We start from the raw sequence: 47417 nt of genomic DNA on the forward strand, positions 1-47417 counted from the left end.
AGCCTCTGCCTCCTTAAGCACGGTGATGATTTGGCTGTCCGAAAATCTCGATTTCTTCATTTTGTAGAACTCCCTCTATCCGAGAAAATTCTACTTCTGCACACCCCTATTTTCCGGGGGGATTACCATGCTCCACAACCGGTTCATAGCATTGTCGAACACCCTACTCGGAAGCCACCACGTAACCATGCGTAAAGATATCTATTGGCATTAGTAATCTGCCCTCAATCCAGATGCCTTTTAAAAGGCAATTCAGAATGGTGAGCCGCTTGTTCATTCTGTCTCGATTTTCAGTTACACACCTCAAGGCTTAAAAAAGAATGCCCCAGACAAAGCCGGGGCATTCTTTACTGCTGCCACACACTTACTCTTTCTAAGCATCTGTTCACGCTCTTACTAGTGCAGCTGGAATTAGGGCTTATGTGCTGCTCTGGCACCCCGCTTACAGCTACTCGCGACAGATCTTAAACGTGCTTCTAAGGCGTATACGACTCAGGCTACCTAGGCATCAACGCTTGGCTGTAATGCGACGGGTATTCAGACCGTCGCTGAATATCACTTCCCATTCGCCACCGCTTGGTACGCGACTGATATCTACCACGCCTTTTCCACCTTCGATATCCACCCCAACCAGGGTCTTTGCTCTACCTAAATGCACCAAGGTCAGATATCTGAAGCGGCTATCATCCCAAGTGAAACTCAACTTGCCGGCATTTTCATGCCACGTCAACTTCACCCCAGCCGCCTCATTGCTGGTGTACCTTGCTGCAGCACGTCCTACTATTTGTGGCAGCACCTTGCCTGCTTTAAGGATTTCAATACGATCTATTTCTGCAGAGGGTTTGACCAGCTTCACAGAGAAACGCGACCACGGTGTAGTGGAGTCTGCCACCTCAACCACATTGAACGACGTTACCAACTGGCTACCATCTTTTAAATACAATTTCAGTTCGTACTCGCCGATAGGGCGAGTAGGAATACCAAAACTGCTGCCCACCGGCTTAAGCTTCACACCATCTTTATCAATCCTGCCTGTAACTTCCAATAGTTCTACTTTAACCGAATATGCCTGCATCGCCGATGCAGAGGGGTAAAGCCAACTTTCTAAATGCGCCTGTACCTTGGCATAGCCGTAGTCAGAGAACCACTCTCCACCGCAGTAGCCCATGATGTCTTTTGCTTTATTAGGTTCAATTTGGGCTATCACACCGGCAACGTTGTCATAAATGATCGCATCACCCAGCCCCCCCTCAGAGTAAGGGAACTTCTTGTCCGGATCCGCAGCACCTCCACACGGTGCATGTGGACGCCCCATGTTGTGACCAAGCTCATGAACCATTGTTTTCAAATGGCCCGATGAGCGCGTATCCAGCCCAATAGATGCTCGCGAGCCACCCTCACCTGGGGAAGTCACCCAGCCCAGCCCTGCTGTACCACCCGGGAAATCTGCATCTGGCACCAAACCGTAGTAGTTCCTCTCGTTGCCTTCTGCTTCGCGCAGCGTAGTCAACTTGTCCAAAGTATTATCCCAATCAAACCCACCATTGATTAAGAATTCAGCACGCTGATCAACGGAAATATTGGTCTCGGCGATTGGGAGTACCTTACCCAGCAATGTACGGACTGTTGCCAAGTCCGGTACCAATCCCGTCAGATTCCGCTCTTCCACTTTAAGCGGTACCAGTGTCAAAGTAAGATTGGTTGGACGGCCAACTACAGGGCGTGCTGTTTCACTTGCACCTGTTGTCGTCTTTTTAAGCGGATCAACTGCTACTTCCAAACTCAAATCTTCCTGTATCCAGCTGGCAGGCAGCTTGGTCGTGAATGTCTGATCCAAAGCACTAGCCTGCGGTACGGCCATCAATTTGCTTGGGCCTGTTAGTTGAATGAAACCCAACACTTTGCCATTTGCTTTACCTGTGACCTGAACCTCAGGACTGGCCGTTCCATCGCGGCCGGCAACAAATACCCGCAGCAACGCTTGCTTCCCAGGCACAAGTCGTTGATACCCCTCACCAGGGGCCTGCAAATAGGTTTGGCCGACTTCTACGCGGGCAATCGCAACAACAGGCTTACCTGCAGCAGATGCATTGACATCAGTCACCACACCTGCAATGACATCGGCGACACCGCTGCCCTGAAGCACAACCTCCCCTCCCCCGGCCGGCAGTGCGAAAGTCAGCGAGCCCTGTTCCCTGGATGCGATGCTGACCGCCACTTTATTGACCGTCACCGTTGCGACACGATCCAGATTTCTGCCCTTAACCGTAACGATTTGACCGGGCTGACCGGCTCTGGGCACCATGTCTTTCGCCGCTATGGTTTGCAATACCGTGAAACTCTGGCTGTTGTCACTGATTCTTCCGTTTTTCTCTCTCAACGTTAATTCAGCGCTTACCGCATCCACAGGAACAGTGACTCGTAATTTCTGGCTATTAACTACCTCCGGCTTTGCCAAGGCGGATACTTTATCGGTATGAAAAGAGATATCTTGTATCCCGTCGAGTCCCTCGCCTTCGATTTCAATCACACTGCCAATTTGGCCCTGCGCTGGCGTAATGCGGGCTACAGATACAGGTGTTTCAACGGTAATAGGTTGCGGCAAAGTCAGCACCTGATTATTGCCATAGTGAAGCGTCAAACTACCTGATCTGGAATCTTTTTCAATGTAGACCTGTATCTCCGTATCCTTCTTGTTATAAGGATAGATACTTAGCTCTTTACCATTCAGTCGTACCTCTTTCACAAGGTCAAGGTTGGCACCAATCAGCTTCAGATAGCTACTGCTATAGATGACTCGGGGATTCAATCGAGTAACAGTCGGCTCTCCAGCCATCGCTACGGTCTGCGTTGATAAGACTGTTGCGCCAGCAGACTCCAGCTGCACCATCCCCGATTTTGCGTTGGCAGGCACCACCAAGGTCAGTTGGCTATCGGAGTCCTGAGTAACAGTAACCTCTACACCGCCCAGTAAAGCCCGCTTTACTGCCAACAGGCCGCTACCGGTAACCGTGATACGGTCACCTGCTTTTACGCCCAAGGGGGAGACACCAGTGATAGCCAAACTGGAAGCCGGCGGAACGGGTGTTGGCGTCGGTGTCGGTGTTTGTGATGGAGCGCTCCCGCCTCCCCCGCAAGCAGATAGACCAAACAGTAAGCAGATCAACAGTGTGCTGAGGGATTTCGATCGGGAGTTCATACTAATATCCGGTAATTTTATTAAGTTCGCCAGCTCAGCGAACGGCCGCGATATTAGCAAGATCTTCTGGTGTTGTGAAATATATTAATGACGTAGTCATCAACGGGAACTTATTTCATCGCATTGATAAAAAAGGATTTTTTTATAATTCGCCTCTGAAAATTCTTAACGAGTGATGCCATTGTCAATGAGAACGCCGACCCATTACAGTGCAAGACACTGATAAATGTGGATCTACAACCCACGCATCAAATCACGCTTGATGTCCTCGATATGTTCTAGACCTACAGAGATGCGTACCAAGCCTTCATGAATCCCAACAGTGGCCTTCAATTCCGGGCTAAGCCGGCCGTGCGTGGTGGTATAGGGATGTGTGATCGTCGACTTGACGTCACCCAAGTTCGCAGTACGGCTTAGCAGCTGCACACTGTCGATGAGTTTCCAGGCTGCATCCTTGCCGCCACGGAGTTCAAACGACACGACACCCCCACCGCCAGCCTGTTGGCGCTTGGCCAGTTCATGCTGAGGATGGGAAGGCAGACCGGGGTAATAGACTTTTTCCACAGCAGGCTGTTGTTCCAGCCACTGCGCCAACGCGAGCGCATTCTCACAATGGGCTCTCATGCGTAGCCCCAAGGTTTCCAGTCCCTTCGTCAACACCCATGCGTTGAAGGCTGAGAGCGTGGGCCCAGCTGTACGTAAAAACTGATATACAGGTTCAATCAACGCTTTACTGCCGACTACAGCGCCGCCCAGCACCCGCCCCTGCCCATCGATATATTTGGTCGCAGAGTGGATTACCAGATCCGCCCCATGCTTAAGCGGCTGTTGCAGCACTGGCGAACAAAAGCAATTGTCCACAACCATCAATGCACCATGCTGATGTGCAATAGTAGCGATACTTGCGATATCTGCGATTTCAGTCAGTGGGTTCGAGGGGGTTTCAAGATAAAACATCCGTGTCTCAGACCGGACTGCACTATTCCATGCGGCAGGATCCGTCGCATCGACATAACTGGCACTCACCCCGAACTTACCCAGCCAGTTATTGAATAACTGAATAGTAGCGCCAAACATGCCGTTTGATGCCAGGATATGGTCACCTGCTTTCAAATGCCCCATACATAAGGCCAGGATGGCTGACATGCCACTCGCTGTCGCAACCGCTGTCTCGGCACCCTCCATTGCCGCCAAACGTTCCTGAAACTGATTAACTGTCGGGTTAGTGAAGCGCGAATAGATATACCCAGGCTCGGCTCCCGTAAAGCGGGCCGCTGCTTGGGCAGCATTGTCCGCTACAAAGCTCGACGTCATATACAACGCTTCGGCATGCTCGCCAAACTGGCTGCGCTCCTGGCCCGCACGTATGGCCAGGGTTTCTAGGTGGTAGTCGAATTCATCATGCATATGGCGGGACCCGATTTGGTATTAGAACCTGCTTACGATCTTTCGACGCAGCCGTGATCAGACCGGTTTTCGCCTAGCACACAAGCCTCGAACAGATTCTTGGAATGAACGCGAAGTAGAATGAAACAAAACGGCAGAAGGGGGCTACATCGAAATAGACAACTACCTCTTGCCCGGCTTATCACAACGCAGACTGAGCTGCGGGCCATTGCCGATATATACAGCCGTACACTTCTTGACGCCTTGCGGCAATGCCTGCACCAGACGAATGTCGCTATGACCATATAGGCACGCGGCATAGAACTGTTGGTTTGGCTCCTTACTCAGGTCCCAAGAGTAGCGATGTTTGGCTCGGTCTCCATCACCGTATCCACCTAACGGCGGGAGATCATCCGCATTTGCCTCACTAGGCACGCCCGCATAGAGCTCCACTCGGTCTACCGGAATCTTGGCGACCGTTTCCTGCGATGAAGGATCGCCAGTCTGCCCTGAAGGGGCTCTGGACCAGCTGCTCCAACCCTGCGGAAGGGAGTCAACCCGTTGCTTGATACTCAAACTACTTGGGCAATTCAGCTCAAACGCCAAGGCCGGGCTCATTGCTGTCAACACCATTAAAAGAAATGCAAACTTGCGCATACAAACACTTTCCTGTGAATTCAACGATTCTGTTACATCAAGAAGCAGCAAAGATTATCCAAACATCCCTCCTCCTTTTGAGAGCAAGGTTCTCCTACTGCCTAGAAATAATGACAGCCCCTCAGCCTATCGCCACCCTTATTCCAAACAGAATAAACACCACTCCGAGAAGGCGGTTTACCCAGACTACGTAGTGTGGCGCCTCATCAAGATGACGAATCACAAAACCAGCCCCGGCAATCAATACAGCCTGGTAAACACAATTAAGCGAGATAAACACGACACCCAGTACAACAAATGTCCAGGGGCTCGCGTCAGCTGCAACAAATTGCGGGAAGAACGCCATGAAGAAGACGATAGCCTTTGGGTTGAGCAAGGTAACCAACAAACTACGGCGATAGGCGTCCCCTTCCGCGGGCTGACTTATAGCGAGGCTCTGTTCCCGGGATAGCAGGCTATTTAAACCCAACCATACCAGATAAGCCCCTCCCACATACTTGAGAATACTGAATGCCATAGGGTTGGCAGCCGGTAGCGCTGCGGCACCAATTGCAGCAGCAGTCATCAGAATGGCATCCCCCGTACTGGTTCCCGCCAATGCGGCAAAACCTGCTCGACGCGATGCGGTGGCCGAACCGAGAATGGCCAAAGTTCCCGGTCCCGGGGAAAAAATCAACAGGGTGGAGGCAAGCAAAAACGCGGGGAAGTCATTGATACCAATTATCATGGACTTGTAAATACCTTCAGACACGCCACTTCACAGTTGCTTCCAAGAGTATCCAATAACCCTAGCCGTACAGTAAGCACAGACAAAGTACACATCCCTTTCTCGCTTAATGCCAGAAAGGCGGAGAACAAAAAAACAGGGCGGCATTAGCCGCCCTGTCCTTATTCAAACCAACACAATTCAAGGGTGCATTGCTGGGATACGATCCCCCAACTGCCGGCGCATAAACTCATGAAAGTGAAGCATGCCATCTTCCATTGGGCTTTGGTAAGGACCAAACTCGTTGCGCCCTTCCTTGTACAGGCGCTCCCGTCCTTCTTCCATCCGGCGGATGATTTCCATATCCTCGACGGCCGTCTCTTGATAGGCCTTCTGTTCTGCCTTCATAAAATCCGGCTCGAACAGCACCACCTCCTCCGGGTAATAGAACTCGACAATGTTCTTGTACTTACGCGGCCCATCCGGTAGCAACGTCGAAATCACCAAGGTATGCGGATACCACTCAACCATCACATTCGGGTAATAGGTCAACCAGATTGCACCGTGCTTTGGCACCACACCACGATTGAATGCCAATACCTGCTTGTGCCATTCGGCGTAAGACCGGGAACCCGCGCGGGCCAGTTCGTTATGGATACCTACCGTCTGCACAGAGTACCAATCGGCAAACTCCCACTTCAGATCATCACACTCCACAAAACGGCCCAAACCCGGGTGGAAAGGATCGACGTGATAATCCTCAAGGTAGACCTCAATAAAAGTCTTCCAGTTGCCGGTGTAGTTATCCACCTGTACATCCGCCAGCATGTAATTGCTGAAGTCCAGCTCAGGAGCAACGCCCAGGTCTTTTAAATCCGCCTCAACATCTCGGCCGCCTGTACCCAGCTCGAATAACATACCGTTCCAGCGCTGTAGCTCAGTCCGAGGCAGATTCAAGCAAGGCTTCTCAGGGAAATGCGGTGCACCAAGCAGGGTTCCCTGGCCGTCATAGGTCCAGCGGTGCAAGGGACAAACGATGTGATTGTTGTTGCCGCGGCCGTCCAACATCAGGGCCTGGCGATGCCGACAGATATTCGACAATAACTGTACGCCACCTTCGGTACGCTTAAGCATACGACCACGGTCGTACATCTCCAGCACCTGATAGTCCCCCACATTGGGCACCATCAACTCATGGCCGACGTATTTCGGGCCATGGGCAAACAGTTGTTCCTGTTCCAGCTTATAAAAGTCTTCGTCGAAGTAGACAGAGACTGGTAGTTGCGCATTAGCAGCGCGAAGCAGATTGCGAGATTCCAAGTTGGACATATCCCACACCCCCAAGTAGTCAGGGTGAGGCGCAATCCATCAGAGCCAGACAAGCTATCACAGCCTGCTGTCTCCTAGACCGGCGCCCCAACACCCGAAGGTCTAAGAACGTCTTGCCTTGATGGATTACGAGTCGGCCAAGCTTTGCGCTCGACCGGAGAGGGGCCAATGACCCGCCTCCCTAGCCTCATGGCCCTTTGGGGCAAGCACCAGGCGCGTTTTTCAACGCCCTAATACCCGCGCCGGGCGAGGTGCCTCAGCGCTAAACAAATAATGATGAATTTTGGCTCAATTCAACGTTGCAATCAAGCCATCAATCGTGAATTCATCTCTAAAATCACCTTAATAAATAAGGAGATAGCGATAATTATCAGCCAGCAAAGACAACCCGACAATGCGGGCTGTCTTTATTGGCAACTGAAACTCAACAAGCGGGCTTATTTTTCGACAAAAGCGCGTTCGATAACGTAGTCGCCTGGTACACCAATACGCGGCGAAACATGGAATCCTCGCGAGTCTAATAGTGCACAGGTGTCTTTCAACATGCTGGGACTACCGCAAAGCATGGCACGGTCGGTTTCCGGGTTCAATGGGGGTAAGCCGATATCCGCGCACAGTTTGTCGCTCTCGATCAGATCCGTCAAACGGCCCTGATTGCGGAACTCCTCACGCGTAACACTCGGGTAGTAAATCAATTTTTCACGGATCACATCGCCAAAAAACTCATTCTTGGGCAACGCTTCCTGGATGTAATCAGCATAAGCCAGTTCACTGACCGTACGCACACCATGAAACAGAATGACCTTTTCAAAGTTTTCGTAGGTCTCAGGGTCCTTGATGATCGACATAAAAGGGGCAAGACCTGTACCTGTACCGAAAAGAAACAGGTTCTTACCTGGCTTCAGGTCGTGAATAACCAAGGTGCCCGTAGGTTTACGGCTGACCAATAGCTCATCCCCCACTTTGAGGTGTTGCAGACGGCTGGTCAGCGGACCATTTGGCACCTTGATGCTGAAAAACTCGAGATGTTCTTCGTAATTGGCGCTGGCGATCGAGTAGGCGCGCATCAAGGGGCGCTCATTCACCTGCAGGCCAATCATCACGAAGTGCCCATTCTCAAAACGCAACCCCGGATCACGCGTGGTTGTAAAACTGAAGAGGGTGTCGTTCCAATGATGAACGCTCAGAATGCGTTCGGTGGCAATCGTGGACATGAGTGGTAAATGAGAACAGCTGTTATCGTCAGAGAGCGATTCTAACAAACTATGCGCCCTGCCCTCCACCTATTCGGGCATTTACATCGCTCAATTTGGCATATCGCCGTCTGTTTCCAGAAAAACTAAATACGCATATTCAGTTCAGCAAGTCGGACAGAGTAGCACTACATTCTAAGATGGAAGCTTGCCACCACAGGACGAGCCACCGGTAATCAAGTTGATACAGAGGGGACACAATATGTCACCGAGGCATCTGCCATGTCACCCATGGTTCATCGCGTTGACCGTGCCAATACAAGCTGTAAGTCGAAGCAGCCTATCGTCAAACAGGCAGATTGGCCGTTCTGTCTGTCCGCAGCAGGCTTCAGTCTTGAGCACCCGCTAATCAAAAGGCTGGCTTCGGTATGGCGCGTTCCAAACAACTTCTTGCGGCAATCATCGTCAGCCTGACACTGGTCTACGTCGCCATTGGCACTGTGCAATACCGTCAGTTCCAAAGCCTCGACCAAGTCATGCAAAAAGCCGATGACAACGCGTTATGGACCTATCAGCAGCTCAACGTCGAGTACAACCGGTTTGACCATGCTGTAAATCAGCGCCGGTTCGATCCGGCCAGCATGCCGCTTAGCGAATTACAGCTACGTTACGATGTCTTCGTCAATCAGGTCGATGCGATCAAGTCGGGCTCCGCCCAGGCGCTGATGCGGGACGAACCGATCTATGCCGACGCTCGCCAGTCACTCATCGAATTGGTTGGAGAGGTCGATCATTACCTGGGGGTCAAACCTGATCGCAAAGTCACTTCCGACACCCTATATGGCGTTCGGCAGAAAATGCTCGATCGTGCCACCGTCATCCGCGAACTAGTGCTGACCGCGCTGCGGGTTTCGAACAATATCGTACGCGCCCGCACCGAGGAGGTCCGCAAACAGATGTTGCAGACCGCTTCGCTGACCCTATTCCAATGCCTTTTGACACTGGCTTTTGGGATTGCTATCGTCCGCCAGGCCAAGCGGCGCGCCATCGCCCAGGCAGAAATGCTGGAGTCACTGCGCCGGACCGAGGAGGAACTCGAAACCCGCGTCTCCCAGCGTACGCTGGAGCTGCAGCATGTAAACCTGATGGGTGACAAGGCGCTTGAACTGACACGATCAGGCTACTGGCACGTACCGCTGAACGATCCAGGCTGGCTGCATCTTTCACCACGAGCCGCAGCCTTGTATGGCCATAACCCCACCAAGAACGACTACCGGTGCAAACTGGAAGGCCAGTGGTTCGCAGACATGCATGCAGCCGATGCACCCGCTGCCGTCCAGGCCCGCGACCAACTACTTGCGGCACTGGCAGGGAAAATCCCTAACTATGAAGCAACCTATGCCTACCGCCGGCCGATTGATGGCAGGATCATCTGGATCCATAGCGCCGGTTTTATTGTGCGGGATGCCTTAGGACTACCAATCGATGTCTATGGTGTATCGCAGGATATTACCGAGCAATTGATGGCGCAAAGAGCGCTGGATAACCAACTGGGTTTTCAGAAAGCGCTTTTCAATACCATCCCCTACCCGATCTTCTACAAGGACGTTAATAACCGCTTCCTCGGGTTCAACCACGCCTATGCAGAAACCTTCCAGGTCGATACATCTGCACTGATAGGCAAACGCGTCACCGATGTTGACTACCTGCCCGAAGCGGACCGCCAGCACTACCACCAGGAAAGCGAAGAAGTCATCGCCACCGCTGGCACCATCCAGCGAGAAGCGCTGTTCCCCTTTGGCGACGGTACCAGCCATCACGTTCTGTATGGTGTCTCTGGCTTTCGCAAGGCCGATGGCACACCAGGCGGCTTGATCGGCACGATCATCGATATCAGCCCCCAGAAGGCAGCTGAACGCGCCATGGCGGATGCCAAGGAGCTAGCCGAGGAAGCAACGCGGATGAAATCAGACTTCCTGGCCAATATGAGCCATGAAATCCGCACACCAATGAACGCCATCATCGGCATGTCACATCTGGTGCTGACCAGCGAACTCAACCCCAAACAGCGCGATTACGTCGAAAAGATCCAGCGCTCGGGCCAGCATCTATTGGGGCTCATCAACGACATCCTCGACTTCTCCAAGATCGAGGCAGGCAAGCTGACTGTCGAACAGATCGAGTTCTCGCTCGCCGCCATGCTCGACAATGTCGCCAACCTGATTGGTGAAAAATGTACCAGCAAAGGTCTGGAGCTTATTTTCGACGTGGATGTCGACCTGCCCGACAAACTGCTTGGCGACCCCTTACGGTTGGGACAGATCCTCATCAACTACGCCAACAATGCCGTCAAGTTCACCGAAACCGGTGAAATCATCGTACGAGCCCGACTGCAATCTCGTCAGATCAATGAGATCCATGTGCGCTTCGAAGTGCAGGATACCGGCATCGGGCTGACTGCGGAGCAGCAGGCGAGGCTTTTCCAATCCTTCCAGCAAGCGGACAGCTCAACCAGCCGCAAATACGGCGGCACCGGGCTTGGTTTGGCCATATCGAAGAAACTGGCTGAACTGATGGGTGGAGAAGTCGGTGTGGATAGCAACGTCGGCCATGGCAGCTGTTTCTGGTTCACTGCGAAACTCAACATTTCTGCAGAGCAAGGCATGTCGCTGATTCCAGAGGCCGATATGCGCGGCCGCAAGGCACTAGTGGTCGACGATAATCCACAGGCCCGGCTGATTCTTGCCCATATGCTGCGGCATATGAGCTTTATCGTCAGCGAAGCCGAGTCCGGTGAACAAGCATTGGAATTGGCAGCCGAAGCCAATGCAGCAGGCAAACCTTTCGAAATTGCCTTCCTCGATTGGAAAATGCCCGGCATGACTGGGCTGGAAACCTATCAGCGCATGGCCCAGCAGCCCAACCCGCCCTACCCGGTCATTGTTACCGCTCATGGAAAAGATGAGGTTTCCCGCGAAGCGGAGCAAGCAGGAATCACAACGCTACTGGTCAAGCCAATTAATCATTCGCTGCTGTTCGACGCCGCCACACGTGCATTGGGCCATGCACCGCTAGCGGAAAATACACCACGGCGTACCGGCCGGATCAGCAGTACCGACCTGGGTAAAATCAGAAACGCCCGCATACTGCTGGTTGACGACAACGACCTAAATCAGCAAGTAGGGCGGGACCTGCTCGAAGCAGCTGGCCTTGTCGTCGAAGTGGCAGAGCATGGCAAAGCTGCACTAGACGCGTTGGCAGATGCCCGCTTCGATCTCGTGCTAATGGACATGCAGATGCCGGTGATGGATGGCATCACCGCCACACGCTTGATCCGTACCCAGACCGAGCTGGACACCATGCCGGTCATCGCCATGACAGCCAACGCCATGAGCAGCGACCGGGAACTCTGCATAGAAGCAGGCATGAACGACTATATCGCCAAACCCATCGACCCTGACGAGCTATTCAGCACATTGCTGCACTGGATACCGCCGAAGCTGAATGCGGAACCTGTCGAGACCAGTGCACCAACACCATTAGTCAATGCAGCGCCCGTACCAGCAGGGTCTGATCCCCTGACGGCTATCGCAGGCCTGGACGTGGCAGCAGGTATGCGGCGCGTACTGAACAAGCGTTCGGCTTATGAAAATATGCTGCGAAAGTTCATCACCGGCCAGGCCGATGCAGTCACGCAATGCCGTACCTTGCTGATCGATGGTCAGCGCGAGGATGCCCGTCGCGCCATCCATACCTTGAAAGGTACAGCCGGCACAATCGGCGCGACAGCGCTATTCGAGCAGGCGAACGACGTTGAGCTGGCGCTGCAAGGCGAAAGCAATGAATTCGAGATTCTTTCGCTATTGCCCAACCTGGCAAAAAACACGGCAATACTGATCGATGCCCTAAAAGCGGCATTGCCCGACGAGCAATGCACAACAACGCTCACCGAAGTGGACTGGCCAGCTGCCCGCGATTTGCTAAGCCGCCTGGAAGTACTACTGGCAGAAGATGACGCTGAAGCTACCGAGGTATTTGAATCTGCTACGCCCCTATTGAAAACCGCGCTGGGTGACTACTACCCTGAAGTAGCGCGTGCACTGAACGGCTTTATGTTTAACGAAGCACTCAGCAAGTTACGCGAAGCGCGTCAACACATCGCAGGCCTTGAGCAAGCTTAAGGAAAAGCCATGAGTAATGTCCTGGACCCTACTGAAAAGCGCATCATCCTGGTTGTCGATGACACACCCGACAACCTGACCTTGATGAGCGGCATGCTGCGTAATGACTACAAGGTCAAACTCGCGCCCAATGGCGAACGCGCCCTGCAGATTGCCTTGGGCGAAGGCCAGCCGGAGTTGATACTGCTGGACATCATGATGCCGGATATGGACGGCTATGCGGTATTACGCAAACTGAAGCAGGATGAACGCACTCGCGATATTCCGGTGATTTTCCTGACTGCCATGAGTGCGGCGGAAGATGAAAAGATCGGCCTGGATCTCGGTGCAGTCGATTACATCACCAAGCCGGTCAACCCCGCCATCGTCCAGGCCAGGGTGCGTACCCACCTGCAGCTGAAGACTGCACGCGACTTCCTCAAAGACCAGAATGCCTTCCTGGAAGGTGAAGTCGCCAAGCGTACTCGCGAAGTCGTGGCGATTCAGGAAGTCACCATACGCACCATGGCATCGCTGGCCGAAACCCGGGACAACGAAACGGGCAACCATATTCGCCGTACCCAGCATTACGTACGCGTGCTGGCCGAAGCACTGTGCAGCAATCCATACTATGCCAGCATATTGGACGCCCGCACCATCGAGTCCATGTTCAAGTCCGCTCCCTTGCACGATATCGGCAAGGTCGGAATTCCCGATCGCATCCTGCTCAAACGCGGCAAACTCGAACCGGAAGAGTTTGAGGTTATGAAAACCCACACCACCCTGGGGCGGGATACGATCATCCATTCCGAACAGGAGCTGGGTTTTGAAATCGATTTTCTGCGCTACGCCAAAGAGATCGCTTATTCGCACCAGGAAAAGTGGGACGGATCGGGCTATCCGGAAGGGCTGGCTGGTGAATCCATCCCTTTATCCGCCCGGCTGATGGCGGTTGCTGATGTTTACGATGCCCTGATTTCCCGGCGGGTCTACAAACCTGCCTTCAGTCACGAGGATGCCGTCAGTTACATACGCGATGGCAGTGGCAAGCACTTCGACCCAGCTATCGTCGTGGCGTTTCTTACTGTTACCAATACCTTCCGGGAAATTGCCACTAACTACGCCGACCCAGAGCCTGCAGATGAGTAGCTGTACTGCCGCTAGCCAATAGACGTAAAAAAGGCGAGAAATCATCTCGCCCTTGTCGAATTGCCTTTTGCAAGGCTTGCCGGGCATCCCGGCGTTTTACCTTCTCGGTCTTCTCATGTGCCTCCCCTTGGCGCCGGCATGCCGCCACCGCCACGGGGTTGCGTGGCTTGGGCAAAGTGACGGTGATCTTGACTTTCTTCATGTTCATCTTCCTATCGCTTGTTAGTAAAAAGCGCTTCCGGGCGCGATTATGGCGCCAGGAAAAGCTTTTACTTAAGTGGACTATCCCTTGATACACATCACCTGCTTCAAGGTATGCACCACTTCGACCAGATCGGTCTGATGCGCCATCACTGCATCAATGTCTTTGTAGGCCGCGGGGATTTCATCCACCACACCACCATCTTTACGGCACTCTACACCTGCTGTCTGCTCACGCAGATCAAACTGGTCAAAGCGTCGCTTGGCTTCGCTGCGGCTCATACGCCGCCCGGCTCCGTGTGAGCAGGAACAGAACGACTCAGGATTACCCAGACCGCGCACGATAAAGCTCTTCGCCCCCATCGATCCCGGAATAATGCCCAGCTGACCCTCGTAAGCAGAAATAGCACCTTTGCGTGTAATGAACAGCTTCTCGCCAAAATGCGTCTCCTGCTCCACATAGTTGTGGTGGCAGTTGATCGCCTCATCCGTCAAGCGGAATGACGGCAGATGTGGCTGCAGTGCCTCGACAACCAAACGCATCATTTCGCGGCGGTTGGTCATTGCATAGTCCTGCGCCCAGTCCACGGCATCCACGTAGTCGTCAAACAAAGTAGAGCCTTGGCTGAAGTAGGCCAGATCGCGATCAGGCAGATTTTGCTGATGACGACGCATGTCTTTCTTGGCGGCCTCAATGAAGTAGCGGCCAATCACATTGCCTGCGCCTCGGCTACCCGAATGCAGCATGATCCAGACACGCTGATCCTGATCCAGGCAAAGCTCAATGAAATGGTTACCACCACCAAGCGTACCAAGCTGGCAAATCCAGGTTCGGGCAAACTGCCGTTGCATCTTCATGAGCCCCGGATGCTTGCCGACCAGACGATCAAGCCGGTCATCCAGCGGCCGGGCTGCACGCTGATACTTGGAGCCACGCACCTTGTCCCATTCGTGCTGGGCAAAGCCAACCGGCACGCTGGCTTCCACGGTGGAACGGATACGCGCCAGGCTATCGGGCAGATCGCTTGCAGTCAACGAAGTGCGCACCGCATTCATGCCGCACCCAATATCCACCCCCACTGCAGCAGGAATAATGGCGTTCTTGGTCGGAATAACCGAACCAACGGTGGCGCCAATACCAAAATGCACATCAGGCATGGCGGCGATATGGCCGTGCACTATCGGTAGCGCGGCGACGTTCTTGAGTTGTTGAATGGCATCTGGCTCGATATCGTCGGTCCAGAGCTTCACCGGCACTTTGTCGCCGGCGAGGGTTTTAAAAACTGGCATAAGGTCTAACTTCCCTACAATCCCATGCCAGCCGGGTTGGTTATGGCTGAGCACGGGAATGAAAAAGCCCCGGTCATGGCCGGGGCTTTTTGGGCGACCGGCGCAAGGGGCATCAGACCCCTCACGCCAATGGCGGGAATGGGGTCAGCGCGTTGTAGCTGGAGATACGAGGTAGGACATTTGGGTCTCCTTCTGAGGCTGAAAGATTAATCGGAGCGGCATTCTTCTACGGCATCGCATCGCAAGTCAAGCCCCACCGTGCAATTGGCAAGGTGGGCAGAATAACTCACCGAAAGTACGGCAATGGTTGCACAACGGTACAAAAGCTGATTATGCTAATTACGCGAGTTTCGTGGTATCTCGCTTCGTTGGTGCGAATGCCGGCGCGAAGCCCCGATACCGCCATTGCATCCATTCGACTCAGCCTCTCATAGAGCCTTACCTGAAATGAACACACTCGCTTAATCGCCCTGAATGGGCAACTCGTCCGTATTTGCCCCCTCATCCGAAGTGAGTATGTTCATGCCTATGATTCAACTGCAGGGCCTTTGCCTTGCTTTTCCCCATAAGACCTGTTTTTCCGGATTCAGCACCACTATCGAGTGGGGCCAACGCATTGCTATTGTCGGCGCCAACGGCAGCGGCAAATCGTCGCTGCTCAAGATCCTGAACGGCAGCCTTACTCCCAGTGAGGGAACCCTCTGTAAAGCCCCTAGCCTTGGCATAGGATATGTCGCCCAGGTACTGGATAACGCCAGCACGCTTAGCGGCGGCCAACGCGTCAACCAGGCACTGAGTCAGGCACTGGTGCAAGCATCCGATTTATTGCTGCTGGACGAACCCACCAACCACCTGGATGCAGACAATCGCCGCTCCCTATCCCGTATGCTGCAAGGCTTTTACGGAAGTATTGTGCTGGTGACACATGATGAAGCCTTGATGAACCAGGTTTGTGACAGCATCTGGCACATTGGCGAAGGGTGTATCGATGTTTTTTCCGGCCGCTATACCGATTTCCTGGCGGAACAGGCACGCCAAAGGGATGCATTGGAAAAGCAGCTGGCGGCTGTCAGACGCGCTAAGCAAGCAGCTCATGACGCATTGATGCAGGAACAGGAGCGCGCCAGCCATGCACGCCAGCGCGGCGCCAAAAGTATTCGTGAACGCAAATGGCCTACAGTGAGATCCCCCACAAAGCTCAGACGGGGCAGCACTACGGCCGTTAACAAGCAAGCTGAAATCAAAGCGCAGCAGCGCGATCTGATAGCACAGCTTGACCAGTTACGGCCCACCGGCATCATTTTGCCTCGCTTTCATCTCTCCACCGCTGCAAAACCTCGACAAACCGTGCTGCAAATCACCCATGGAGCTGTGGGATACGATAGACCCTTGCTTCAATCTATCCATATACATCTGGTGCATGGCGAGCGCTTGGCGCTCCAGGGGAGAAATGGCAGCGGCAAATCCACCTTGGCGCGTGCGATTCTGGGCGACCCCAGCCTCATTCACAGTGGTACTTGGATAACCCCACCCGCCAGCGATATCGGTTATCTGGACCAGCACTACGCCAACCTTATCCCCGGTCACACAGTGCTTCAGGCCCTGATGAGCGTGGTACCGGATTGGTCTCTGCAGGCGCTACGCCGCCACCTCAGCGATTTTCTGTTTCGCCAGGATGAGGTTGTGCAGACCACGGTTTCCGCGCTTTCCGGCGGCGAAAAAGCGCGCCTGTCACTCGCTTGCATTGCCGCCAAGACCCCGCAATTACTGATACTGGACGAGCTCACCAATAATCTGGACATCCACATGCGGCGGCACATGATAGAGATCCTGCGTAACTATCCAGGCGCATTGCTCCTGATTTCGCATGACGAAGACTTTTTGCAGCAGATTGGCGTTACACAGCATTACTCGCTGTCAAACCTGCTACCAGATGATCTATCCAAACCCGCAGCTTGGCCGGCAGGAAACGATTGGATGGATACAGCAACCAGGCCACACCAGAATAGTCGGTGAGGTGTACCCATTCATTCAACACAGTAACCAACTCGCCGGAACGCAACGCCCCACGTGCAGTGAATTCCGGCAGGCTGGCTATCCCCAAGTAATTCAACGCGCCTTCCAGCCTCACCTCGCTATGGTTGGCCACATATCGCCCCCGAACGTTGACTCTCACTTCCTCTGCGCCCCGGCGGAAACGCCAGTGTCTGTCACGTTCATCTTCACCCAGGTACAGACAACTGTGATCGGCCAATTCACGCGGATGAGCAGGGTTTCCATGCTCTGCAAGGTACTGAGGGCTGGCGCAGATCAAATGATGCATGGGCATCAATGGGCGACCAGCCAAGCCTGGCGGAGGCGCATTGGTAATCCTGATGGCGAGATCGATATGCTCTTCGAAGAGATCGACCGTTCTATCCGTAACGATCAGCTGTACATCCACTTCAGGATACTGGCGTAGAAAAGCAGGCATCATCGGGTGGACAACAAGTCGCCCCAGAGCCTTAGGCATACTGACCCTGACCAGACCACGTGGTGTGGCACCGCTGTCGCTCAATGCCAATACTTCACGCGCAGCTGCCACCATGGTCTGGCAACGTGCATAAGCCAATGTGCCGGCTTCAGTCAACCGTAGTTTGCGGGTTGTGCGCTCCAGCAGGCGTACCTGCAGCACACTCTCCAAACGCGCCACCTGGCGGCTGACAGCCGATGGGGTAATACCAAGCTGGCGTGCCGCAACCGAGAAACTCCCGGCTTCCACCACACGGGCAAATACCGCCATATCGGGCAGACTGTCGAGCTGTCGATTAATGCTCATGGCGCACAAGTGTTATTCCAGATCACCTGAATATCATGCAATTTGCTTCAATGAATAATCCTCTTCATTGAAATATCGAGGATATGCCATGACCACTTTAAGTCTCTCGCCCCCAGCCAGGCTGCTGCGGCTATCCGACTTCCTGCTGCTGATGGTGGCCATGGTTTGGGGAACAAGCTACGGTGTGGCCAAAGGCGCATTGGTCTTTTACCCGGTATTGGGTTTTCTGGCTGTGCGTTTTGTATTGACGTTTTTCCTGCTTCAACCGCTATTCTTGCGTGCCGAGCGCACCCAGCAACGCGACGCCATTCGTACCGGCCTGCCACTGGGTGGACTGATACTGTGCATCTTCCTCTGTGAAACTTATGGGCTGGCAAGCACCCAGGCCAGCAATGCCGCCTTTTTGATCAGCCTTTGCGTCGTCTTCACACCCTTCGTAGAATGGTGGCAGTTAGGCAACCGGCCAGCACGTAGCGTATTTGTCTTCGCCGCAATCTCATTGCTGGGCGCGGTGATGTTGAGCGGCGGCATGGGGGATGGCTTGATGCTGGCTGCTGCGGTGCTGCGCGCCATCACCGTCTGCCAAACCAGCAAACTCACGCGTACCAGCACCGCACCAGCCCTGTTGCTGACAACCGTACAGGCTGCCGTCATCGGCTTTGGCAGCATGCTGCTGGCGACGCTGACACCAACCGGCCTCCCACCCTTACCTACCGATAGCGCATTTTGGTTCGCCAGCCTTTACCTTGTGTTCGGCTGCACCCTGTTCGCCTTCATTGCCCAGAATTGGGCGCTGCGACACAGCACACCCAGCCGGTTTGCCCTTCTGACCAGTAGCGAGCCTGTATTCGGCGCCTTGTTTGCTGTCTTATGGTTGGGTGAAACACTAAGTCTTACTGCCTGGATAGGTGGCGGTTTGATCATGCTGGCATCACTCTGGACTGTAGCCAGGCGCACCTGAACCCGGACGCATGTCCATCAAAAACCTGCTTGGCGCATACAAATAGCGTGGCTTTTTCCGACCGTACGGTTGAAAATTACGGCCCTGTTTGAACCGCTGTCATCACCCTGTATCGGTTGGGTGGCAGCATGCCGTACCTGAGGCCACCAAACCAAAAAACGTACCCGGGAGGATCCCAGCCTATGCAGCCCAACGCTTACCGTCACTTTCTGTTTGTCAGCCTCTTGGGCCTGGGGGCTTGCGCCACCCCGCAAAAGACGCCAACCACATCGACGCCGGCAACAGATGGTCACCCTACCTTGTCGCACAACAATGCCGCCGGTAGCAATGCGAACCTCATCAGCACCGTACATTGCAATGAGCAGGTAGATGCTGATCTCTTGTATGCACGTGGCTACCAGCTGTACCAGACAGGTAGCGCCGCAGCAATGCAGAAGGCCAGCCAATGTTTCGAGCTGGCGGCGGGCAAAGGCGATAACCAGGCTCGTTGCGTCCTCGCCACTATGTATACCCAAGGCCAGGGCGTACCTGTTGATGCCATCGCAGCCCTTCACCACTGGCGTGAAGCCAGTAAACAGAATATGGCTTGTGGTGAAAACGGTCTGGGCAATGCTTACACCGAAGGATATGGCGTTAAGCCCAGCGCTGCAGAAGCCCAACGCTGGTATTTGCGTGCCGCCCAGCATGGTTTTGGCAATGCTCAGCTAGTACAGGCCCGATATCATGAAAAGCGCCGAGACCTGCTCAGCGCCTATGCCTGGGCCAGCGTAGCGGTCGAATATGGCGAGGGCAGCGCCGCAGCAGTGCGGGATGACTTGGCCCAACGCCTCAACAAGCGACAACAAAAACAGGCGCCCACCAAACTGTCGCAAATTCAGCGCCAGATCACACCACTTGAAGAAGTGAAAAAGGCAGCCCGTCAGCGCAAAGTACTGGAACTATTAGGCCATGTAGACCGCTACTTTCCCGCCCGTTATGCCGGCCTCACCCAACAACAGCGTATCGCTAAAACCGCCGGGTGGATGGATACTGCCATTGCCAACGGTTTTAACACCACACGCACCCTTACTTTTTACCTGAATACCATCGGTTTTCTGGGTGAGGATGCAGTCAACGGCAGTGGAAAATGGCCTGATATCGACCGTATCCTGGCCAACAAGAGTCTTACGCCGGCCGAACGTATTGAGCAAGCCGCCATCAAGGCGGAAGCATTGTTACTGCAGAAGAAGCGCTAAGCATTACCTATAGAGCCTGTTCACCTTATGTGCTGTTCGAGAATGAACGGGCGCATAAAAGCCCGCCAATATTTGGCGGGCTTTTTAGTTGAGCTTTAACCACAGCCCTCGTAGAGCCTGTTCAAGATCCGTCGCGAACACCTGTCAGCAGCGCTACAGAGCAGCACATAGCCCTGATCAGAGCTGTGCAGTAAGATCGTGTGAACAGGTTCCTGGCTCAGAATCGAACGTCCGACGTATTCAGCAATGTCACAAAGGGGCCATTCAGCGTCATATTGTGATGATCGATGATCGCCTTGGCGGACAAGACCTGCGTATCCATACAGGTATGGGCATCCGCCACTAAGACTGGTTGGAATCCCAACTCCGCCGCAATACGGCAAGTAGTATCGATGCAGTACTGCGTTTTCATGCCGCAGATCACGATTTCGCTAATACCAGCGCTAGCAAGCCTATCTGCAAGGCCCGTACCGAGAAAACAACTGGGCTTAGTCTTGTCGAATACCGTATCCACTACATCATCTACCTCCAGTTCCGACAATAGCTGCGAGAGCGGGCTCTCGGGCGCGATCGGTGAACCCTGCGGCCCCGTATGCCGTGCAGCAAAAATCGGCACACCTGCATTGCGGGCCTGACGGATAAGCTGGTTGATGTTGTCCAGCACACGCTGCCCTTCATAGGGCCGATCCTGTCCATTGAACAAACCCACCTGCATGTCGACAATCAACAAAGCGGAACGCTTAGAGCCTGCTTGGTACATGATGTTGCTCCTCGTTGTGCCAGCGAGGCCGGAAACTGAAAGGCCCCGACCATTGCTGGCGGGGCCTTGGGATAGATAAGCTGTACTTGCCGTCCTCAACTATCTCCCCCGCGCCCGCCGTAGGCGGCCGTGGTGGTGGCAGTGTGGAATGCAATGGCTTTCATATCGGCATATTGCGGTGATTCACACCAGGACGTCAATGCGAATTCCGCATAACCCTTGACCTGTTGTTTTTTTAAGCGTCGCTAACAAAACCCAGCGAAGCGATTCTGGCTAGGCGCGCAAGCGTAGACAGTACGTGGGTACGACAAGCTTGCGCAACAACGCCAGAAGGGTTTTGCTAGTAACTCTAAGTCACTGAATATTGATCACATCAGTACCAGTCGAAGAATAACGCCGGACTTGCAGACCCTTACCACAATATTGACGGCCATTCACGGTGGCGAACCAATGGCCAATACTGTAGCGATAAGTCGTCAGATAATACTGTCCTTTGGGTAAATACCCCATAAACAGCGTTTCTTGCAAGGCACCCGGCAGGCCGCCATAACGTAGGTCTGGTACATATTGTGGGAAATATTGTAATTCCTTAACATTCATATCTCGTAAAGGAGGACTCCATGACGTCGATTCAAGTGCCAGATTGCCATCAAACTGATAATAACTTTCAGGTGCCGTAAAAACAGCGTCCGTCTTCCTTACTAATCCACCGACATATTGGCGCTGGCTTTCTATAGACATAACGCCATTATCAACATATTGCCCATCAATCGGGCCGCGCACAGTAACACCACCATATGATCTATCGCCACCAGACTGTAATTGCGGGCGGATTTCAATCACCTGGGTGGAGAACGCATCGAGTTTTTTGCTGTAACCAGGTTGACCAGACAGCGTCCGAAAAGCAGCTGGTACATCGAAAGTACCGAACTCATATGTTCCCATATAATTTTGGGGTAACGGCTTCGCCATCAAATCTGGTGTAATTGGTAATACATTGGCACAGTTTGGCTGAGGAAAACTGTCGATAACCTGTCCCATTGTCAGTGCATGAGCTGTCCCGGCAGTCACTGTCATTGCCAACAATAAGGCAGCTTTTTTTAATTGCATTTCTTTTCCTTGAAATTAATATCCGCTAATCAACAACACTTAAACAATTCGATAGCGGTTCGAATTGCATTCTTCTTATTTTTTAATTGCATCAGGCACCTGGAAGCACGGTCTAAGCACACGCCGTGGGCCCCTGAAACCATTGCCGTTCAGAATGACTTTCTATTAACTGGCTTCCGTATCCATATGGGCTGGAAGCCTGTGCTCACTCAGGCACCGACTTCTTCAGCCATACCCAAAATCAACGGCAACGAAAAACCTTGTACTCACGCTCGCCATCAACAATAGGGCCGGCCGCCGCCACCGTATCACCACCCTGCTCTACCGCAGAATTCCGTGCCAGCGTATTAAGTTCAATGATGACCTTGCCCTCGTCACGCGTGACAGGCCCAAGGTTATTTAGCACCTTCACCCGCACGCTACCCTTCAAGGTACAGGCAGTAGTGGCCTCGAGGTTGCTGATCTGGATAGCCTCAGCCGCGGGCTTGAGCGGTACAAATGGGGCGCACGCACCTAGTGAAACAGCAGCTATCAAGCCAAGCCAGGATTTGTGTTGAACAGATTTCCGCATGCTCTACTCCAGCAAAAACGTAGTTCCCACTACACGGGGAACCACCGAGCATGCCAGTTTATGCGTATACGATGTCAGCAGCCAGCCCAATGCTCACGACACCACCAGCCGACACCGCACACATTGCAGGAGAATGCCTTACCGCCGCCACAACGTCATACGGTCCAGCCGTTTTCTCGCTGTACGCATCTTATTGCCCAGCCACTGCCCTGAATCAGCATGGCGGATTTCATCGGCGGAAATCCACACCTCTGTGGCAGTGATCGCATAGATCACCACCCAGCCGGATTCCGTTAGTACGTGCGTGCTGCCACCAAGCAGCAGCGATGGGTCGCTGACGACTGTTTCAGCCAACCAACGTGGCGGTGACATTAAATAGGCTTTGCCAGACGCTAGCCGAATCGTACTACCTGCTTTCGCCCAAAATTGCAGGCTTGCATCCGGGCGCAGTCTTCGCTGGCTGGGACTTTTTTCCTGCATGGTGTTACTCCTCATTCAGGCATGGCATGACCGACCACAGGCTCACCGACTCTTGTGAGCAATACGAAAACGCCAAGCCACCCATCAACCCCACCTGAGGGGGAATTATCCCGGTCGATATAACTACCCGATAACACGCCATGACCGATTTCTCCTTTCCAACATCTCATTTACCACGATCCACAGAACCCTCTGCGATAACACGCTGCATGTTGGTAATCTCATCCCCTGCTTAATCTTGCAAAAGGACATAGGTCCATATCCGGACATCTCCGGTCATGCTGGTTCACAGACAGTGAAGCGCAGACCAAGTTTCCGTGTTGTCGTCATGAAATGCGCACTGGCAGCGGAGGTCGGACTTATTGATTCAGTACACTTTGTACAAACAGATATAAAAAAACAGCGTCTTCTCAGACGCTGTTTTTACCTACCTAAGTTGCCGCTTGCTAGAACCTGTTCAAAGTCTCGCGAGCTAGAGCGAGACAAGGCGGAAACACGCGAGGAAGCGGAGTTTACATAGAGTAAATGAGCATTCTGAGAGTGTTTCCAACGCCGTATCGCTGACGCACAGTAGACTTTAAACAGGTTCTTAGAACCTGTTTTAAAACCACTGCGCGTGAAATACCCCCGGCTTATCAGTACGCTCGAACGTATGGGCGCCAAAGTAGTCACGCTGGGCTTGAATCAAATTGGCCGGCAAGCGCTCGGCACGGTAGCTGTCAAAGTAAGCGATCGCCGAGCCAAAGGTTGGCACAGGAATACCATCCACCACTGCCGTTGCAACCACTTCACGCAGCGCCGCCTGGTATTCATTGGCAATCTTGGCAAAGTAGGGATCAAGCAGCAGATTGACCAGCTTGGGGTTGTTGGCATACGCATCGGTAATGTTCTGCAAAAAGCCCGAACGGATGATGCAACCCGCACGGAATATCTTGGCAATCTCACCGTAGTTAAGGTTCCACCCACTTTCGTCCGACTGCTTGCGCATCTGATCGAAACCCTGCGCGTAGGACGCGATCTTGGAAAGATACAACGCACGCCGTACTGATTCGATAAAGGCATTACGATCAGTCACCACCGCACGGGTAGCTGGGCCATGCAGCACCTTGGCGGCGGCAACGCGGTCTGCCTTAAGTGCCGACATGAAGCGGGCGAAAACCGACTCGGTAATCAATGGCAAAGCAACACCCAAGTCAAGCGCGCTCTTGCTGGTCCACTTACCCGTGCCCTTCTGGCCGGCGGAATCCATGATCACGTCCACCAACTCGCCGCCACTGGCTTCATCCTGCTTCTTGAAGATATTGGCGGTGATCTCGATCAGGAAGCTGTCCAGCTCGCCACGGTTCCACTCCGCAAACACCGTGGCCAGCTCGGCATTGGACAAACCCAGGACCCGCTTGAGGATATCGTAGGCCTCGGCGATCAACTGCATATCGCCGTACTCAATACCGTTGTGGACCATCTTCACATAGTGCCCAGCACCATCGGGGCCAATATAGGTCACGCAGGGCTCACCCTGGGCCTTGGCAGCGATTTCCTTCAGGATGGGGGCAACCAGCTCATAGGCTTCACGCTGCCCACCCGGCATGATGGAAGGGCCCTTGAGCGCACCCTCTTCACCACCCGACACGCCGGTACCGATGAAGTTGAAACCCAGCTCGGACAGCTCGCGGTTACGACGTATCGTGTCGGTATACAGCGTGTTGCCGCCGTCGATAATGATGTCGCCCTTATCCAAAAGGGGCTTGAGCTGCTCAATAGTGGCGTCCGTCGCGGTACCCGCCTTCACCATCAGCAGAATACGGCGTGGTGTTTCAAGCGAGGCCACAAAGTCTTCCAATGAATAGAAAGGCCGCAACTGCTTGCCAGGGTTTTCTGCAATCACCGCTTCAGTCTTGTCGGCTGAGCGATTGTAAATCGACACCGTGTGGCCACGGCTTTCAATATTTAGCGCCAGATTGCGGCCCATGACCGCCATGCCAATAACGCCGATTTTCTGCTTGGGCATTTTTTCATCCAATACTTGTGCGCGGCAGCTCAGCCACGCCATGGCCAATTGATTTACAGCTTGATCAGGCCAACAGAAAATTTCGTACATTCCTGCTATGCAGTCGTGTCCAGCTCCCTAGAGCATGTTCAAGATCTTACTGTGCAACCGCGATCAGGGATTACGCACTGCTCTGTACCCTGTTGTCAGCTACACGCGACAGATCTTGAACAGGTTCTTAAAAGTTGTTCCTGATGGATAGATCGCTGCGAAAAGTCTCGGTCCGCCTTTTACCAGCAAACTCGGTGTGTAGTAAAAAAATATCGGCTACAAATTGGAAAATTCCGCCTAACGTGCACCCTTATCACCATAAAGTAACGAGGCCTATCGGGTACCCGATAGGCCACATCCTATTTTCCCTTTAGGTTTTTTAATTTAATAGTGAGGGATGCCGCATCGTCGCCTATTCAACGACCTGTCGCGAGCAGCATATAAGCCCTGATCACAACTGCGTGTCTAGATCGTCAAAGTCTCGCTAGCTAAAGCGAGACAAGGCGAAAATGCCCGAGGAAGCGGAGTTTACAAATGGTAAATGAGCATTCCGAGGGCATTTTCAACACTGTATCGCTGACGCGCAGCAGACTTTAATAATCCGGTTATAAGAACTTGTTTACGATCTGTCACGAGCAGCTGTCAGCAGGACGCTGAGCAGCACAGAAACCGGAATGTACTTGAGTACATGAGGCTGCGAACTTCTTGGTGCGTAGCACCGTAGCAGTTCGGCGTCCCCCTTGCGGGGGCTTTCGAGCAGCACATAAGTCCTGATCACAGCTGCGCAGCAAGATCGTCATCAGATTCTAAGAGTCGCTAACAAAACCCAGCGAAGCGATTCTGGCTAGGCGCGCAAGCGTAGACAGTACGTAGGTACGGCAAGCTTGCGCAACAACGCCAGAAGGGTTTTGTTAGCGGCTCTAAGTGGGGCAAGCGCTATGGACTTCCCCCTTACGCACCGTATGCACTGCCGTACCCAGATACGATGGTCGCCGGTAACGCTGCCATGGCGCATCATCCAACGCACCTTGCATATCTGAATAACCCGCATCCCGCCGTTCAATAATCGATGTGCGTGAGAATTCAGCATCCGAATCCGCTATCTGGTCAGAAGCCGGGTGGTAGATCAGGTGCACGATATCGAAGCTGGCCTGCTCATTGTGCTTATGTAGGCGCAGGTCATTGCTTACCTTCGCGGCGCTGGCTGGCGACGACTTGGCCATCTCGTGCAGTGCACGCCGTTGATTATGCTTGCAGGCAACCGCACAGATATTCTGCCGGGTACGGCTGGCGTACATGATCTGCTTCTGCCGCCAGCTTACATTCCCCATATTATTGGGTGGCAACCCATTTGCATCCCACAAGTCCACCATAAAGATCAGCGTGTGACCGGATGCGCTTTCTTCATCTTCGAATATCGCATCCAAGGGCGTATTCGATACGCAACCACCGTCCCAATAGAGCTCGCCATCCACTTCTGTCGCCGGGAAGCCGGGTGGAAGCGAGCCGCTGGCCAACACATGCTCGGGCCCAATCTTCTGACGGTGATTATCGAAGAACACCAACTCGCCGGTCGTGACCTTGGTCGCGCCCAATGAAAGGCGGGTCGTGCGTTTATTGATCAAATCGAAACTCGACAAACGCTGCAAGGTGGCCAGCATTGCAGCGGTGTCGCAATAGCTGGCTTGTTGGGGCAGCATGTCACTGAGCATTAAGGGGGAAGGAAAACGGGGCTGCCAGAAATTAGGTTGGCCCAGCATCACGGCGCTCAGATAGCTGAACTGGTTGTACAGCCGCCGCATCTCGCCTTCAAACAGAAAACCATCAAGGCCAGGGCGGGAGATTTCCCGCCACAGCGTCTCCAGCTTGCTCAATCGGTCTTCCGGCTCATTACCGGCCAGTATGCAAGCATTGATCGCACCGATCGAAATGCCGGATATCCAATCAGGCTCATATCCCGCTTCATGCAGCGCCTGATAGGCGCCGATATGATAAGCCCCTAATGCGCCCCCTCCTTGCAGAATCAGGGCAACCTTGGGCTTTTGGGCATGGTTTGGCTTTTTACGCGTTGTTGTAGCCATTTTTTTTCATCCTCCAAAAATTGGTACCAAGACCGCTATGTAGCAGCCTTCTTTTTGGATGAAGAACCTACAAATGCAAACAGCCGTCCATCAAAAAACATGCCGTACCGCTACCTATGCGGGACTGGCCCATAAACAAATAAAAAGCCCATCGGATAACCGGCGGGCCTTTTATTGCCTGTTCAAAATCCTTTACGCAACCGCTCGCGACAGATTACAAACAGGGTCATAGAACCTGCTCAAAGTCTACAGGTGCGTCAGCAATACGGCGTTGAAAACACCCTCAGCATGCTCATTTACCACTTGTAAACTCCGCTTCCTCGGGTGTTTTCGCCTTGTCTTGCTTTAGCTCACAAGACTTTGAACAGGTTTTTACAAAACTGCTGACACATCTAAGTTTTAAAACTTGTTCACGATCTGTCGCGAGCAACCGTCAGCGGGGTGAAGCGCAGCACAGAAGCCGGAATGTACTTGAGTACATGAGGACTTCGAGCAGCACATGAACCCTGATCACGGTTGCGCAGTAAGATCGTAAGCAGTTTTATTTGACTTCGACCGTATCAGCCACGTCCTGATAATCCTTGATCTCATTGAAGTTCATGTACTTGTAGATCTCACCGGCCTTCTGATTGAGCACACCGATATCCGCCATGTATTCGTCACGGGTCGGAATGCGGCCCAGCTTGGAACAGATAGCAGCAAGCTCGGCTGAACCCAGGTACACATTCGAGTTCTTACCCAGGCGGTTCGGGAAGTTACGGGTGGACGTCGACATCACAGTCGCACCTTCCTTCACCTGCGCCTGATTACCCATACATAACGAGCAACCCGGCATTTCCATACGCGCACCAGCCGTACCGAAGGTGCCATAGTGGCCTTCCTTGGTCAGCTCTTCAGCATCCATCTTGGTCGGCGGGGCAACCCACAGTTTGACCGGGATATCACGCTTGCCTTCCAACAGTTTGGAAGCGGCACGGAAGTGACCAATGTTGGTCATGCAGGAACCGATGAACACTTCATCGATCACCGCACCGGCGACTTCTGACAAGGTCTTCACATCATCCGGGTCATTCGGACAAGCTACGATAGGCTCATGGACATCAGCCAAATCGATCTCGATCACCGCAGCGTATTCAGCATCGTCGTCACCCTTCAGGAGTTCGGGATTGGCGATCCAGGCTTCCATTGCCTTGATGCGGCGCTCCAGCGTACGAGCATCCTGGTAGCCATTGGCGATCATATTCTTCATGAGCGTGATGTTGGACGTCATGTATTCAATGATTGGCGCTTTATCGAGATGCACCGTACAACCCGCGGCGGAACGCTCAGCCGAAGCATCGGACAATTCAAACGCCTGCTCCACCTTCAGGTCAGGCAGACCTTCGATTTCCAGGATACGGCCAGAGAAGATGTTCTTCTTGCCCGCCTTGGCCACGGTCAAAAGGCCGGCTTTGATGGCATATAAAGGAATCGCGTTGACAAGGTCACGCAGGGTGACGCCGGGCTGCATCTTACCTTTGAAGCGCACCAGCACTGACTCAGGCATATCCAATGGCATCACGCCGGTCGCCGCGGCAAACGCCACCAAGCCCGAACCCGCAGGGAAAGAAATACCGATCGGGAAGCGGGTATGCGAATCACCACCGGTACCAACCGTATCGGGTAGCAGCAGACGATTCAGCCAGGAGTGGATCACCCCATCACCCGGACGCAATGCGACTCCACCACGGGTGCTGATGAAAGCGGGCAGTTCCTTATGCATCTTCACGTCCACCGGCTTGGGGTACGCAGCCGTATGGCAGAAGGACTGCATGACCATATCGGCCGAAAAGCCCAGACAGGCCAAGTCCTTCAGTTCATCACGGGTCATCGGGCCGGTGGTGTCTTGCGAGCCCACGGTCGTCATCTTCGGCTCGCAATAGGTACCAGGACGCACCCCCAGGCCTTCGGACAAGCCACAAGCACGGCCAACCATCTTCTGCGCCAGCGAGAAACCCTTCTTCGAAGGTTCCGGGCTTTGCGGCAGACGGAATTCGGCGCTCGGGGTCAAACCTAAGGCATCGCGTGCCTTGGCGGTCAGACCGCGGCCAATAATCAGGTTGATACGGCCACCGGCACGGACTTCGTCGAGGATCACATCGGACTTGAGCTTGAACTCGGCCACCACAGCACCGTTCTTCTCGATCTTGCCAGCGTAGGGGTAGACGTCGATCACATCACCCATATCAAGCTTGGACACATCGACTTCAATCGGCAGCGAACCGGAATCTTCCTGTGTATTGAAGAAAATCGGGGCGATCTTGCCACCCAACGTCACACCGCCAAAACGCTTGTTCGGCACGTAGGGGATGTCCTGGCCTGTAGCCCAGACCACCGAGTTGGTGGCGGACTTACGGCTGGAACCAGTACCCACCACATCGCCCACGTAGGCGACCAGATGGCCTTTCTTCTTCAGGTCTTCAATGAACTGCATCGGGCCACGCTTACCGTCTTCCTCCGGGGTGATGCCGGGGCGGGCATTCTTCAGCATGGCAAGGTAATGCAAGGGGATATCCGGCCGCGACCAGGCATCTGGCGCGGGCGAAAGATCATCGGTATTGGTTTCGCCCGTCACCTTGAATACGGTAACGGTGATCTTCTCGGCGACTTCCGGCCGGTTCTTGAACCACTCGGCGTCCGCCCAGCTTTGCAACACCGCCTTGGCGTTGGCATTACCCTGGTCGGCCGCGGTCTTCACATCGTGGAAGTAGTCAAATACCAGCAAGGTTTTCTTCAAGCCTTCAGCGGCAATCGCACCAACCTCTGCATCGCCCAGCAGGTCGACCATGGGTTTTACGTTGTAGCCACCCACCATGGTGCCCAGCAACTGGGTTGCCAATGCACGGGTGATCAGGGGGCTCTTCACACTACCTTCGGCCACCGCAGCCAGGAAAGAAGCCTTCACCTTGGCAGCATCATCCACACCAGGCGGTACACGATGGGTAATCAGGTCAACCAGGGTTTGCGCCTCACCGGCCGGCGGGTTTTTCAGAAGCTCCACCAATTCGGCGACTTGTTGGGCAGTGAGCGGCAGCGGGGGAATACCCAGAGCGGCGCGCTCAGAAACGTGCTGGCGGTAGGCTTCTAGCATGGTGGTGACCTTTATAACGGTTGCGATGTTGTTTAAGCGGGGAAGCAGATCAACTGCGCCCCATCCGACCGGGAGTGCCGGACAAGTAATCAAACTTGCTGATTTTATAGGCTATTTTCCTGTCCAACCCCTAGCCATAAGGCCATCCGGGCAGGTAAAAACCAGTTATTGATGCGGCGGAGATTAACTGGAAGCTGATTTACGCACAAACGAGTAATCGCGACAGGCACTGTGAGTTAAAATCACAACATGAATACCGCCCTCCCCCCCCTGAATGCCTTACGCGCTTTCGAGGCAGCGGCAAGGCTAGAGAGCTTTTCTGCTGCCGCCAACGAGTTGTTCGTCACACACGGCGCTGTGAGCAAACAGATAAAGCAGCTGGAAGAATGGCTCGGTGTCAAGCTATTTGAACGTGCTGGCGGCCGGGTCAAACTCAGCGATACCGGCTGGCGCTACCTCGTCCAGGTACAGGATGGTTTCGACATCATCGCCAATGCGACAGCCCAGTTGCAGCAACCCAACCGACAGCGCCGGCTCGTCATCAACTCCACGCCTACGCTGGCCATGCACTGGCTGCTACCGCAACTTACCGGCTTCCAACGCCAATATCCGGATGTGGAATTACGCCTGGTGACCAGCGACCGGGATGTCACCCGACTGGACAGCCCATTCGACCTTGCCATCCGTCGTGGCCCAGGCGATTGGCCCGGCTATATCAGCAAACCTTTTCTCGACGAATGGGAAATCCCGCTCTGCAGCCCTGCGCTGCTGGAACGTCATACGATCCACACCGCGGCCGATCTCGCCCACCATACCCTGCTCTATGCCGATACCCGTCCCACGGCTTGGCAACGCTGGCTGACCCTGGCCGGGGTTCCCGAATTGAAACCTGCCGCGATCCAGCAGTTCGACCACTTCTACCTTGCCCTGCAGGCAGCGATGGATGGCCTCGGCATCACACTTGGACCACTACCCATGATGCAGGCAGAAATCGACGCGGGTACGCTGATTGCTCCACTTCCTGGTCCGGCTGTACCGGTACGCGGATATTGCTGGATTACGCCACGCGCCGTCATGGACGACCCTGCCATCACCGCATTCTGCCAATGGTTGGAAAATCGTGCCGCCGCATTGAAAGACCGATCCATATAACCCTAATCAGTACCTATCCAGCCTCCCGACTGGTGCGCCGCAAGTTGGCCAATCAGAAGCTACAGTGAAGAGCACGTGCGCCGCGCTTGCTTTAACCGGGAGATAAGTAAACGATTAGGACCCTTTCATGATTGTCCGTGACAGATTATGAACTGGTTCTAGGGAACATCCCGAACCCTGCCCTGTGCCATCCAGTCATAGGCCGGGTGAGTCAGACAATTGGAGATCAACAATGCCGCATAATTTGTTCAACACCCTCAAGACCCTATCCCTGACCTCCGGCGACACGCTGCAGTACTACAGCCTGCCCGCGCTGGAGTCAGCCAATGTCGGCCCGGTCAGCAAACTACCGGTGTCGATCAGGCTCGTGCTTGAATCGGTGTTGCGCAACTGCGACGACAAAAAGGTCAGCGAGGAACATATCCGCCAGCTCGCCAACTGGGGCGCTACAGCTGCGCGCGTCGATGAGATTCCCTTCGTGGTTGCCCGCGTCGTATTGCAGGACTTTACCGGCGTACCGCTGCTGGCCGACCTTGCAGCCATGCGCAATGTCGCCGCCAAACTCGGTAAGAATCCGAAGACCATCGAGCCCCTGGTGCCGGTCGACCTTGTCGTGGACCACTCGGTGATGATTGACCACTATGGCACGGCCGACGCCCTGCGCCTGAACATGGAACTGGAATTCCAGCGCAATAGCGAACGCTATCAGTTCATGAAATGGGGTATGCAGGCCTTCGATACCTTCAAGGTAGTGCCACCGGGCATCGGCATCGTCCATCAGGTCAACCTCGAGTACCTCTTCCGTGGTGTACAGATTCGCGACGGCATGGTGTTCCCCGATACCCTGGTCGGCACCGACAGCCACACCACCATGATCAATGGCGTGGGGGTAGTCGGTTGGGGCGTGGGTGGCATCGAAGCGGAAGCCGGCATGCTGGGCCAGCCCGTGTATTTCCTGACACCGGATGTCGTCGGTGTGGAACTCAAAGGCAAGCTGCGCGATGGCATCACCGCCACCGACCTGGTACTGACCATCACCGAGATGCTGCGACGCGAGAAAGTCGTAGGCAAGTTCGTGGAATTCTTTGGCGAAGGCGCCGCCAGCCTTAGCGTGGTAGACCGCGCCACCATCGGCAACATGGCGCCGGAATACGGCGCAACCATGGGTTTCTTCCCGGTCGATGAAAAAACCGTGGCCTACTTGCTCGGTACAGGCCGGCTGAATGCTGAAGTCGAAGCCTTCGAAGCTTATTTCAAGGCTCAAGGTTTGTTTGGCATGCCCAAGGCAGGCGATATTCAATATACCAAGACGCTCGCATTGGACCTTGCCACCATCGTTCCCAGCCTGGCAGGCCCCAAGCGCCCGCAGGACCGTATCGCCTTGCCAGAGATGGCCAGTAGCTTCAACAGTCTGTTCAGTCGGCCGATCAGTGAAAACGGGTTCGGCAAGCAGCCGGCGGAGCTCGGTAAGCGGGTGTCGACCCAGCATAGTCCCAATACTCAAGCACAACGGCCAACCGCACCCGTGCGCAATATGGTCGAGATGGTGGACAAACCCACCGCTGCCGCCAAAGCCGACAACATCGATATCGGCCATGGTGACGTCTTGATTGCCGCCATCACCAGCTGTACCAACACCTCCAACCCTGGCGTACTGCTGGCCGCCGGCTTGTTGGCGAAAAAAGCGGTGGAGAAAGGCCTGAGCGTACATCCGCGCGTCAAGACCAGCTTCGGGCCCGGTTCACGCGTTGTGACGGAATACCTCAAAGAGACCGGTCTGCAGCCCTACCTCGACAAACTTGGGTTCAATATCGCCGCCTATGGCTGTACCACTTGCATCGGTAACGCCGGCGACCTGGCTCCCGAATTCAACGAAGCCATCGTGGACAACGATCTGATTGCCGCGGCCGTATTGAGCGGTAACCGTAACTTCGAAGCGCGCATCCACCCCAACATCAAAGCCAACTTTCTCGCCAGCCCACCGCTGGTAGTGGCTTTTGCACTGGCAGGCCGGGCAAATATCAATCTAGAAACCGACCCATTGGGCAACGACAGTGATGGCAAACCGGTCTTCTTGCGCGATATCTGGCCGAGCAGCGAGGAAATCGCCGCGCTGATGCACTACGCCATGAATCCGGAAGTATTCCGCCGACTCTATGGCGATTTCACGCGAGACCACGACTTGTGGAATGCCATTCCTGCACCCACCGGGCAGGTCTACACCTGGCCTACCTCGACCTATATCGCCCAGCCTCCTTTCTTTGACGGCTTCAGCATGCAGCCGGGGCAGATCAATGAAATACGCGGCGCGCGTGCCCTGCTGATGCTGGGTGATTCAGTAACCACCGACCATATTTCACCAGCCGGTTCCTTCAAGGAAACTACGCCTGCCGGGCGTTATCTGCTTGAACACGGGGTGCAGAAGGTGGACTTCAACAGCTACGGCAGCCGCCGAGGCAATCACGACATCATGATCCGTGGCACGTTTGCCAACGTACGGGTGAAGAACCTGATGCTGCCGCCCAAGGCCGATGGCAGCCGCCAGGAAGGTGGCTATACGCTACTGGATGGCGTACAGACTTCGGTTTACGACGCCGCTCAGGCCTATATTGCCAAGGGCACGCCTACCATCGTCTTCGCCGGTGAAGAATATGGTACCGGCTCCAGCCGTGACTGGGCCGCCAAAGGCACCCAGCTGTTAGGTATCAAGGCAGTGGCGGCACGCAGTTTCGAGCGTATTCATCGCTCCAACCTTGTTGGTATGGGGGTGCTGCCGCTGCAGTTCAAAGGCGATGCCAGCCACGAGAAACTGGGGCTTAAAGGGGACGAGACTTTTGACATCATCGGCGTAGATGCCAATCTCAAACCCCAGCAGGACCTGACCTTGCGTATCACTGGTGCCGATGGCAGCCAACAGGATGTAGCCGTCCTGTGCCGTATCGATACGCCCATCGAGGTGGACTACTACCGACATGGCGGCATCCTACCCTTTGTGCTGCGTGAATTGATGGCCAAGGCCTGACAAAGCCCCTGGCGCAAAAGTCAGAACGAATTAATCCAGAGGAGATACCTATGTCCACTACACCGCATCCTGAACAAATTTCCGACCGCGAACTGGTATTAAGCCGCCTGATCAACGCGCCACGCGACAAATTGTTCCGTGCCTGGACCGACCCCGAGCTGCTGAAGAAATGGTTCGCCCCCCTGCCCTACACCACTCCGGTGGCGCAGCTCAATGTACGTCCGGGTGGGTCTTGCCTGGTCATCATGCGCAGCCCGGAAGGCGCTGACCTGCCCAACCCCGGGGTCTACCTTGAAGTCGTCAAGAACGAGCGCCTCGTCTTTACTGATGCCTATACCAAGGCCTGGGAGCCATCAGAAAAGCCTTTCATGACAGCAACCATTACCTTCGAGGATTTCGCCGGCCAGACCAAATACACGGCACGGGTGACTCACTGGTCGGTGGCAGACCGCAAGAAGCATGAGGAAATGGGGTTTCACCAAGGGTGGGGGCAGTGTGCGGATCAGCTTGCGGCACTGGTTGAAAAAATGTGAGAAGCCCATTCATGATCCTACTGCGCAACCGTAATCAGGGCTTATGTGCTGCTTGGAATCCTCATGTACCCAAGTACATTCCGATTCCTGCGCTGCTCTGCACCCTGCTGACGGCTGCTCGAGACGGATCGTGGCAGGTTCTTAAGAACGAAATCAGAGTTTACGAGTGGTAGATGAGCATTCCAAGGGTGTTTCAACACCATATTGCTGAGGCATAGCAGGCGTTGAACATGAACCCATGATGAGAGCATGGACAACAATTCGTCACCACATCACATTCTGCATACCTTCCTGCATGTGCAGGATGGTGGCAAAGCTGATCTGCTTCCAATCACCCCTACGTTCTGGCAAGAGCTAGCGGGTGGCGCATATCCACAGCTGGAGGAAGGCCGGCTTATGTCGGCCCACACCTTTGCTGAACCTTGGCCGGTGTGGGAGCGTCACCCCGCAGGGGACGAAGTCGGGATGCTGCTTTCAGGCGCAGCGGAGTTGGTACTTGATCTACCGGACGGGGAACAGACCCTGTCGCTCAGCTCCCCAGGTGACTATGCAATGGTGCCTAGCGGCGTTTAGCATACAGCCCGCGCACAAGTTACCTGCACCCTTATCTTTCTGACACCGGGTGCAGGTACCGAACACCGATCGGTATAGTATTTGCAGGAGCTCGTTTATTTAGCAACGAATTCGATCAAAGAATATTGCTTGCACCAAACAGAATATTTTTATTCAGCACTACGTTCAGGCTGTGAAATATACATCAGGCTAAGCAAAATAAAGCCGACGAATGCATAGGCTTTCATCTGGCCATTCCAGGTATTGGCCCACATTGCAAAATACTCACCGCCTATTACCGCAAAGCCGGTATACCAAACCAGAATGGCCACAAGGCAACCCAGTGTAAAAAGGCTCTTGCCACGCAATAACAGATTTGTTTTTGCTTTCCCGGCGCTGATTAATATCCAACCGCCGCCCAATGTACAAAGCAAGCCAAATGTCATTTCGCCACAAATAATTGCAATATAAAAAGCATGCTGAATGGTTGAATCAGTAATCGAGCGCGCCTTCATGACAGAGCTGGAGAACCAGGGCTCCATGCTGTCCATAGCCAATACATGCTGAACAAACTGCCAGTTTGAGTTGAAGTCAAGCATATTGCCGCTTGCTACCAACAGGCCGAACAGACCAATCGATAATGCCAGAATACCCTTGGTGACGCGCTGGATCTGGATGAATTGTTGATTGTTGGCCATCTTTATTATCTACTGCATATCAGTGGGTTGAGAAGAATCGATCATTTATTCAATCGACCGACAATGTGCTCACAAAAACTTCAACACATATCTTACCCTCTATAGTACAGGGCAATAATCATCCCGCCACCAAGTGGTAACCCTATCCAAACTTTCCCTAAGACTGCGGTGTGCTGTAATCAGATACACCTACTCTTCTTTCCAGTAATACACTCCGTCTCTTAATTTATCTTATTTGCGAACCCTGCTATGCGTACATTTCTCGCCCTGACAATTGCTATCTCGACCACCGTTACAGCGAAAACCATTGAGCTTTCCTGTCCCGCAGAGATAGAAACAAAACAGGAAATCATTTCCCCACCGGGTGGTTGGGATATTTCAACATCTTCGCCAACTCAGCTGGATACTCCCCCTGCATCTACCAGTAAACATCGGGGTAACGTGACGGGTTTCTCCTCCGGCCACCCTAAAGATAGAGCCATACTGGCCCCTGAAAAAACAACTTATTCAAAAAAGAACCGGCATCTGATCAATATCTGGTCCTTTTCCAAGTCCGAAGAAGATTGGTTTATTTGCAGTTACCACAACACCGTTTTCGAATTATCAAAGCCACTGCCAGCCGGGCTTAAGCAGTGCCGTATTCAGTACAACGATGGGCAGACGGTTACTCGTGCCTGGTGTGAATAGCAACATCTGTTAGGGGGTGAGCAATACGATAATCACAAAAGCGCTCGGCATGCGCTTGCTCACTGAACCTTGAACTGGTTCTGCTCCCCGTTTCCTCCTCGCTACCCTCCCCACAATCTTGCCTGCATTTCAGTACCGAGGTAGTCGCCAAGCCGATTGGCTGCTACTACGGTATCAGCAGTGGGCACGGTTAGTGGTCTCAGAACCTGTTCATGATCTTACTGCGCAGCCGTGATCAGGGCTTAGTCATTCAACCTACCTCGCTTGATTGCAGGATGTGATGGGATTCTTCTCCAAACTCTTTGGTCGGGCCGCAGATACTGCCCCTGCTGTTATAGAAGTCACACCACCCGGGGCATCCGATACAAATGCTTCGTCGCCCGATCAAACCGAGCTTGGCGCCGCCCGTACTGCGCTGTCCTTAGAAGACTTTGCCACCGCCCTGACCAAAGCAGCGCCGCTTATGCAAGCCGACGATAAAGCCGTGCGGCTCGATGCCTTACAGATTTGTGCGCTGTCAGCAACCGAACTAAAGCAGTGGCCAGACGCTTACACCTTCACACAAAAGCTATTTGAACTCTCACCTACGGCACAGCATGCATTACAACTTGCCGTAACAGCTGTCATGTCCGGAGATGCGAAACGTGGGGAAGCTTGGATTATTAAGACCCTGGAAATCAACGAGCGGCGCAAGGTGCTGTCACCCATGTTGATTCGCTCGCGATATGTAAATGCCTTAAGTGAACAGAAGCAATTTACGCAGGCTTTACCTCACCTGGACTGGATGAAAAGTGTCTATCTGCCACTGAATAACACCGACCCTGCTTATCTGGCGCTACGCGGCCTGCCGGATTTCAACACTTTTCTTACCCAAAGCTGGCCCGTGGTTTCGGCTTCGCTCGCGTCGAGCCAAGCCGTCATCTGGTATAGCGAGATGCTGCCTTATCTCGACAACATCGGCCAAAGTGCCGTTCGTGCAGTCCTTCGTACCCAGCTGAGTGTGGATAGCTAACCAAGTCTGAATTGGCTACATCTTAGAACCTATTCAAAGTATCGCGAGCTAAAGCAAGATAAGGCGAAAACAGCCGAGGAAGCGGGGTTTACGATGGGTAAGTGAGCATTCTGAGGCTGTTCTCAACACCGTATTGCCGACGCGCAGCAGACTTTGAGCAGGTTCTTAAAAACGGTCGCTGAACCGTTGCTTGAGTGCCTCCAAAAATGCATTCCTATCTGCTTGGCCCGTTTCAAACAGCGCATTGCGAATAGCTGACACCCGTGCGACCACGTTATCGTAGTCATCTCGAATCTTCTCTATCGCTTCAGTCAACTTTGCCGGTTCGTTCAAAGGAAGGCAAAACTCGCTCATCCCCAGCGAAGCAAACAGGCTGCGGATCTTGGGATGGTAGTCGAAGCCGATAACAGGCCGACAGGACCGAATTCCCAGCAAAAGGCCATGAAAACGCATGGATACCACAATGGCCGCAGCGGACAAGACCTCATCACGCCAATAGGGCCGCGGGTCAGGCAAGCCCAGCTCCTCCAGTAACATCGTGTCGTTATGCTCGATGGCTGAATCATGCACGGGTGAGCCAAAAAACATGGGCATCGGCAAAACCTGGCTGCCCGTCTCGCGGCAAGCCTCGACCAACTTGGTCGGTGACCAATCGGTGCGCTTCCATTCACGCAGGTTCAGCGCAATCGGTCCGAGACCATCGTTCAGGGCAGGATACTGCGGGATATCATCGTTCCACCAACTCAGATCAGCCCCGGCGCGGATACCCGGCTTTTGCGGTAGCACTTCCAGGGTTTCCTGATCGCGCACATGGAAGAAAGTAGCCCGGTCCACCAACCGCTTGGTACGGTTCCGAATCTCAGGACTATCGCCGCGCGCGGAAATACCGATTACGCAAAACGGCACATTGAGATGGGCAAACAGGGTTTCGTGGCGGGTGAAGAAAGCCGAATCGGGCCAGATGCTGCCGCCCCCGACCAATACCAGATCCGACTCATTGAGCGCATGATAGCTGGGCATCCAGCCAAGAAAGTTGATCGCATGATGCATGAACAGCCGTGCAATCGACTGTTGAAGGAGCTCATCACCGTAATTGAAGCGATTGAAGTAACCGATAGACGCGACGCGCAGGGGTTCACGCGTCGGGGGGAGCGTTGGCAGCATATTGGCATCCATTCCGAGCAGATAAGCTCGTAAGACCCCTACCACACCTCCTTGCCTATGTTATCGCTACAGACCCATCAGCCTGCCAACTGCGGGCAGGCATAGACCCATGCTTATAGCCTCAGACTAAATCGCTAGATTAGATTTGTTAACACACTTTTAATCGGGCCCGACAGATGGCAAACCTATCAAGCAATGGGTCACTTCAATCAAGCTGATTTCAGCAAACCACGGCAAACCGGCCTCTGTGCGTCATTCTCGGGCAGTTTTGTGCAGATATCTTGCAACTGGCTCAGCGCCTTTTTCACAACGACATCATGTTGCTTGGCCTTATTCCATTCGGCCAACTTGGCGACAATCTTCTCCAGGGAACGACGGTTTCTTTCATAAAAAGCGTTTTGCGTATCAGCCACCTCGGCGAACACGGTGTGCGCAGCTTTGCCAATACGCGTCTCATCTTGCGGTGCGAGCTCAACCAATGCCGCCACATACGTACTACCCCACTGTAAGCGTGTAGCTGGCCCTTCAGACTTGGCATAGGCTTGCTCATACCAATTCAGCGCACCGGCTTTATCGCCACGCTTCTTGGCATTGGCCGCCAACGAAAGCATGAAGTAATACGGCGAGTGGGAACGCTTGAGTTCTGCCTGGAGGAGCGCATCCGACTCTCCAATCAGACCGGCTTCCGTCAAGGTATGAGCCGCAGTGCTGATCACCGACTGACGCTCGTAACCATCGGTCGTTGATTTGTCCGCCTCACCTACTCGATCACGCACTTGTTTGAGCAGGGATACGGGCAGATCACCAGTGGTGATCAACTTCGCCAACGCCACCTGTGCAGCCACTGCGCCAAGACGATCTGCCGTCGACAAACTACCGTCGAGCGCCAGCGTTTCCAGGCTCTGGTGCCATGCTGCCGCCAGCGCAGAGCGATCTTCCGACTTTGCTTCGGTAAGCAGTGCCACCGCGTCGCCAGCATAGTTCACCAGGACATCAAAATTGGCGCGCGCCAAGCGAGGATCGGCCAGCACATGGCGTACTGTTTTCACTTCTGCAGCTTTGTCAAAGCCGGGGTTGTTTCCGCCTGTTGCAGCAGCCACCAGCGCCTTGAGTTGCAAGCGAGCAGCCACATCCGCCTGGGTAGCTGGCACCAAGCGGGCCAGCTTCTGCAACGTGACTGCCAGCTGATCATCCGGCACCAGCTGCGCTTCATCGGTATCCCAGGAGTAATCCGCCAACAGCTGCCACTCTTCAGGGGTTAGCTGCTTACCTTCCTTCAATGCGGCATTCAGCGTAGCTTTCACCGGGCGAGCGGCGCTCAGGCCCAAGGCCAGGGTTTGCAGATAGCGCTCGGCATCCACCTCGCCCGGCAAACGGGTAAGCTCGGTACCATCTGGCTTGAACAGGATCATCGTGGGATAGCCGCGTACCTTGAATTGGGTACCCAGCTTTTGTGCGCCAGGGCTATCGCCATCGATATATACCGGGATAAACGCACGCGAACGCTCAATGAATTCCTGCCGGTTGAAAATGGTTGCCTTGACCTGATTGCAAGGCGGGCACCAATTGGCTCCCCAATAGAGAAAAAGCGGCTTATTACTCGCACGAGCCTGCGCAAATGCCGCATCTACATCACCACGTTGCCAGGCAATACCTGCAGCAGCAGGTTCACTTGATGGAGTGTTGGTACTCGCCAGTACCGGGCCGATAACAAACAACGCTGCAGCAAGAAGGATTGGCTTCATGATTTTAGAACCAAATGGAATGGAAAAATCCTACCTCCATCCCAATTTGAAATAAAGCACAACCCGGCTTTTTGCGCTGTAAGCAACACTCTTCCCGTAACACCAACCCAATCTGTCGCCAATAATCAGGTGAAGAGTGACAGACTAAACAGCTTGTTCTGCGGTACGCACATCAATGCCCAATCCGTAACAAACCTCAGTCAGATCGCTTTCCGCAACCGCATGGCTGATCCAGCCGACATAGCTATCGGTCTCTGTATTCCAGCACCACAACATATAGCCCTCATCCAGCAGGGAAACATAGGCCCGACGCAATAATTCCGGCACAGTCACGCGCTGTAGAAATTCCTCGTCTTCCACATCGTCAGTACCCCAGTCGATATGTATGTTCGGGTCGGGCAGGATATTACTCATCGCCTCGATGAACTCCTGCTTGCCCCGCCAGCTGACAAAAAAGCCCGACTCACCATCGATCACATCCTTGACCAACCACATCAACTCGACAGTACTGACAATTTCGTCCTCTTCCTTCTGTGCCAGCTCCTCCAGAAATTCTTCGTGCTGGGCTTCTGCTCTTTCTGGATTATCCGGGTTGATCAAATCAAACAGATGGCGGGCCTGTTCGGCCCACACCTGGATAGGTTCGTCTTGCATACTTAAATACCTTCAATCATGGATAGATCAGCGCACTCAATGCACTGCAGCAGACCTTGAACAAGTTCTTAGTCGCTATTGTACTGGCCCTAACCCACCACCATACGCTTACGCGCCAACCAGGCAGCCAGTACCGCGCGAAAATTGGCGATCTGTTTCGATTGTTCCCCACTTCGGGTGGCAATCGCCAATGACAGATGTGCCCCATCGTCCAACAAGGGGAGGTAATCCACCCCTTCCATCCGCACGCACTCAAGCGGCGAGGGCTGTATGGCAATACCAACGCCTGCAGCCACCAAGCCGATCTGCGTTGTCGCCTCTCCCGCTTCCTGTACTACCCTGGGGGTGAAACCTGCTTGAGCACAGAGCTGCCATACCGAAGTCGGCAAGCCGGTTCCTGCATCTTTGGGATAGGTAATGAATCCCTCGTCACGCAACTGCTTCACCCACACCGCTTGCTCGGCAGCCAAAGGGTGTTGGGTGGAAATCACAAGTCGCATGGGGTCACGATGAACTTCATCCATATCGATACCGTCAGGCAACACATGCCCGGCAAAGCGGACAAAACCAATATCCAGCTCATTTGCAAGCAAGGCAGTGAATTGCTCTGCAGTAAACAACTCTCGCAACTGCAACTTCACATCCGGCCAACCCGCGCGGAAGTCATGTAATACCCCAGGTAACAGACTGGTAAAGGGCAGCGACGAGGTAAACCCCACGCGTAGTTGCCCTTCCTCACCCTGCGCCACACGCCGTGCCTGCTCGGCAGCTGATTCAGCATCGGCCAGGATGCGTTTGGCCCTGTCCAGAAACAGCTGACCTGCCTCGGTCAGCGCCACCCGTCGCTTGCTCCGCTCGAACAGCACCGCCCCTATCTCATCTTCCAACGCACGAATCTGCTGGCTAAGTGGTGGCTGGCCGATATGCAAGCGCTCTGCCGCCCTGGTGAAATGCAGCTCTTCTGCCACCGCAACGAAATAGCGTAGATGTCGCAGCTCCATTTGATACTTTCAAAGTATTAATTCAACCAGAAACATATATTGGACTCACAGATATCGCCAGCCCTAGCATGAGCACATCTCGCACTGGTTGCGATATACGCCGAGTTCCGACATGTCCAGTTCTGCGCTTGCCTCCCCCGCTCTCCCTCAAGTACCCACCCGTCTGACCACCGACAGTCCTGCTTACCGACGTACCGCGTTGGGGGTCTTTGCGGGTGGTTACGGTACGTTCACGATCGTCTACAGCCTGCAACCCCTGATGCCGCAGTTCTCACATGCGTTTGGCGTAACTGCGGCTGATGCCAGTGGTGTGCTGTCCGTCACCACCGGCACACTGGCATTAGGGCTGATTCCGGCAAGCCTGCTGGCCGACAGGCTGGGGCGTAAACCCGTCATGGCCTTCTCGCTGGCGCTAGGTGCTGCATTGATGCTGGCTTGCGCCCTTGCCCCCGACTTCAGCAGCCTGTTGCTACTGCGTGGCCTCTTGGGACTGGTACTGGCTGGTTTACCGGCTGTAGCCATGGCTTATCTGAGCGAAGAAATGGAACCCAGCGGCCTCGGGCGGATAATGGGCCTATATATCGCTGGCAATGCGCTGGGCGGTATGCTGGGGCGTTTTCTGGCCGCCCTGTTAACCGAGTGGTATTCCTGGCAAGCCGCCACCCTGGCCATCGGCAGCATAGGTGCCATCTGCGCATGGCTGTTCTGGCGCAATCTACCGCCATCGCAGCATTTCCAACCCACCAACATCAGCTTGGCTGAGGTGTGGCAAGACACAAAACTTCATTTCCGTGACAAAGGCCTGCCCTGGTTATTTGCCACGCCTTTCCTCTTCATGGGGGCATTCGTCAGCATCTACAACTATCTGAGCTACCGGTTGCACGACGCACCATTCAACCTCACTCCCGGCCAGCTCGGGCTGGTCTTCTCGCTCTACATCCTCGGCATGGGTGCATCCGCCTGGGCAGGCCGGCTGGCTGACCAGCTTGGCAGACGTAATGTACTTTGGGTACTAGTAGGGGCGATGGAGGCGGGCTTACTGCTTACATTGGCCAACTGGCTGCCCCTTGTCATCCTGGGTCTAGCCGTCTGTACACTGGGCTTCTTTGGCGCTCATGCCGTCGCCAGCAGCTGGGTAGGCCGACGCGCCTTACGGGCAAGAGCTTTGGCTTCTGCCATCTACCTGACTGCTTACTACCTGGGCGGCAGCGTATTAGGCTGGCTGAGTGGACTGGTTTGGGAAGTAGCCGCATGGCCCGGTGTCGTCGGCTTCCTGCTGCTGATCATGCTGGTGTGCCTCGGCATCACTTTGCGGCTTCGTAAGCTCGTACCGTTATCAAGCTGACACCCCATAATTTTTCGTCGGGAACAGGTTCCTAGCCGCTGCCAGCAACTCATTGAACCAGCAACGGCACAACATCGTCACAGCCAGACAGGACATCTCGAACTTGTACACGTCCAGCCAGTACTAAGTAGCTATGAAGTCTTCACCTTTCTGAAAGGTTGATCATGCAACGCAAGCTGCTCGTGCCCCTATTTGCTGTTATGTCCGTCTTCACCACTGCCGGCAATCTTGAGGATTGCACCAAGGCAGCAGGCACATTTTTGAGCGGCACCGTTGTTAAGGGCCCCACATTTAAACCAGGCAGCTACCTCAACGGCGTAGAGCTCTCTCATACCCATCTCCAACTAAATGCCGAGCAGGATGGAAAAACCTATGAAGTTGCAATAGACAATGTCTTTGCAGCTGGGTACGACTCTGCCGGTGAATCGGTACCCACCTCGCTGGCCAGTATTTCAGTTGGAACACGACTGGGGCTTTGTGGATTGCGTTTTCCAGGCGGCATCCATTGGGTACACACCAATTGCGGAGAAACGCCTAACAGCCAACACCCTGACGGCTGGGTGAAACTGCTGGATGCCAACAATCAGGCTGGCGAAAGCCTGACTGGCAAACAGGAATATTGCAGGTTGTGGTCTTCTAAACGCGGCTAACAAAACCCCTCTGGTATGTTAGAACCTGTTCAATGTCTCGCGAGCCAGGGCGAGACTTTGAGCAGGTTCTTACGCACACGCACCTTCCCCACGTACACCTGGGTCGGTAAGCCTTGCTAGCCACTTTGCTGATTTTATCCACCGCGCCAAAACCAGATAAACGACCTAGTTCTTGAGCCTGCTAATGAACTTGTGGACGGTGTTTATAAAACCGAACCCAAACCCGGCTCACTTACCTTCCACAACAATCTGGCTTTTGATATCTCGCAGCATGGTTTGTACCGACGGCAACATTGCTTTGAAATCAGCAGGGTTACAAACAACCTGCCCAGTCGATTTTACTTTCAATGCCCGGGTTATCTTTATCTCCCGATTCTTCAACCTGTAACTTGCGTCATAGTCGAAATAGCGGTTTTTCAACTTCACAGGTTTGGGGAGCGAGACAACCTTGGTCCCCTTTGGGAAAACATAGTTCGCTTCTTCATCCACGCTGAATGAAGCGCAAAGAAAGGGCTGCGTACGAGCTGACTCGGATATCAAGCCTGCGATGGCGCCGGATATACCCCCCGTCAAGGTACTGCTGGCCGATAAACCAACCATGCCAGGGAATGCTGCGAAATTTTCTACTTTTGCGTCGTAGTTCGTACCCTGCCTGTCCCATTTACTCATCGCCGGGTTCAATGCGTATTGCCCCTTGCCTTTCAATCCGCTTTGCAACAACAGATTCTCTATCATCTGGTTACGGTCGGTTTCCGGCGTGTTAAGGAAATTATGGCGGTCCACCTCCGCATAGAGCCCGATCACCTCTTTTGATCCTTTGATATCGGCAGTGCCATCCTCCTTGACCACGACATTCATCTTGTAATGGGTTTCGTCCTGCTGAACCAAAGGTAGATGTGCGATTTGGCCGCTACGGGTCAACAACGCCGGTTTGCCTTCCAAGGCAGGGCTAAGAAAACCCGCCTCCAGTGCCTCAGCGGTCGAGTCGACATACAGATCAAGCGATGGGATATATGTGATGGCATGGTCAAATGCCGACGCTACGGGGACTTCCGGTAAGCGGTAGCTGTTGCCCAGATTAACAAGCGCAGTACTACTATCGATGTTCACCGCAGCCAGCATCGCTTCCAGCAAGGTGGTGTGGTCTTTACAATCACCGTACCGATTATTAAGCACGTCTTCGGCAGCATGGGGCACTACCCCGCCACGCCCCAGATAAATAGCAACGTAGCGGATATTTTTACGTACCCAGTTGGACAGAATCAGCGCCTTGCTACGGTCATCTGTTACCCCATGTGTCAATTCCTGCGCCAAGGCAGTGATCTTGGGTGTGGATGCAGCCTTGTCCCGCGCACCTTGTTCATAAGCCTTGGCTAGCTCGGCGTAGTCCTTGAATGTGCTGGTTTGCAGCCTATGCCCATAATCGACATAGGCAACCGACCCCGACTCAATACGGTCCTTCGGCTCAGCCTCATAACGCCATGCATACATTTTCCGGCCAGGTTCCGCTTTCGTAGGCAACGCGGCATAACCTTTCACCTCTGCCTTGAAAGACAAGCTCTCAGGTAAGTCGTATTCAATGGTCGATTCTTTATAAGGATGGAATGCCGGTAGATTGGTCCCCCCAAAATACCCAGGGAACATAGGCTGGCTTTGCAGTGAGTAACTGAAATAGATGCGGTCACCCACATCCAGATCGGGGAACACAATCACCTTGTATTCGCTGTCATTGAACATCGGGGCATTACTTGATGCAGGGTCAGCCTGCGTTTTGATCTGATCTGCCGAGACAACAACTTTTCTGCCATCTGCTTTCAAGGTGTAGGCTTCCAGTGAAAGCAATTTATCAAGCTGCTTATTCAGATAAATGTATTGCTGCCCGTTTTCCTGCAATGCGCGCTTTTCTTGCAGCAATACCTGAACTTCACTACGGAAAACATAACTGCCATCGGTCTCGACACGATATTGCGACCGAGCTTTCTCGATCAACGCCGACGGGTCATCACCCAATGCGACGGAAGCGTAAGACAGCGGCTGAAGACAAATTGCGAGTGCTAATACTGACTTTTTCATTGTAAATCTTTATTTGTTAACGGAATGCAACGCAGGAACCTGTTAATAGCCAAGTCAATTAGGACTTGTTCAGGGTCTATCACGAGCAACTATCAGCAGGACACAGAGCAGCACAGAAACCAGAATGTACTTTTGTACATGGGGCTTTCGAACAGTATGTTAGGCCCTGATCGCTGTTGCGCAGTCAGATCGTAGACAGGTTCTAAGAGGTGACAGAACCATACACACTTCGTTCCAGATACATGGCAAGGTAAATCCCGTACATAACGCTGACCAACTACTCAAAGCCTACAGTGGACCTGCAATGCCGACCCTCACCTTGTGATACTGCAGATCGAGAGACTTTGAACAAGCACTTAAGACAAACCTTTAGATTCTGAATCACAAGCATAGGGCGAAATTATGCTTAACAAGCTCTAGACTCTTGACTGGGGTGTGACAACCATCGAAGGATGTCCCAATGCTCAAGCGTATAAAGATCGGTCATCGACTGATCCTTACATTCAGTGCGGTACTGGCCCTGCTCGTCGCCACGGCCTGGCTCGGTATGAATCCCCCCGGTTTTCGTGGAGGCTCAGTTGTTAGAGACAGGCGAACTGTGCCTGCTCGTTTAGCTGTCGGTAATAAGCTGTCTCCGCTTCTGCTGGTGGCACGTAGCCGATTGAGCTTAGTAAC

General features: G+C 53.8%; 37 protein-coding genes. 14 read left to right on the top strand and 23 right to left on the bottom strand.

Annotation, left to right across the window (positions count from 1 at the left end):
* Nucleotides 1-508 precede the first annotated feature (508 nt).
* The 6 genes from ACUHMQ_RS12220 to ACUHMQ_RS12245 form a co-directional block, all read right to left on the bottom strand.
* A complete protein-coding gene (locus ACUHMQ_RS12220) occupies nt 509-3199 on the bottom strand; it encodes an IPT/TIG domain-containing protein (RefSeq protein WP_445295739.1) in 2691 nt (896 codons plus the stop codon).
* A gap of 234 nt (nt 3200-3433) precedes the next feature.
* Nucleotides 3434-4606 carry an O-succinylhomoserine sulfhydrylase gene (locus ACUHMQ_RS12225; RefSeq protein ID WP_445295740.1) on the bottom strand — a complete coding sequence of 391 codons (1173 nt, stop codon included), beginning with the start codon at nt 4604-4606 and terminating at the stop codon, nt 3434-3436.
* Nucleotides 4607-4768: 162 nt separating this feature from the next.
* Nucleotides 4769-5242 carry an STY0301 family protein gene (locus tag ACUHMQ_RS12230; RefSeq protein WP_445295741.1) on the bottom strand — a complete coding sequence of 158 codons (474 nt, stop codon included), beginning with the start codon at nt 5240-5242 and terminating at the stop codon, nt 4769-4771.
* A gap of 121 nt (nt 5243-5363) precedes the next feature.
* Nucleotides 5364-5969 carry a LysE family translocator gene (locus ACUHMQ_RS12235; RefSeq protein ID WP_445295742.1) on the bottom strand — a complete coding sequence of 202 codons (606 nt, stop codon included), beginning with the start codon at nt 5967-5969 and terminating at the stop codon, nt 5364-5366.
* Nucleotides 5970-6149: 180 nt separating this feature from the next.
* A complete protein-coding gene (locus tag ACUHMQ_RS12240) occupies nt 6150-7277 on the bottom strand; it encodes an aromatic ring-hydroxylating oxygenase subunit alpha (protein WP_445295743.1) in 1128 nt (375 codons plus the stop codon).
* 437 nt (nt 7278-7714) lie between these two features.
* Nucleotides 7715-8491 carry a ferredoxin--NADP reductase gene (locus tag ACUHMQ_RS12245; RefSeq protein ID WP_445295744.1) on the bottom strand — a complete coding sequence of 259 codons (777 nt, stop codon included), beginning with the start codon at nt 8489-8491 and terminating at the stop codon, nt 7715-7717.
* Between the two features lie 407 nt (nt 8492-8898).
* Between ACUHMQ_RS12245 and ACUHMQ_RS12250 the strand changes: the two genes are divergently transcribed.
* Both ACUHMQ_RS12250 and ACUHMQ_RS12255 read left to right on the top strand, forming a co-directional pair.
* Entirely contained in the window at nt 8899-12651 is a 3753-nt protein-coding gene (locus ACUHMQ_RS12250; RefSeq protein WP_445295745.1) for a PAS domain-containing hybrid sensor histidine kinase/response regulator, read from the top strand.
* Nucleotides 12652-12660: 9 nt separating this feature from the next.
* Nucleotides 12661-13779: a response regulator gene (locus tag ACUHMQ_RS12255; RefSeq protein WP_445295746.1), complete on the top strand. Its 1119-nt coding sequence runs from the start codon at nt 12661-12663 to the stop codon at nt 13777-13779.
* Here the strand turns inward: ACUHMQ_RS12255 and ACUHMQ_RS12260 are convergent.
* Both ACUHMQ_RS12260 and ACUHMQ_RS12265 read right to left on the bottom strand, forming a co-directional pair.
* Nucleotides 13745-13981, bottom strand: a complete 237-nt coding sequence (locus ACUHMQ_RS12260) for a hypothetical protein (RefSeq protein WP_445295747.1) — start codon at nt 13979-13981, stop codon at nt 13745-13747. The genes ACUHMQ_RS12255 and ACUHMQ_RS12260 overlap by 35 nt on opposite strands.
* Before the next feature lie 80 nt (nt 13982-14061).
* The gene (locus ACUHMQ_RS12265; protein ID WP_445295748.1) at nt 14062-15270 is read right to left on the bottom strand and encodes an RtcB family protein; all 1209 of its coding nucleotides are present in this window, start codon (nt 15268-15270) and stop codon (nt 14062-14064) included.
* A 522-nt stretch (nt 15271-15792) separates the two neighbouring features.
* On the opposite strand from ACUHMQ_RS12265, the gene ACUHMQ_RS12270 reads away from it, so the two are divergent.
* Nucleotides 15793-17286: an ABC-F family ATP-binding cassette domain-containing protein gene (locus tag ACUHMQ_RS12270; protein WP_445295749.1), complete on the top strand. Its 1494-nt coding sequence runs from the start codon at nt 15793-15795 to the stop codon at nt 17284-17286.
* On the opposite strand, the gene ACUHMQ_RS12275 is transcribed toward ACUHMQ_RS12270, so the two are convergent.
* Nucleotides 17168-18088: a LysR family transcriptional regulator gene (locus tag ACUHMQ_RS12275; protein WP_445295750.1), complete on the bottom strand. Its 921-nt coding sequence runs from the start codon at nt 18086-18088 to the stop codon at nt 17168-17170. The genes ACUHMQ_RS12270 and ACUHMQ_RS12275 overlap by 119 nt on opposite strands.
* 88 nt (nt 18089-18176) lie before the next feature.
* Here ACUHMQ_RS12275 and ACUHMQ_RS12280 point away from each other — a divergent pair, with 88 nt between their 5' ends.
* Both ACUHMQ_RS12280 and ACUHMQ_RS12285 read left to right on the top strand, forming a co-directional pair.
* A complete protein-coding gene (locus ACUHMQ_RS12280) occupies nt 18177-19049 on the top strand; it encodes a DMT family transporter (RefSeq protein WP_445295751.1) in 873 nt (290 codons plus the stop codon).
* Nucleotides 19050-19231: 182 nt separating this feature from the next.
* A complete protein-coding gene (locus ACUHMQ_RS12285) occupies nt 19232-20284 on the top strand; it encodes a tetratricopeptide repeat protein (RefSeq protein WP_445295752.1) in 1053 nt (350 codons plus the stop codon).
* 217 nt (nt 20285-20501) lie between these two features.
* On the opposite strand, the gene ACUHMQ_RS12290 is transcribed toward ACUHMQ_RS12285, so the two are convergent.
* The 8 genes from ACUHMQ_RS12290 to acnB form a co-directional block, all read right to left on the bottom strand.
* The gene (locus ACUHMQ_RS12290; protein ID WP_445295753.1) at nt 20502-21044 is read right to left on the bottom strand and encodes a cysteine hydrolase family protein; all 543 of its coding nucleotides are present in this window, start codon (nt 21042-21044) and stop codon (nt 20502-20504) included.
* Nucleotides 21045-21398: 354 nt separating this feature from the next.
* Nucleotides 21399-22154 carry a hypothetical protein gene (locus ACUHMQ_RS12295; protein WP_445295754.1) on the bottom strand — a complete coding sequence of 252 codons (756 nt, stop codon included), beginning with the start codon at nt 22152-22154 and terminating at the stop codon, nt 21399-21401.
* Nucleotides 22155-22395: 241 nt separating this feature from the next.
* The gene (locus ACUHMQ_RS12300) at nt 22396-22725 is read right to left on the bottom strand and encodes a DUF4156 domain-containing protein (protein ID WP_445295755.1); all 330 of its coding nucleotides are present in this window, start codon (nt 22723-22725) and stop codon (nt 22396-22398) included.
* Nucleotides 22726-22863: 138 nt separating this feature from the next.
* Entirely contained in the window at nt 22864-23205 is a 342-nt protein-coding gene (locus ACUHMQ_RS12305) for a hypothetical protein (RefSeq protein ID WP_445295756.1), read from the bottom strand.
* An 11-nt stretch (nt 23206-23216) separates the two neighbouring features.
* Entirely contained in the window at nt 23217-23375 is a 159-nt protein-coding gene (locus ACUHMQ_RS12310; protein ID WP_445295757.1) for a hypothetical protein, read from the bottom strand.
* Nucleotides 23376-23806: 431 nt separating this feature from the next.
* Nucleotides 23807-25213 (bottom strand): NADP-dependent phosphogluconate dehydrogenase, encoded by a 1407-nt coding sequence (gene gnd / locus ACUHMQ_RS12315; RefSeq protein ID WP_445295758.1) that lies wholly within the window; start codon nt 25211-25213, stop codon nt 23807-23809.
* Between the two features lie 950 nt (nt 25214-26163).
* The gene (locus ACUHMQ_RS12320; RefSeq protein WP_445295759.1) at nt 26164-27324 is read right to left on the bottom strand and encodes a patatin-like phospholipase family protein; all 1161 of its coding nucleotides are present in this window, start codon (nt 27322-27324) and stop codon (nt 26164-26166) included.
* Nucleotides 27325-27865: 541 nt separating this feature from the next.
* Nucleotides 27866-30454 carry a bifunctional aconitate hydratase 2/2-methylisocitrate dehydratase gene (acnB, locus tag ACUHMQ_RS12325; RefSeq protein WP_445295760.1) on the bottom strand — a complete coding sequence of 863 codons (2589 nt, stop codon included), beginning with the start codon at nt 30452-30454 and terminating at the stop codon, nt 27866-27868.
* A 249-nt stretch (nt 30455-30703) separates the two neighbouring features.
* Here acnB and ACUHMQ_RS12330 point away from each other — a divergent pair, with 249 nt between their 5' ends.
* From ACUHMQ_RS12330 to ACUHMQ_RS12345, 4 genes are all read left to right on the top strand, one after another.
* Complete coding sequence (locus ACUHMQ_RS12330; RefSeq protein ID WP_445295761.1) at nt 30704-31606, top strand: transcriptional regulator GcvA; 903 nt, start codon at nt 30704-30706, stop codon at nt 31604-31606.
* A gap of 232 nt (nt 31607-31838) precedes the next feature.
* Nucleotides 31839-34628, top strand: a complete 2790-nt coding sequence (acnA, locus tag ACUHMQ_RS12335; RefSeq protein WP_445295762.1) for an aconitate hydratase AcnA — start codon at nt 31839-31841, stop codon at nt 34626-34628.
* Nucleotides 34629-34678: 50 nt separating this feature from the next.
* Nucleotides 34679-35161: an SRPBCC family protein gene (locus tag ACUHMQ_RS12340; protein WP_445295763.1), complete on the top strand. Its 483-nt coding sequence runs from the start codon at nt 34679-34681 to the stop codon at nt 35159-35161.
* Between the two features lie 249 nt (nt 35162-35410).
* Nucleotides 35411-35734 (top strand): cupin domain-containing protein, encoded by a 324-nt coding sequence (locus tag ACUHMQ_RS12345; RefSeq protein ID WP_445295764.1) that lies wholly within the window; start codon nt 35411-35413, stop codon nt 35732-35734.
* A gap of 149 nt (nt 35735-35883) precedes the next feature.
* Here ACUHMQ_RS12345 and ACUHMQ_RS12350 read toward each other — a convergent pair whose 3' ends face one another.
* Nucleotides 35884-36411, bottom strand: a complete 528-nt coding sequence (locus ACUHMQ_RS12350; RefSeq protein ID WP_445295765.1) for a DUF2165 family protein — start codon at nt 36409-36411, stop codon at nt 35884-35886.
* Between the two features lie 249 nt (nt 36412-36660).
* Between ACUHMQ_RS12350 and ACUHMQ_RS12355 the strand changes: the two genes are divergently transcribed.
* Together ACUHMQ_RS12355 and ACUHMQ_RS12360 are read left to right on the top strand one after the other, a co-directional pair.
* The gene (locus ACUHMQ_RS12355; protein ID WP_445295766.1) at nt 36661-37098 is read left to right on the top strand and encodes an STY0301 family protein; all 438 of its coding nucleotides are present in this window, start codon (nt 36661-36663) and stop codon (nt 37096-37098) included.
* Between the two features lie 280 nt (nt 37099-37378).
* Entirely contained in the window at nt 37379-38110 is a 732-nt protein-coding gene (locus ACUHMQ_RS12360) for a tetratricopeptide repeat protein (RefSeq protein WP_445295767.1), read from the top strand.
* A gap of 165 nt (nt 38111-38275) precedes the next feature.
* On the opposite strand, the gene ACUHMQ_RS12365 is transcribed toward ACUHMQ_RS12360, so the two are convergent.
* The 4 genes from ACUHMQ_RS12365 to ACUHMQ_RS12380 form a co-directional block, all read right to left on the bottom strand.
* A complete protein-coding gene (locus tag ACUHMQ_RS12365; RefSeq protein WP_445295768.1) occupies nt 38276-39274 on the bottom strand; it encodes a polysaccharide pyruvyl transferase family protein in 999 nt (332 codons plus the stop codon).
* A gap of 209 nt (nt 39275-39483) precedes the next feature.
* Nucleotides 39484-41019: a thioredoxin family protein gene (locus ACUHMQ_RS12370; protein WP_445295769.1), complete on the bottom strand. Its 1536-nt coding sequence runs from the start codon at nt 41017-41019 to the stop codon at nt 39484-39486.
* A gap of 144 nt (nt 41020-41163) precedes the next feature.
* The gene (locus ACUHMQ_RS12375) at nt 41164-41673 is read right to left on the bottom strand and encodes a DUF6630 family protein (protein ID WP_445295770.1); all 510 of its coding nucleotides are present in this window, start codon (nt 41671-41673) and stop codon (nt 41164-41166) included.
* Nucleotides 41674-41762: 89 nt separating this feature from the next.
* A complete protein-coding gene (locus tag ACUHMQ_RS12380) occupies nt 41763-42674 on the bottom strand; it encodes a LysR substrate-binding domain-containing protein (protein WP_445295771.1) in 912 nt (303 codons plus the stop codon).
* Between the two features lie 112 nt (nt 42675-42786).
* On the opposite strand from ACUHMQ_RS12380, the gene ACUHMQ_RS12385 reads away from it, so the two are divergent.
* Both ACUHMQ_RS12385 and ACUHMQ_RS12390 read left to right on the top strand, forming a co-directional pair.
* Nucleotides 42787-44019, top strand: coding sequence for an MFS transporter (locus tag ACUHMQ_RS12385; protein ID WP_445295772.1), 1233 nt, complete (start codon nt 42787-42789; stop codon nt 44017-44019).
* 164 nt (nt 44020-44183) lie between these two features.
* Nucleotides 44184-44669: a hypothetical protein gene (locus tag ACUHMQ_RS12390; protein WP_445295773.1), complete on the top strand. Its 486-nt coding sequence runs from the start codon at nt 44184-44186 to the stop codon at nt 44667-44669.
* A 228-nt stretch (nt 44670-44897) separates the two neighbouring features.
* On the opposite strand, the gene ACUHMQ_RS12395 is transcribed toward ACUHMQ_RS12390, so the two are convergent.
* Nucleotides 44898-46742 (bottom strand): DUF3857 domain-containing transglutaminase family protein, encoded by a 1845-nt coding sequence (locus ACUHMQ_RS12395; RefSeq protein WP_445295774.1) that lies wholly within the window; start codon nt 46740-46742, stop codon nt 44898-44900.
* Nucleotides 46743-47202: 460 nt separating this feature from the next.
* Between ACUHMQ_RS12395 and ACUHMQ_RS12400 the strand changes: the two genes are divergently transcribed.
* A partial coding sequence (locus ACUHMQ_RS12400) for a hypothetical protein (RefSeq protein ID WP_445295775.1) occupies nt 47203-47417 on the top strand: 215 nt, incomplete at its 3' end.

The sequence above is a fragment of the Chitinimonas violaceus genome (assembly GCF_052601015.1).

What these genes read in the sequence shown, in the direction of transcription:
- ACUHMQ_RS12220 (WP_445295739.1), bottom strand. Translation starts at nt 3,199, where the DNA reads ATGAACTCCCGATCGAAATCCCTCAGCACACTGTTGATCTGCTTACTG.
- ACUHMQ_RS12225 (WP_445295740.1), bottom strand. Translation starts at nt 4,606, where the DNA reads ATGCATGATGAATTCGACTACCACCTAGAAACCCTGGCCATACGTGCG.
- ACUHMQ_RS12230 (WP_445295741.1), bottom strand. Translation starts at nt 5,242, where the DNA reads ATGCGCAAGTTTGCATTTCTTTTAATGGTGTTGACAGCAATGAGCCCG.
- ACUHMQ_RS12235 (WP_445295742.1), bottom strand. Translation starts at nt 5,969, where the DNA reads ATGATAATTGGTATCAATGACTTCCCCGCGTTTTTGCTTGCCTCCACC.
- ACUHMQ_RS12240 (WP_445295743.1), bottom strand. Translation starts at nt 7,277, where the DNA reads ATGTCCAACTTGGAATCTCGCAATCTGCTTCGCGCTGCTAATGCGCAA.
- ACUHMQ_RS12245 (WP_445295744.1), bottom strand. Translation starts at nt 8,491, where the DNA reads ATGTCCACGATTGCCACCGAACGCATTCTGAGCGTTCATCATTGGAAC.
- ACUHMQ_RS12250 (WP_445295745.1), top strand. Translation starts at nt 8,899, where the DNA reads ATGGCGCGTTCCAAACAACTTCTTGCGGCAATCATCGTCAGCCTGACA.
- ACUHMQ_RS12255 (WP_445295746.1), top strand. Translation starts at nt 12,661, where the DNA reads ATGAGTAATGTCCTGGACCCTACTGAAAAGCGCATCATCCTGGTTGTC.
- ACUHMQ_RS12260 (WP_445295747.1), bottom strand. Translation starts at nt 13,981, where the DNA reads ATGAAGAAAGTCAAGATCACCGTCACTTTGCCCAAGCCACGCAACCCC.
- ACUHMQ_RS12265 (WP_445295748.1), bottom strand. Translation starts at nt 15,270, where the DNA reads ATGCCAGTTTTTAAAACCCTCGCCGGCGACAAAGTGCCGGTGAAGCTC.
- ACUHMQ_RS12270 (WP_445295749.1), top strand. Translation starts at nt 15,793, where the DNA reads ATGCCTATGATTCAACTGCAGGGCCTTTGCCTTGCTTTTCCCCATAAG.
- ACUHMQ_RS12275 (WP_445295750.1), bottom strand. Translation starts at nt 18,088, where the DNA reads ATGAGCATTAATCGACAGCTCGACAGTCTGCCCGATATGGCGGTATTT.
- ACUHMQ_RS12280 (WP_445295751.1), top strand. Translation starts at nt 18,177, where the DNA reads ATGACCACTTTAAGTCTCTCGCCCCCAGCCAGGCTGCTGCGGCTATCC.
- ACUHMQ_RS12285 (WP_445295752.1), top strand. Translation starts at nt 19,232, where the DNA reads ATGCAGCCCAACGCTTACCGTCACTTTCTGTTTGTCAGCCTCTTGGGC.
- ACUHMQ_RS12290 (WP_445295753.1), bottom strand. Translation starts at nt 21,044, where the DNA reads ATGTACCAAGCAGGCTCTAAGCGTTCCGCTTTGTTGATTGTCGACATG.
- ACUHMQ_RS12295 (WP_445295754.1), bottom strand. Translation starts at nt 22,154, where the DNA reads ATGCAATTAAAAAAAGCTGCCTTATTGTTGGCAATGACAGTGACTGCC.
- ACUHMQ_RS12300 (WP_445295755.1), bottom strand. Translation starts at nt 22,725, where the DNA reads ATGCGGAAATCTGTTCAACACAAATCCTGGCTTGGCTTGATAGCTGCT.
- ACUHMQ_RS12305 (WP_445295756.1), bottom strand. Translation starts at nt 23,205, where the DNA reads ATGCAGGAAAAAAGTCCCAGCCAGCGAAGACTGCGCCCGGATGCAAGC.
- ACUHMQ_RS12310 (WP_445295757.1), bottom strand. Translation starts at nt 23,375, where the DNA reads ATGAGATGTTGGAAAGGAGAAATCGGTCATGGCGTGTTATCGGGTAGT.
- gnd (WP_445295758.1), bottom strand. Translation starts at nt 25,213, where the DNA reads ATGCCCAAGCAGAAAATCGGCGTTATTGGCATGGCGGTCATGGGCCGC.
- ACUHMQ_RS12320 (WP_445295759.1), bottom strand. Translation starts at nt 27,324, where the DNA reads ATGGCTACAACAACGCGTAAAAAGCCAAACCATGCCCAAAAGCCCAAG.
- acnB (WP_445295760.1), bottom strand. Translation starts at nt 30,454, where the DNA reads ATGCTAGAAGCCTACCGCCAGCACGTTTCTGAGCGCGCCGCTCTGGGT.
- ACUHMQ_RS12330 (WP_445295761.1), top strand. Translation starts at nt 30,704, where the DNA reads ATGAATACCGCCCTCCCCCCCCTGAATGCCTTACGCGCTTTCGAGGCA.
- acnA (WP_445295762.1), top strand. Translation starts at nt 31,839, where the DNA reads ATGCCGCATAATTTGTTCAACACCCTCAAGACCCTATCCCTGACCTCC.
- ACUHMQ_RS12340 (WP_445295763.1), top strand. Translation starts at nt 34,679, where the DNA reads ATGTCCACTACACCGCATCCTGAACAAATTTCCGACCGCGAACTGGTA.
- ACUHMQ_RS12345 (WP_445295764.1), top strand. Translation starts at nt 35,411, where the DNA reads ATGGACAACAATTCGTCACCACATCACATTCTGCATACCTTCCTGCAT.
- ACUHMQ_RS12350 (WP_445295765.1), bottom strand. Translation starts at nt 36,411, where the DNA reads ATGGCCAACAATCAACAATTCATCCAGATCCAGCGCGTCACCAAGGGT.
- ACUHMQ_RS12355 (WP_445295766.1), top strand. Translation starts at nt 36,661, where the DNA reads ATGCGTACATTTCTCGCCCTGACAATTGCTATCTCGACCACCGTTACA.
- ACUHMQ_RS12360 (WP_445295767.1), top strand. Translation starts at nt 37,379, where the DNA reads ATGGGATTCTTCTCCAAACTCTTTGGTCGGGCCGCAGATACTGCCCCT.
- ACUHMQ_RS12365 (WP_445295768.1), bottom strand. Translation starts at nt 39,274, where the DNA reads ATGCTGCCAACGCTCCCCCCGACGCGTGAACCCCTGCGCGTCGCGTCT.
- ACUHMQ_RS12370 (WP_445295769.1), bottom strand. Translation starts at nt 41,019, where the DNA reads ATGAAGCCAATCCTTCTTGCTGCAGCGTTGTTTGTTATCGGCCCGGTA.
- ACUHMQ_RS12375 (WP_445295770.1), bottom strand. Translation starts at nt 41,673, where the DNA reads ATGCAAGACGAACCTATCCAGGTGTGGGCCGAACAGGCCCGCCATCTG.
- ACUHMQ_RS12380 (WP_445295771.1), bottom strand. Translation starts at nt 42,674, where the DNA reads ATGGAGCTGCGACATCTACGCTATTTCGTTGCGGTGGCAGAAGAGCTG.
- ACUHMQ_RS12385 (WP_445295772.1), top strand. Translation starts at nt 42,787, where the DNA reads ATGTCCAGTTCTGCGCTTGCCTCCCCCGCTCTCCCTCAAGTACCCACC.
- ACUHMQ_RS12390 (WP_445295773.1), top strand. Translation starts at nt 44,184, where the DNA reads ATGCAACGCAAGCTGCTCGTGCCCCTATTTGCTGTTATGTCCGTCTTC.
- ACUHMQ_RS12395 (WP_445295774.1), bottom strand. Translation starts at nt 46,742, where the DNA reads ATGAAAAAGTCAGTATTAGCACTCGCAATTTGTCTTCAGCCGCTGTCT.